The sequence below is a fragment of the Pantoea sp. SORGH_AS_0659 genome, assembly GCF_031453915.1.
Lineage (GTDB): Bacteria > Pseudomonadota > Gammaproteobacteria > Enterobacterales > Enterobacteriaceae > Pantoea > Pantoea leporis.
The window spans coordinates 3,898,349-3,956,019 of the sequence record NZ_JAVJAK010000001.1 but is presented as its reverse complement, the minus strand read 5'-3'; the positions used below and the strand labels follow the sequence as shown (position 1 = coordinate 3,956,019).

54 protein-coding genes (2 of these 54 running past the window's edge) are annotated in these 57,671 nt (G+C 54.6%); 37 read left to right on the top strand and 17 right to left on the bottom strand.

Annotated features, from left to right (window positions below; translation table 11 throughout):
• The 4 genes in view from Q3H59_RS18645 to Q3H59_RS18630 are tightly spaced (at most 10 nt apart) and all read right to left on the bottom strand, a layout consistent with a single transcriptional unit that may run on beyond the window.
• On the bottom strand, positions 1-493 hold the 5' portion of the coding sequence (locus Q3H59_RS18645; protein WP_101763078.1) for an ABC transporter permease. It extends 293 nt beyond the left edge of the window; the window shows 493 of its 786 coding nt (coding positions 1-493); it begins with the start codon at positions 491-493; the stop codon falls past the left edge of the window.
• A 10-nt stretch (positions 494-503) separates the two neighbouring features.
• A complete protein-coding gene (locus tag Q3H59_RS18640) occupies positions 504-1,349 on the bottom strand; it encodes an ABC transporter permease subunit (protein ID WP_101763077.1) in 846 nt (281 codons plus the stop codon).
• The gene (locus Q3H59_RS18635; protein WP_217550070.1) at positions 1,349-2,158 is read right to left on the bottom strand and encodes an alkaline phosphatase family protein; all 810 of its coding nucleotides are present in this window, start codon (positions 2,156-2,158) and stop codon (positions 1,349-1,351) included. The genes Q3H59_RS18640 and Q3H59_RS18635 overlap by 1 nt, the downstream gene beginning before the upstream one ends.
• 10 nt (positions 2,159-2,168) lie before the next feature.
• Entirely contained in the window at positions 2,169-3,230 is a 1,062-nt protein-coding gene (locus Q3H59_RS18630; RefSeq protein ID WP_277974398.1) for an ABC transporter substrate-binding protein, read from the bottom strand.
• A gap of 224 nt (positions 3,231-3,454) precedes the next feature.
• Here Q3H59_RS18630 and Q3H59_RS18625 point away from each other — a divergent pair, with 224 nt between their 5' ends.
• The 4 genes from Q3H59_RS18625 (at position 3,455) to ubiA (ending at position 6,125) form a co-directional block, all read left to right on the top strand.
• Complete coding sequence (locus Q3H59_RS18625) at positions 3,455-4,153, top strand: UTRA domain-containing protein (RefSeq protein WP_101763074.1); 699 nt, start codon at positions 3,455-3,457, stop codon at positions 4,151-4,153.
• 68 nt (positions 4,154-4,221) lie between these two features.
• The gene (gene psiE, locus Q3H59_RS18620; protein ID WP_061718383.1) at positions 4,222-4,632 is read left to right on the top strand and encodes a phosphate-starvation-inducible protein PsiE; all 411 of its coding nucleotides are present in this window, start codon (positions 4,222-4,224) and stop codon (positions 4,630-4,632) included.
• A gap of 82 nt (positions 4,633-4,714) precedes the next feature.
• Positions 4,715-5,233 carry a chorismate lyase gene (gene ubiC, locus Q3H59_RS18615; RefSeq protein ID WP_137384959.1) on the top strand — a complete coding sequence of 173 codons (519 nt, stop codon included), beginning with the start codon at positions 4,715-4,717 and terminating at the stop codon, positions 5,231-5,233.
• A gap of 7 nt (positions 5,234-5,240) precedes the next feature.
• A complete protein-coding gene (gene ubiA, locus Q3H59_RS18610; RefSeq protein ID WP_101763072.1) occupies positions 5,241-6,125 on the top strand; it encodes a 4-hydroxybenzoate octaprenyltransferase in 885 nt (294 codons plus the stop codon).
• A gap of 48 nt (positions 6,126-6,173) precedes the next feature.
• On the opposite strand, the gene plsB is transcribed toward ubiA, so the two are convergent.
• Positions 6,174-8,597 (bottom strand): glycerol-3-phosphate 1-O-acyltransferase PlsB, encoded by a 2,424-nt coding sequence (gene plsB, locus Q3H59_RS18605; RefSeq protein ID WP_192412693.1) that lies wholly within the window; start codon positions 8,595-8,597, stop codon positions 6,174-6,176.
• A gap of 127 nt (positions 8,598-8,724) precedes the next feature.
• Between plsB and Q3H59_RS18600 the strand changes: the two genes are divergently transcribed.
• The 4 genes from Q3H59_RS18600 (at position 8,725) to Q3H59_RS18585 (ending at position 11,655) form a co-directional block, all read left to right on the top strand.
• Positions 8,725-9,093 (top strand): diacylglycerol kinase, encoded by a 369-nt coding sequence (locus tag Q3H59_RS18600; RefSeq protein ID WP_101763070.1) that lies wholly within the window; start codon positions 8,725-8,727, stop codon positions 9,091-9,093.
• 105 nt (positions 9,094-9,198) lie between these two features.
• Positions 9,199-9,819, top strand: coding sequence for a transcriptional repressor LexA (gene lexA / locus Q3H59_RS18595; RefSeq protein WP_309836285.1), 621 nt, complete (start codon positions 9,199-9,201; stop codon positions 9,817-9,819).
• 136 nt (positions 9,820-9,955) lie between these two features.
• Positions 9,956-11,278, top strand: coding sequence for an MATE family efflux transporter DinF (dinF, locus tag Q3H59_RS18590; protein ID WP_309836283.1), 1,323 nt, complete (start codon positions 9,956-9,958; stop codon positions 11,276-11,278).
• A 164-nt stretch (positions 11,279-11,442) separates the two neighbouring features.
• The gene (locus Q3H59_RS18585) at positions 11,443-11,655 is read left to right on the top strand and encodes a CsbD family protein (RefSeq protein ID WP_309836281.1); all 213 of its coding nucleotides are present in this window, start codon (positions 11,443-11,445) and stop codon (positions 11,653-11,655) included.
• Between the two features lie 75 nt (positions 11,656-11,730).
• On the opposite strand, the gene zur is transcribed toward Q3H59_RS18585, so the two are convergent.
• Positions 11,731-12,249: a zinc uptake transcriptional repressor Zur gene (gene zur / locus Q3H59_RS18580; protein WP_210081833.1), complete on the bottom strand. Its 519-nt coding sequence runs from the start codon at positions 12,247-12,249 to the stop codon at positions 11,731-11,733.
• Between the two features lie 451 nt (positions 12,250-12,700).
• Between zur and traF the strand changes: the two genes are divergently transcribed.
• The 3 genes from traF to pspG all read left to right on the top strand — a co-directional run bounded on the left by traF (position 12,701) and on the right by pspG (position 15,547).
• On the top strand, positions 12,701-13,951 hold the full coding sequence (gene traF, locus Q3H59_RS18575; protein ID WP_309836278.1) for a conjugal transfer protein TraF: 1,251 nt from the start codon (positions 12,701-12,703) through the stop codon (positions 13,949-13,951).
• Between the two features lie 96 nt (positions 13,952-14,047).
• Positions 14,048-15,046 (top strand): tRNA dihydrouridine(20/20a) synthase DusA, encoded by a 999-nt coding sequence (dusA, locus tag Q3H59_RS18570; RefSeq protein WP_137384962.1) that lies wholly within the window; start codon positions 14,048-14,050, stop codon positions 15,044-15,046.
• Positions 15,047-15,280: 234 nt separating this feature from the next.
• The gene (gene pspG / locus Q3H59_RS18565) at positions 15,281-15,547 is read left to right on the top strand and encodes an envelope stress response protein PspG (protein WP_061718375.1); all 267 of its coding nucleotides are present in this window, start codon (positions 15,281-15,283) and stop codon (positions 15,545-15,547) included.
• Between the two features lie 195 nt (positions 15,548-15,742).
• Here the strand turns inward: pspG and Q3H59_RS18560 are convergent, their stop codons facing one another.
• Entirely contained in the window at positions 15,743-16,726 is a 984-nt protein-coding gene (locus tag Q3H59_RS18560; RefSeq protein WP_217550064.1) for a quinone oxidoreductase, read from the bottom strand.
• Positions 16,727-16,799: 73 nt separating this feature from the next.
• Between Q3H59_RS18560 and dnaB the strand changes: the two genes are divergently transcribed.
• The 7 genes from dnaB to Q3H59_RS18525 all read left to right on the top strand — a co-directional run bounded on the left by dnaB (position 16,800) and on the right by Q3H59_RS18525 (position 23,516).
• A complete protein-coding gene (gene dnaB / locus Q3H59_RS18555; protein WP_101763062.1) occupies positions 16,800-18,206 on the top strand; it encodes a replicative DNA helicase in 1,407 nt (468 codons plus the stop codon).
• Positions 18,207-18,334: 128 nt separating this feature from the next.
• Positions 18,335-18,826, top strand: a complete 492-nt coding sequence (locus tag Q3H59_RS18550) for an Lrp/AsnC family transcriptional regulator (protein ID WP_097095220.1) — start codon at positions 18,335-18,337, stop codon at positions 18,824-18,826.
• A 228-nt stretch (positions 18,827-19,054) separates the two neighbouring features.
• Positions 19,055-19,669: a YitT family protein gene (locus Q3H59_RS18545; RefSeq protein WP_008109953.1), complete on the top strand. Its 615-nt coding sequence runs from the start codon at positions 19,055-19,057 to the stop codon at positions 19,667-19,669.
• A gap of 48 nt (positions 19,670-19,717) precedes the next feature.
• Positions 19,718-20,911, top strand: a complete 1,194-nt coding sequence (locus Q3H59_RS18540; protein WP_101763128.1) for an amino acid aminotransferase — start codon at positions 19,718-19,720, stop codon at positions 20,909-20,911.
• Between the two features lie 190 nt (positions 20,912-21,101).
• Positions 21,102-22,637, top strand: coding sequence for a catalase (locus Q3H59_RS18535; protein ID WP_309836267.1), 1,536 nt, complete (start codon positions 21,102-21,104; stop codon positions 22,635-22,637).
• 108 nt (positions 22,638-22,745) lie between these two features.
• The gene (locus Q3H59_RS18530) at positions 22,746-23,162 is read left to right on the top strand and encodes a secondary thiamine-phosphate synthase enzyme YjbQ (RefSeq protein ID WP_061718371.1); all 417 of its coding nucleotides are present in this window, start codon (positions 22,746-22,748) and stop codon (positions 23,160-23,162) included.
• A gap of 3 nt (positions 23,163-23,165) precedes the next feature.
• On the top strand, positions 23,166-23,516 hold the full coding sequence (locus tag Q3H59_RS18525; RefSeq protein ID WP_101763060.1) for an MmcQ/YjbR family DNA-binding protein: 351 nt from the start codon (positions 23,166-23,168) through the stop codon (positions 23,514-23,516).
• 6 nt (positions 23,517-23,522) lie between these two features.
• Here Q3H59_RS18525 and Q3H59_RS18520 read toward each other — a convergent pair whose 3' ends face one another.
• Together Q3H59_RS18520 and uvrA are read right to left on the bottom strand one after the other, a co-directional pair.
• A complete protein-coding gene (locus Q3H59_RS18520; RefSeq protein WP_137384967.1) occupies positions 23,523-24,587 on the bottom strand; it encodes an NAD(P)-dependent alcohol dehydrogenase in 1,065 nt (354 codons plus the stop codon).
• Positions 24,588-24,806: 219 nt separating this feature from the next.
• Positions 24,807-27,635 (bottom strand): excinuclease ABC subunit UvrA, encoded by a 2,829-nt coding sequence (uvrA, locus tag Q3H59_RS18515; protein WP_110868157.1) that lies wholly within the window; start codon positions 27,633-27,635, stop codon positions 24,807-24,809.
• A 222-nt stretch (positions 27,636-27,857) separates the two neighbouring features.
• Here uvrA and ssb1 point away from each other — a divergent pair, with 222 nt between their 5' ends.
• The gene (gene ssb1 / locus Q3H59_RS18510; protein ID WP_061718369.1) at positions 27,858-28,412 is read left to right on the top strand and encodes a single-stranded DNA-binding protein SSB1; all 555 of its coding nucleotides are present in this window, start codon (positions 27,858-27,860) and stop codon (positions 28,410-28,412) included.
• A gap of 101 nt (positions 28,413-28,513) precedes the next feature.
• Here the strand turns inward: ssb1 and Q3H59_RS18505 are convergent, their stop codons facing one another.
• Positions 28,514-29,041, bottom strand: a complete 528-nt coding sequence (locus tag Q3H59_RS18505) for an isochorismatase family protein (RefSeq protein ID WP_309836262.1) — start codon at positions 29,039-29,041, stop codon at positions 28,514-28,516.
• Positions 29,042-29,162: 121 nt separating this feature from the next.
• Here Q3H59_RS18505 and Q3H59_RS18500 point away from each other — a divergent pair, with 121 nt between their 5' ends.
• Together Q3H59_RS18500 and Q3H59_RS18495 are read left to right on the top strand one after the other, a co-directional pair.
• On the top strand, positions 29,163-29,993 hold the full coding sequence (locus Q3H59_RS18500; RefSeq protein WP_101763054.1) for an AraC family transcriptional regulator: 831 nt from the start codon (positions 29,163-29,165) through the stop codon (positions 29,991-29,993).
• Positions 29,994-30,065: 72 nt separating this feature from the next.
• Positions 30,066-31,019 (top strand): DMT family transporter, encoded by a 954-nt coding sequence (locus Q3H59_RS18495; RefSeq protein WP_309836259.1) that lies wholly within the window; start codon positions 30,066-30,068, stop codon positions 31,017-31,019.
• Between the two features lie 934 nt (positions 31,020-31,953).
• On the opposite strand, the gene Q3H59_RS18490 is transcribed toward Q3H59_RS18495, so the two are convergent.
• Positions 31,954-32,349, bottom strand: a complete 396-nt coding sequence (locus Q3H59_RS18490; RefSeq protein WP_008109970.1) for an IS3 family transposase — start codon at positions 32,347-32,349, stop codon at positions 31,954-31,956.
• A 526-nt stretch (positions 32,350-32,875) separates the two neighbouring features.
• Between Q3H59_RS18490 and Q3H59_RS18485 the strand changes: the two genes are divergently transcribed.
• Positions 32,876-34,132 (top strand): polysaccharide biosynthesis C-terminal domain-containing protein, encoded by a 1,257-nt coding sequence (locus tag Q3H59_RS18485; protein WP_101763052.1) that lies wholly within the window; start codon positions 32,876-32,878, stop codon positions 34,130-34,132.
• An 8-nt stretch (positions 34,133-34,140) separates the two neighbouring features.
• The gene (locus tag Q3H59_RS18480; protein WP_101763051.1) at positions 34,141-35,091 is read left to right on the top strand and encodes an ATP-grasp fold amidoligase family protein; all 951 of its coding nucleotides are present in this window, start codon (positions 34,141-34,143) and stop codon (positions 35,089-35,091) included.
• A 55-nt stretch (positions 35,092-35,146) separates the two neighbouring features.
• Here the strand turns inward: Q3H59_RS18480 and Q3H59_RS18475 are convergent, their stop codons facing one another.
• Together Q3H59_RS18475 and soxS are read right to left on the bottom strand one after the other, a co-directional pair.
• The gene (locus tag Q3H59_RS18475; protein WP_008109973.1) at positions 35,147-35,428 is read right to left on the bottom strand and encodes a YjcB family protein; all 282 of its coding nucleotides are present in this window, start codon (positions 35,426-35,428) and stop codon (positions 35,147-35,149) included.
• A gap of 253 nt (positions 35,429-35,681) precedes the next feature.
• Positions 35,682-36,113, bottom strand: a complete 432-nt coding sequence (gene soxS, locus Q3H59_RS18470; protein WP_036649992.1) for a superoxide response transcriptional regulator SoxS — start codon at positions 36,111-36,113, stop codon at positions 35,682-35,684.
• Positions 36,114-36,211: 98 nt separating this feature from the next.
• On the opposite strand from soxS, the gene soxR reads away from it, so the two are divergent.
• The 4 genes from soxR to Q3H59_RS18450 all read left to right on the top strand — a co-directional run bounded on the left by soxR (position 36,212) and on the right by Q3H59_RS18450 (position 40,795).
• Positions 36,212-36,688, top strand: a complete 477-nt coding sequence (gene soxR, locus Q3H59_RS18465) for a redox-sensitive transcriptional activator SoxR (RefSeq protein WP_101763050.1) — start codon at positions 36,212-36,214, stop codon at positions 36,686-36,688.
• 43 nt (positions 36,689-36,731) lie between these two features.
• Complete coding sequence (locus Q3H59_RS18460) at positions 36,732-37,397, top strand: glutathione S-transferase family protein (RefSeq protein ID WP_137384974.1); 666 nt, start codon at positions 36,732-36,734, stop codon at positions 37,395-37,397.
• Positions 37,398-37,656: 259 nt separating this feature from the next.
• The gene (locus Q3H59_RS18455) at positions 37,657-39,006 is read left to right on the top strand and encodes an NCS2 family permease (protein ID WP_101763048.1); all 1,350 of its coding nucleotides are present in this window, start codon (positions 37,657-37,659) and stop codon (positions 39,004-39,006) included.
• Positions 39,007-39,145: 139 nt separating this feature from the next.
• Positions 39,146-40,795 carry a Na+/H+ antiporter gene (locus tag Q3H59_RS18450; RefSeq protein ID WP_101763047.1) on the top strand — a complete coding sequence of 550 codons (1,650 nt, stop codon included), beginning with the start codon at positions 39,146-39,148 and terminating at the stop codon, positions 40,793-40,795.
• A 71-nt stretch (positions 40,796-40,866) separates the two neighbouring features.
• Here Q3H59_RS18450 and Q3H59_RS18445 read toward each other — a convergent pair whose 3' ends face one another.
• Entirely contained in the window at positions 40,867-41,769 is a 903-nt protein-coding gene (locus Q3H59_RS18445) for a LysR family transcriptional regulator (protein WP_309836250.1), read from the bottom strand.
• A 104-nt stretch (positions 41,770-41,873) separates the two neighbouring features.
• Here Q3H59_RS18445 and Q3H59_RS18440 point away from each other — a divergent pair, with 104 nt between their 5' ends.
• The 4 genes from Q3H59_RS18440 (at position 41,874) to Q3H59_RS18425 (ending at position 44,297) form a co-directional block, all read left to right on the top strand.
• Complete coding sequence (locus Q3H59_RS18440) at positions 41,874-42,296, top strand: CidA/LrgA family protein (RefSeq protein WP_008109984.1); 423 nt, start codon at positions 41,874-41,876, stop codon at positions 42,294-42,296.
• Entirely contained in the window at positions 42,289-42,984 is a 696-nt protein-coding gene (locus Q3H59_RS18435; protein ID WP_192412667.1) for an LrgB family protein, read from the top strand. The genes Q3H59_RS18440 and Q3H59_RS18435 overlap by 8 nt, the downstream gene beginning before the upstream one ends.
• 84 nt (positions 42,985-43,068) lie before the next feature.
• Entirely contained in the window at positions 43,069-43,611 is a 543-nt protein-coding gene (locus Q3H59_RS18430) for a YfaZ family outer membrane protein (protein ID WP_192412665.1), read from the top strand.
• A 140-nt stretch (positions 43,612-43,751) separates the two neighbouring features.
• Complete coding sequence (locus Q3H59_RS18425; RefSeq protein WP_008109987.1) at positions 43,752-44,297, top strand: YfaZ family outer membrane protein; 546 nt, start codon at positions 43,752-43,754, stop codon at positions 44,295-44,297.
• Positions 44,298-44,475: 178 nt separating this feature from the next.
• On the opposite strand, the gene actP is transcribed toward Q3H59_RS18425, so the two are convergent.
• The 3 genes from actP to acs all read right to left on the bottom strand — a co-directional run bounded on the left by actP (position 44,476) and on the right by acs (position 48,553).
• On the bottom strand, positions 44,476-46,128 hold the full coding sequence (gene actP / locus Q3H59_RS18420; protein ID WP_110868165.1) for a cation/acetate symporter ActP: 1,653 nt from the start codon (positions 46,126-46,128) through the stop codon (positions 44,476-44,478).
• Positions 46,125-46,451, bottom strand: coding sequence for a DUF485 domain-containing protein (locus tag Q3H59_RS18415; protein ID WP_008109989.1), 327 nt, complete (start codon positions 46,449-46,451; stop codon positions 46,125-46,127). Before Q3H59_RS18415 ends, actP begins: the two co-directional genes overlap by 4 nt.
• Positions 46,452-46,597: 146 nt before the next feature.
• Positions 46,598-48,553, bottom strand: coding sequence for an acetate--CoA ligase (gene acs / locus Q3H59_RS18410; RefSeq protein ID WP_110868166.1), 1,956 nt, complete (start codon positions 48,551-48,553; stop codon positions 46,598-46,600).
• A 581-nt stretch (positions 48,554-49,134) separates the two neighbouring features.
• Between acs and gltP the strand changes: the two genes are divergently transcribed.
• The 6 genes from gltP to Q3H59_RS18380 form a co-directional block, all read left to right on the top strand.
• Positions 49,135-50,436, top strand: coding sequence for a glutamate/aspartate:proton symporter GltP (gltP, locus tag Q3H59_RS18405; protein WP_007888562.1), 1,302 nt, complete (start codon positions 49,135-49,137; stop codon positions 50,434-50,436).
• A gap of 208 nt (positions 50,437-50,644) precedes the next feature.
• Positions 50,645-50,821, top strand: a complete 177-nt coding sequence (locus tag Q3H59_RS18400) for a type II toxin-antitoxin system HicA family toxin (RefSeq protein ID WP_222234556.1) — start codon at positions 50,645-50,647, stop codon at positions 50,819-50,821.
• A 112-nt stretch (positions 50,822-50,933) separates the two neighbouring features.
• Positions 50,934-51,338, top strand: coding sequence for a type II toxin-antitoxin system HicB family antitoxin (locus Q3H59_RS18395; protein WP_101763040.1), 405 nt, complete (start codon positions 50,934-50,936; stop codon positions 51,336-51,338).
• A gap of 140 nt (positions 51,339-51,478) precedes the next feature.
• Entirely contained in the window at positions 51,479-52,390 is a 912-nt protein-coding gene (murQ, locus tag Q3H59_RS18390; RefSeq protein WP_309836242.1) for an N-acetylmuramic acid 6-phosphate etherase, read from the top strand.
• Positions 52,390-53,820: a PTS N-acetylmuramic acid transporter subunit IIBC gene (murP, locus tag Q3H59_RS18385; protein WP_309836240.1), complete on the top strand. Its 1,431-nt coding sequence runs from the start codon at positions 52,390-52,392 to the stop codon at positions 53,818-53,820. The genes murQ and murP overlap by 1 nt, the downstream gene beginning before the upstream one ends.
• A gap of 490 nt (positions 53,821-54,310) precedes the next feature.
• Positions 54,311-57,671 carry the 5' portion of an autotransporter outer membrane beta-barrel domain-containing protein gene (locus Q3H59_RS18380; RefSeq protein ID WP_309836238.1) on the top strand. It continues 2,711 nt past the right edge of the window, so 3,361 of the gene's 6,072 nt are visible here — the first part of the coding sequence; the start codon lies at positions 54,311-54,313; its stop codon lies beyond the right edge, outside the window.

The window sequence follows — 57,671 nt, the reverse complement described above, 5'->3', positions numbered from 1 at the left end:
TCAGCTCTTTCAGGTTGATGGCCTGCATATTGTTGGAGATGGCGCGATAGATAAACGGCAAGGCGATGGTGAAGTAGCAGCCGATCAAAATCCACGGCGTGCCGGTCAGCATCAGCGGCGACGACGAATAGAGTTGCAGCAGCCCGACCGACGACACCACCGGCGGTACGGCGAAGGGCATCAGGATCAGCACGTTCATCACCGCATCCAGTTTCGGATAGTAGTAAGCGATCACAAACATGGCAGGCAGCACCAGCACCAGCGAGAACAACAGCGCACCGCAGCAAACCAGCAGCGAATGACCGAGCGCGGTCAGGAAACGCGCATCGCTCCACAGCGCGCTAAGCCACTTCAGCGTAAAGCCCTGCGGCAGGATGGTGTCGCTCCAGCTGGTGGAAATGCCGTACAGTAAAGTAGCCAGCAGCGGCGCGGCTAAAATGGCCAGCAGCAGCCAGACAATCAGGCGATGATAAAATTTTTCCGCGCGCGACACGTGTAGCTCCTCAGGAAGGTTTGGCGTTGAGATAGCTGCGGCGCACCAGATACTGCTGCACCACGGTAATCAGCGCCATAATCAGCACCAGCAACATCGCCAGCGCGCCGCCGGTGTTGGGATCAAGCGAGATATCGCCAGAGACCAGCGCGGCAATGCGTACCGGCACCACGTTAAAGTTGCCGGTAGTGAGCGCGTAAATGGTGGCGTAAGCGCCGAGCGCGTTCGCCAGCAAAATCACGAAAGTACCGAGCAGCGCCGGGAACAGAATCGGCAAACCGATGTGCCACCAATAGCGCCAGCGGCCTGCACCCAGCAGCGCGGCGGACTCTTGCCAATCCTGTCGCAAGCCATCAAACGCCGGATAGAGCAGCAAAATGCCGAGCGGGATTTGGAACCAGGTGTACACCAGCACCATGCCGTCACGCGAGAACAGTTTGAAGCCTTCCAGCACGCCGTAATGGCGCAGCAGCAGCGTCAGACAACCGTTCAGGCCGAGCAGAATGACGAAGGCAAACGCCAGCGGTACGCCGGCGAAGTTGCTGGTCATGTTGGTAAATGACATCAAAAAACGCTGAAAGCGGCCGCTGCCGAGCTGATGCAGCGAATATCCGGCAACCAGCGAAATCAGCAGGCCGTAAATGCTCGACCAGATGGAGATGTCGAGCGACAGGCGAAACGCCTGCAAATAGAACGGCGAGGTGAGGATATCGCTGTAGTTGTCGAAGCCCCAACGCTCATTGATGTCGCTCCAGAAGCTGTTGATGGCAATCCACAGCAGCGGCGCGAGCTGGAATGCCACCCAGAACAGCGCAAACGGCAGCAGCAATAGCGCGGCGAGCGTTTTGCCTTTCATTACTGCGGCTCCGCCAGTAACGCGCGACATAGCGGTTTGTCATGTTCGACGCCGAGCAAGGTGCACACGATGCCACACAGTTCGGTCTGCTGCGGCTGGAGATCCGGCTGCAGCGAGAAACCTTTACCAAACACGAACAGCGGCACCTGCGTCTCTTCCGGCAAAATGCCGCCGTGCGAGCGGTCATCGTTCATGCCGTGATCGGCGGTGACAATCACCTGATAACCGGCCGCCAGCCAGTCCGGCATCCACTGCGACAGATAACCATCGGCCATGCGCGCGCGGTTGCGATACTGCGGCGATGACAGGCTGTGCTTGTGTCCGGCATCGTCAATGTTCATCGGGTGGATCAGCAGGAAGTCGGGATCGTGTCGCAAACGCAGGCTTTCTGCGTCTTCAAACAGGTGGGAATCCGGATAACCGTCGTCCCAGTAAAAATGCCCATACTGAATCGGCAGATCGGGCGCGACCGTGTGGCGGTCGCGCGCCGCGTTGAACGGGGATTGATTGTAGAGCTCACTCACCCAGTGATAGGCGGCCGCCGCGGTGGTGAGACCGGCGGCACGCGCGTAATGGAAGATGCTGCGCTGATTACTCATGCGACTGACGCCGTTGTGAATAATGCCGCTGCGCACCGGTGGAATGCCGGTGAGAATGCATTCGTACAGCGGGCGCGACAGCGAAGGCAGTTCGCAAGTCAGCGTATAATATTGGCCGTTGCCCTGCGCGCATTCAGCAAACAGATAGCCCATTGCGTGCTGCGCTACCTGATTACTCAGCCCATCCAACACCACCAGGATCGTTTTCATCCCTCGCTCCTTACTGCTTCATATTAATGATGACGTTCTCTTGCCACAGACGCGGCAGCATTTTCGAGGTTTTATCCCACGCGGCCTGGTCTTTGATTGGACGGGCATTCTTATACTCAGACTGCGGCAGCAGCTTGGCCTGCACGTCGGCGGGCAGAGTTAAATGCTCGGCACGAATCGGGCGCGCATAGCCTTTCGCCAGGTTGATCTGGCCTTCATCAGACAAGATGTATTCACGCGCCAGCTTGGCGGCGTTCGGATGTTTAGCGTATTTATTGATGATGGTGCTGTAGCCAGAAGTGACGGAACCGTCGGAAGGGATCACCACTTCGTAGCGGTTTTTGTCGATCTGATCGCGGTAGTTCAGACCGTTAAAGTCCCACACCACCGCCACCTGAATTTCGCCTTTTTCAATGTTGGCAATCACCGGATCGGTCACGCCAAGACGGCCTTCTTTCGCCAGATCGCCGAAGAAGCTCAACGCCGGTTTCACATTCTTCTCGTCACCGCCTAATGCATAGCTGGCCGCTAACACGCCGTTCGCTGCCTGAGCCGCAGTGCCGACGTCACCGATAGTGACCACATACTTACCTTTCTTCAGATCGGCCCAGCTGTGCGGTACATCTTTGACCTGCTGCTTATCCACCAGGAACGCGATGGTGCCGGTATACGCCAGCATCCAGTTGCCATCCTGATCTTTTGCCCAGCTCGGGATTTGCTCCCAATGCGTTGGCTTATACGGTTGCGCCACGCCTTTAGCGACGGCAATCGGACCGAAAGCAGCGCCCACATCACCGATATCGGCGCTGGCGTTCTCTTTCTCTGCAGCAAATTTTGCCAGTTCCTGCGCCGAGGACATGTCGGTGTCGCTGTGCTTCAGGCCATATTTGCTGTTGAGGTCACTCCAGGTATCTTTCCAGTTGGCCCAGCTATCTGGCATGCCGACGCTGTTGACCTGACCTTCGGCGCGCGCGGCTTTTTCTAACGCGGCGAGGTCATTATCTACGGCTTGCGCGGCGGGCAGCGCAAGCAGTACGGCACTGGCTACTACAGAGGCGATAAACGCTTTCATCTCGATTGCTCCCGGTATATGTTGTGGGACTTCTTGGTCTAGTCCAGCAAGAACCGAGCCAATGTAGCCCGAATAGATGAAGGTTTTATGACCATGGTGGTGAAACGGGGTGTGGCGCGACGATCCACATGCGGTTACAGCGCGCTAAAGCGTGGGTTGTTCTCTGTCACATTGTAGTCATCGAACTGTCATAGTGCAGATTTGCCCCAAAATGAGGCTGAAAAATGATGTCGAAAACGGCGGATGTGATTGCAGCAGGGCTGCGGGAACGCATTGAAAGCGGTGAATTTGCCGGCGGTCGTTTGCCCGCCGAACGCAGCTTAAGCGAACACTATTCCACCACGCGCATTACGCTGCGTGAGGCGCTGGGCTTGCTGGAAGCGCAAGGCATTATCTATCGTGAACTGCGTCGTGGCTGGTTTCTCGCACCGCCGCGGCTAGTCTACAACCCCTCTCATCATAGCCATTTTCACGCCATGGCCGCTGAGCAAGGCCGTATTGCCAGCACTGAAGTGCTGGAGGCGCGTGAAGTGCCAGCGCAATTAGCCATCGCGCGTCATCTGCAACTGCTGGAGGGCGATCGGGTTTACCGCATTCGCCGTTTGCGCCGTATTGATGGCCGCGCCGTGTTGTATGTCGAGCATTACCTCAATCCCGCCTTCTTTCCGGGATTGCTGGATGAAGACCTGACGCGTTCACTCACCGATCTGTATGACCAGCGCTATGGCATTCGCTACGGCGGCGCGCGTTTTACCATTTTGCCGGGACCGCTGCCGGTGCGCGCTGCGCCTGCGCTCAACGTGGCGAGCGGCACGCCCGGATTGTTGATTACCCGCATCAATCGCGATCAGCACAAGCGCGTGATTGATTGCGACTGCGAGTTCTGGCGCTATGACGCGCTGTGCGTGGATGTCGAAGTATAAATATTGTGATTTTGATCACACTACAGCATGATAGCGCCAGTGAGTAATTGAGAGCGTGAGGCGCAAAAATGACAATAAAAACAGGGGTTGGGCAGTACATCTCTTTAGCATTGCAGTGGGTGCTGAATATTGGTCTGATCATTCTGGCCATTATTCTGGTGGTGTTCCTCGGTAAAGAAACCATTCATCTGGCCAACGTGCTGTTGAGCACCGGCGAGCAGACGTCTTCCTATCTGCTGATTGAAGGCATCGTTATCTATTTCCTCTACTTCGAATTTATCGCGTTGATTGTGAAGTACTTTCAGTCGGGCTATCACTTCCCGCTGCGCTACTTCATCTACATCGGCATCACGGCGATTATCCGCCTGATCATCGTCGACCATAAAAATCCGTTCGATACGCTCTACTACTCGGCGGCGATTTTGATTCTGGTGGTGACGCTGTGGTTGGCGAACAGTAACCGCCTGAAACGCGAGTAATAATATCGCGTGGCACAACGAGCCGTGCCACGCATTCTCCTCTGCGCTAAACTAGGGCAACTTTTTTCCCGGAGATGTCCTGATGTCGCATGACGCGCTGCGCCAGTTACGCGCACTGCACTGGCTGCCAGCCTCTTCACCGCAGCTTTCTGCCCCGCTACTTGACTGGTTAATGGAAGAAGACTCCATGACGCGTCGCTTCGAGCAGCATTGCCAGCAAGTGACCGTAAAACTGATCCGCGAAGCGTTTATTGGCGCTGAAGAGATCTCGGAGGAAGCGGAATTTTTGCCCGCCGACCCGCGCTTCTGGTTACGTGAAATTGTGCTGTGCGGTGATGGCGAGCCCTGGCTGATTGGCCGCACCGTGGTGCCAGAAAGCACGCTGAACGGCCCCGAGCAGATGCTGCAACAACTCGGTACGCGCCCGCTTGGCCGCTATCTGTTCTCTTCATCTACCCTGAGCCGCGATTTTATCGATCCCGGTCAGGTTGGCGATTTATGGGGACGCCGTTCCCGCCTGCGTTTGTCGGGCAAGCCGCTACTGTTAACTGAACTGTTTTTACCGGCGTCGCCGCTCTATCGCGCGCTGGATCAAGGATAAAACCACTGTGCAAAACACCTTACCCATGACCAAATGGCAGGCTTACTGCCGCCTGATGCGTATCGATAAACCCATCGGCACCGTGTTACTGCTGTGGCCAACTCTGTGGGCACTGTGGCTCTCCGGCATGGCGATTCCACCGCTGCCGGTGCTGCTGGTGTTTGTGCTCGGCGTTATCGTGATGCGTGCTGCCGGCTGCGTTATCAACGATTACGCAGACCGCAAAATCGATGGTCACGTCAAGCGCACGGCGTCACGTCCGCTGGCCAGCGGCGCGGTGTCCGGGAAAGAGGCGAAGTTGCTTTTTGCCGGTCTCGGTTTGCTGGCGTTTATGCTGGTGTTGACCATGAACACCATGACCATTTTGCTGTCGTTTGGCGGCCTGGCGCTGGCGTGGGTTTATCCGTTTATGAAGCGCTACACGCATCTGCCGCAGGTGGTGCTCGGCGCAGCGTTTGGTTGGGCGATTCCGATGGGATGGGCAGCAGTTAGTGAGTCCTTACCTTTAGTCTGCTGGCTGGTTTTCCTGGCGAACATCTGCTGGACGGTGGCCTATGACACGCAGTACGCGATGGTCGATCGCGATGACGATTTGAAGATCGGCGTAAAATCAACGGCGATTCTGTTTGGCCGTTACGACAAACTGATTATTGGTTTACTGCAGCTGGCAACGCTCGGTTTGATGGCGCTGGTGGGCATGATGCTTCAACTGAATGGGGCGTTTTACTGGTCGCTGCTGCTGGCTGCGGGCTTGTTTGTGCATCAGCAGAAGCTAATTGCCCAGCGCGAGCGCGATCCCTGCTTCCAGGCGTTTCTGAATAACAACTATGTGGGCATGGTGCTGTTTCTCGGCATTCTGCTCAGCACCGTGCCGTTCGCGGATCTGTTATAAACAAAAAAGGCGCACTGAAGTGCGCCTTTTTATTAGCTTGTCGCCGCGTTAATCGTGGGTGACCGCGCTTTCAATCGTCAGACGCACGTCGCTGGTCACCAGTTCCGCCAGCATCTGCCACATCATATGACTGCGTTCGGCATCGGCATCGCCTTTGTCACTAATATATCCTTCATCACGCAGCGTGAGTACCAGCGCAGTAAACACTGCTTTATCAAAGAACTCTGGTGCGTTGATACCGTGCAGCACAGACAGGCGTTGAGCCAGCGTGCGGCTCTCTTTCTCCAGCGTGCCACGGTTGATAGCCGGTTTCGCGCTGAGGATAGCGAAGGTAATCGCGAAGCGCTGCAGCGTCTCACGAATACCCGCCGCCAGCAGTTGCAGCGAACGGTGACGTGCCGGCGTCATTCTTAGTTGACCATCCTGCAAGGTGATCAGGCCCTGACGCGCCATCTCTGCACCGAGTGCGTTAAGTAGCGCAGGCAACTCCGCCTTGTCCCAGCGCAAGAACAACTCGCTCTTTAGCATCGGATATACCAGGCTAACCTGACGCAGCAGCTCTGCTTCGCTGATTTCACGATGTTGCTGCACGATGGCGGCAATCAACGATGGCATCACCAACATGTGATGAATGTTGTTGCGATAGTAAGTCATCAGCACCGCCTGCTCGCGCGGCAGAATGATGATGTCGCCAATGCTGTCTTGCTCGGTCTCGAACTTGTTCATGCCCATGGCGTGATCAAGCAGCGCTTCGGCGCTCATGTCAGGCACCGTGGCTTCTGGCGAATAGGGCACATTGCGCAGCAGCTGGGTGTAGCACTCTAATTGCTCAATCAGCTGTTCGCGGGTCAGTGAACGCTGACGTGACGCCAGCAGTGCAGTGACGCACAGGTTCATGGCGTTGGCTGCACCGGCTTCGTTGATGCGCACCATCAGCTTCGCCGCAATGTCATTCACGGCGGGCGTCATCCAGGCAGGGCGTTGCGGTTCGATAGGATCAATCGCATCACGCCATTCGGGCACGTTTTTGTTCAGATAGTTCATCAACGGCAGGGGTTCACCGAAGTTAACGTAGCCCTGTCCCAAGTTGCGCAGCTTACGTAAACCGCGCACCATCTGCAGGAAGCTCTCTTTCTCTTTGGCCGCACCCCGCAGCTCTTTGGCGTAGGTGCCCACTTCCATCACATGCTCGTAGCCAATGTAAATCGGCACGAAGGTGATTGGACGACTGCCGCCGCGCAGCATCGCCTGCAGCGTCATTGATAGGGTGCCGGTTTTTGGATCCAGCAAACGACCGGTACGTGAACGTCCGCCCTCCACAAAGTATTCAACGGAGTAACCCCGGCTAAACAGCTCGCCAAGATATTCACGGAACACGGTGGAATAGAGTTTGTTGCCCTTAAAGGTACGACGAATAAAGAAGGCGCCCAGACGACGGAAAATCGGGCCGGCTGGCCAGAAGTTCAGGTTAATACCGGCAGCAATGTGCGGCGGCACCAGGCCTTGATGATAAAGCACGTAGGAGAGCAGCAGGTAATCCATGTGGCTGCGGTGGCAGGGCACATAGACAATCTCATGACCATCCTGCGCCAGCTGACGCACGCGCTCACCGCCATGCACGTTGATGCCCTGATACAGGCGGCTCCACAGCCAGCCCATCACGCGGTCAGTGACTTTAATCGCTTCATAAGAGAAGTCCGCCGCCACTTCTTCCATCATTTCGATGGCGTTCTGCTGGGCTTTCTCATGCGAAATCTTTTTGCTGCGCGCTTCATCTTCTACTGCTTTTTCGATCGCTTTGGATTGTAACAGCTTGTTGAAGAGATCCTGACGTGCAGGCAGACGCGGGCCGACCGCGGCCAGACGTTGGCGGGCAAAATGAATGCGCGCCACACGAGCCAGCTTTTGGGCAATCGACTTATCGGTGCCGTGCTCGGTCGCCATCTGGCGCAACGAAACGGTTTGCGAGAAGCGTACAAAGCTGTCGCGGCCGTGCCACAAAATGGCGAAGAACTTCTGCACGCCATTGAGCACGCGCAGATGCGGCGTGGATTCACCGGAGGTTTCACGTCCCGGCGCACGACCAAACATCACCGCGACCGGCAGCATTTGCACATCGAGTTGCGGGTTGCTGCGGTGCAAATCCAGATAATCGTGGAACAGCTTTACCGATTCGGGATTGGCCACGAAATAGGGAATTACGCGTGGGCCATCGTGGATAAACACGTGGCGCGGCAGCAGGGTGCCATCGATCTCCAGCGGAGCCAGCGGATCGGGCAGATCATGTTTCAGGCATTGAGCACGCAGTGTGAGCAGGTCAGCCTTTGAATCATAAGGCAAAACATACATCACCGGACGTGTCGGATCGATCCCATGTTCAGAGATAGGATCGGTCGGAATGACCTTACTTTTTACCAAAATAGAGAGTGGTAAATTCAATAATTTGTAATAGAGTTTACGCCAACCTGACATAGACAACTTTAAGCCTCTTGTTAGCAAAGCGCGGCAAGCATACCAGAAAGCGCAGCGAAGGTCTGTGGCTCTGCCGCCTCATACTGCCCACACATTGACGTCAAAATAGTTCAAGGGTTCCATAGACATGGCAAATAACGTCACCGGTTTAGTAAGAATAGTGAAAGCCGCCGGTTATTCCTGGCAGGGCCTGCGTGCCGCATGGCAGCACGAAGCCGCTTTTCGGCAGGAAGCCATTGCCGCGCTGGTGGCCATTCTCGTGGCTTGCTGGCTGGATGTAGATACCCTTTCCCGCATCCTGATGATTGGCTCGGTAGTGCTGGTTATCATCGTTGAGATCCTTAATAGCGCTATCGAAGCGGTGGTCGACCGCATCGGGCAGGAGCAACATCCGCTCGCGGGCCGCGCCAAAGATATGGGATCGGCTGCCGTATTGCTGACTATCTTACTGGCTCTGTTCGTCTGGATCGCGCTGCTCTGGACGCATTTGAGATAGGGATTCCAGATTCATCAAACCGCTGATTTTTCCCTCTGTTACGGTTTTCATTTCGCGAATACCTGTATATACTCACAGCGACTGTATAAACAACCAGGGGGCGGGATGAAAGCGTTAACTGCACGGCAGCAACAGGTCTATGACCTGATTCGCGACCATATTAACCAGACGGGCATGCCGCCAACGCGTGCGGAAATTGCTGCGCAACTGGGTTTCCGCTCGCCCAATGCTGCCGAAGAGCATCTGAAAGCGCTGGCGCGTAAAGGCGTAATTGAAATTGTTTCCGGCGCATCGCGCGGGATTCGTTTGCTGATGGAAGAAGAACCGAGCGAAGGGCTGCCGCTGCCGCTGATTGGCCGCGTCGCTGCCGGTGAACCTTTGCTGGCACAAGAACACATCGAAGCCCACTATCAGGTGGATGCTAACCTCTTTAAACCGAGCGCCGATTTCCTGCTGCGCGTGAGCGGTATGTCGATGAAAGACATCGGCATTATGGATGGCGATCTGTTAGCGGTACACAAAACGCAGGAAGTGCGTAACGGCCAGGTTGTCGTGGCGCGCATTGATGATGAAGTCACAGTGAAACGCTGGAAAAAGCAGGGTGCGATTGTCCATCTGCTACCTGAAAACACCGATTTTCAGCCGATTGTCGTGGATACCCGTGAGCAGTCGCTAACCGTTGAAGGTTTAGCTGTCGGGATTGTGCGCAACGGCGAGTGGCTCTGATCAGTTTCTGATGCTCCTTAACTGCGGCGGTGCGTGTTTGCGCTGACCGCAGTCTGCTGTTTTACTTCTCTGTGACTCTTTCTGCGGCTCATTCTGGCGCCATTACGCTGATTACCGCACACAACGGAATGGGCTGATGCAGCTGTTTTCCTCTTCAGATAAAACACTCTGGCGGCTAGCGCTGCCGATGATCCTGTCAAATATCACCGTCCCATTACTGGGTGTGGTTGATACCGCCGTTATTGGTCATCTCGATAGCCCGATCTACCTCGGTGGCGTCGCCGTGGGCACAACCGCCACCAGCTTCATCTTTATGCTCCTGCTGTTCCTGCGCATGAGCACCACCGGACTCACCGCTCAGGCATTTGGCGCCAATGACAAAACGGCGCTGGCGCGCGCCTTAACACAGCCGCTACTGATTGCGCTGGTTTTTGGTGCGCTGTTTATGGTGCTGCGAACGCCGGTCAGCAGCCTGGCGGCAGCTTTAATGGGTGGCAGCCCGGAAGTGCAGCAACAGGCGAAAATATTTATTGAGATTCGCTGGCTAAGTGCGCCCGCAACCTTGACCAATTTGGTGATTCTTGGCTGGCTGCTGGGCGTGCAGTATGCGCGGGCGCTGATGGTGCTGCTAATTATCGGCAACCTGGTGAATATCCTGCTGGATCTGCTGTTCGTGCTCAAACTGCATTGGGGTGTCGCCGGAGCGGCGGCGGCTACCGCGCTGGCAGAATATGTCACGCTGGGCGTGGGTCTGTGGATGGTGGCGCGGGTGCTGAAGATGCGCGGTATCCATTTTGCTTTACTCAAAAGCAGCTGGCGCGGCGATGCGGCGCGGCTATTCCGCCTCAATCGCGACATTATGCTGCGGTCTTTGATGCTGCAAATCTGCTTCGCGTCGCTCACCATCCTTGGCGCACGCATTGGGCCGGATGTAGTGGCAGTCAATGCGGTGCTGCTGATGTTCCTCACTTTCATCGCATACGCGCTTGATGGATTTGCCTACGCGGTTGAAGCCTGTTCGGGTGAAGCGGTTGGGGCCAAAGATCGCAGCCGACTATTGCTGATTTGGCATGCGGCTTGTCGCCAGGCATGCTTCGTCGCCGCGATCTTTGCGCTGATTTATGCATTCACCGGTCCGGAGATTGTGGCGATGCTGACGTCACTGGAAGCGCTACGAGAGATGGCCGACCGCTATCTGATTTGGCAAGTGATTCTGCCGCTGGTTGGCGTCTGGTGCTATCTGCTGGACGGCATGTTTATCGGCGCGACGCGCGGGCGTGAGATGCGCAACAGCATGGTGATGGCGGCGATCGGCTACGGTGTCTCGCTGCTCACGCTGCCGTGGCTCGGTAATCACGGTTTATGGCTGGCGGTGACGGTATTCCTCGCGTTACGCGGACTCACGCTGTGGCTCATTTGGCGTGGTCACTGGCGGCGCGATAGCTGGTTTAACGCCTGAATAAGCGAAGCGTAACCTACAGATTAATCTGTATTTCTCTGCAAACTGCGAAGCGGCTACTACAATTACCTCATACGGCGCATATGAGTAGCGCGTTGTCTGGGTATATCGCCAGCTAAGCAGGCAATATATCTATCTCACTCAGGATGTAGTGGAGGAATATTATGAACAAAGACGAAGCGAGCGGAAACTGGAAGCAGTTCAAAGGCAAGTTTAAAGAGAAGTGGGGCAAGCTGACCGATGACGACTTCACTGTGATCGAAGGTGAACGCGATCAGCTGGTTGGTAAAATCCAGGAACGCTACGGTTATGGTAAAGACCAGGCCGAGAAAGAAGTGAAAGACTGGGAAACAACCAACAAAGATTACCGCTGGTAATCTCACTTCACGGATGATGCTCCTACCCGCCAATCATTTAGCGTAGTGATTGGCCCGGCACAAGGATGTGCCTCCCTATTTTCTTATCCGCTTTTTACCCTCGACCTGATGGTCATGCTCGCAGCTTTCGTGGTGCGTACAAGCCGCCACTTCTGCGCAATTTTCGCACAGGCCATGTGCCTCAATTACGGTATGTCGCAGAGAAAATCCCGCCTGATCCGCTAATGCAGCGATGGTTTTTTCCACGCCATGAGCATGTTTTTCGCTTACTGCCGCACAACCGTCACACACCAACATCACCGAAGTATGTGCTGGCTCATCAAAATGATGGCAAACCACGTAACTATTATTTGACTCTACGCGATGAATAAATCCCTGTTCCAGCAGGAAATCCAGCGCGCGATAGATGGTGGGCGGTTTTGCTTGCGGTTCACTGACACGCAGTTGATCCAGCAAATCGTAAGCGCTTATCGAACCATTCTGCTCTGCCATTAAGCGCAACACTTCGGCGCGTTGAGTGGTCAGGCGCACGCCGCGATCAAGGCAAAGTGATTCAGCCTGGGTAAGAAGTTGTTCTGGCGTGAGGTTTGACATAAGCATTCTCCGGGTTGCAGGTGATGTTATTTTATCACACAAAATTTAACGCTGCTGTGATTGCTTATTGTCCTTAAAATCCCTAAGAAAATTCTCCCCAATCAATAGATTACCATCGCCATTTTCCCGTCAATATTGCTGCAACACTAATGTCTGTAAAATGCGTCCGGCCAGGCAGCGCAACGCCTGCACGGATTTTGCTTTGCAACTCACCGGGTTAGCGGCTATGGTTCAAAAGGTCTTAAGTAATTTCTGGTATCAATTAACCCACTGTTAATTTTTCTGCATAAAAACACAGCGGAATGGCGTGGAAGCGTCCAATTCTGCGAATAGCAGTGCTATTTCCTTTTAATTCACAGCAATGAAGCGTTAGCCAGGGTTCAGAATAGCGGCTAACTAAACTTTCAGTCGGTGAGTGATTCAGCGACATTTCAAAGGTGATGGCAGGCTCATGGCGAAGACATTATTCAGGCACAAAAAAGTAGCTTATCTTGTTGGTTTGAATGCAGTATTTCTCTCTTCCTCAGTTCTGGCAGCAGGTACATGGTACGACGCGCGTAACGACGCAATGGGCGGTACCGGCGTAGCCTCTTCCACCTGGAGTTCAGCGGTGCTGGCTAACCCAGCATTGATGACCAAGGCGCAGCCTGAAGATAACGTCAGCATCATTCTGCCATCAGCCGGCGCACAGGTTACCGACAAAGACAAATTGATCGATCGCGTTGACGACATTACCGATACCGTTGATCGTTATCAGGACGTGATCGATGACCTAACCTTTCAGGATTACCTCAATGGTTACCCGCAGCTGAAGGCTGCCGCGGGCGATATGGCTAACCAACTCAGCGATCTGCGTGGCAATAAAGCTCACGCAACAGCCGGTGTGGCCGTGGCCGTCACCGTTCCGAATGAAACCTTACCTTTTGCCTTTATCACCAAGGCTTACGGCACTGCGATTGTGCGCGCCAACGTGGCAGATAGCGATATTGCCTACCTGCGCGCGGTTGCCAATGGCACGAGAGTGCCTGTGCCGGGTGATGAAAATAATTTGCGCTCCAGCGCCAATGGCCTGGCGGCATTAGTCACCGATTATGGTGTGTCAGTCGCGCATGAGTTCTCGATTGCCGGCCATCCGGTTTCTGTCGGCGTGACGCCAAAGCTGCAGAAAACCTGGCTGTATAACTACACCGCGAGTATCTACAACTACGACAAGAGCGACATCAACAGCAGCCGCTACCGCAGCAGCGATACCGGTTTCAACATGGATGCAGGTGTCGCAACAGATTTCGGTGAGAACTGGACCTTTGGCGTGACCGGACAAAACCTGATCTCGCGCGATCTCGATACCAAAGAGGTGAACGGTTACCGCGATACTTATCAAATTCGTCCGCTGGTCACTACAGGGCTTTCCTGGAATAACGGGCCATTCACGCTGGCGGGGGATGTTGATCTGACTGAAACCAAACGCTTCAAGTCGGAAGACACCAGCCAATATGCCGGCGTAGGTGCGGAATATCGTGTGCTGGATTGGCTGGCGCTGCGTGCCGGCTATCGCGCCGATCTGAAGTCGACCGATACTGACGTGTTCACCGCCGGTTTGGGTGTGTCACCGTTCAACAATGCTGTCCATCTGGACCTGGCCGGTTCTGTAGGTAAAGACAACACCGTAGGTGCCATGCTGCAGCTCGGATTCAACTTCTGATTACCCGTCTGATAACGGGCGGCTGTGCCGCCCGTTTTGCTGTGATATGATTGCGCAGTTTCTCATCACTTACTTACTGCGGATTTACTGCGTTTCATGACCGATACTTTCTCCTCGCAACGTTTTTCCATCGCCCCAATGCTCGACTGGACCGATCGTCACTGTCGTTATTTTCACCGTAAGCTGAGCGGTGACACGCTGCTGTACACCGAAATGGTGACGACCGGCGCGATCATTCATGGTAAAGGCGACTATCTGGCCTACAGCGAGGAAGAGCATCCGCTGGCGCTGCAGCTGGGTGGCAGCGATCCCGCCGCGCTGGCGCAGTGCGCTAAGCTGGCAGAAGAGCGTGGCTACGATGAGATCAACCTCAACGTGGGTTGTCCATCCGATCGCGTCCAGAACGGCCGTTTTGGCGCCTGCCTGATGGGCGATGCGGCGCTGGTTGCCGACTGCATTAAAGCGATGCGCGATGTGGTGAGCATTCCGGTGACGGTTAAAACCCGCATCGGTATTGATGAGCAGGACAGCTACGAATTCCTGTGTGATTTTATTGGCACCGTGGCGCAACAGGGCGGCTGCGATACTTTTATTATCCACGCGCGCAAAGCGTGGCTATCGGGTTTAAGTCCGAAAGAGAATCGCGAGATTCCGCCGCTCGATTATCCCCGCGTTTACCAGCTGAAGCGCGATTTCCCGGCGCTGACCATGGCGATTAATGGCGGCATCAAAACGCTGGAAGAGGCCAAACTGCATCTGCAGCATATGGATGGCGTGATGATGGGGCGCGAAGCCTATCAGAATCCGGGCATTCTGGCGCAGGTTGACCGCGAGCTGTTTGGTCGCGATATGCCGCGCGTCGATCCGGTAGCGGTGGTGCGCTCGATGTATCCTTACATTGAAGCTGAACTATCCAAAGGTATGTACCTCGGCCATGTGACGCGCCATATGCTTGGCCTGTTCCAGGGCATTCCGGGTGCGCGCCAGTGGCGTCGCTATTTAAGTGAAAACGCCCACAAACCCGGCGCCGATGTGCGCGTGCTGGAAGCGGCGTTAGCGCTGGTAGCGGATAAGATCCCACAAGAAGTGATGTAATCACTGTTTAGCATGCCGGAACCTTCCGGTTTGATACGGTGCGCCTTCATGCGCACCGTAAAGCCAGTACCATAATTTTATAGATGGTTATTTCTACGCCGAGAATTAGTTTTTTTCATCACCTCATTATTTCTTCATTCAACTCTTGTCCATTGCTTTCAAGCAGTTAGCTATTTTTATAACCTGGCACGTATCTTGTAATGTTCCTGATGTTACTTACACAGGAGAGCCTTCGTGGAAATTCTATTTGTTATCGGCTTTTTTCTGATGCTGCTGTTCACCGGCGTTTCGTTGCTGGGCGTTATTGCAGCATTGGTGGTGGCGACCGCTTTGATGTTCTTTGGCGGATTGCTGGCAATTGTTATTAAAGTGTTGCCATGGCTGGTATTGGCGGTTGTCGCTGTCTGGCTTTATCGGGCATTTACCACGCCTTCAGGTGAGGCAAAATTGCGCAGGCTGAAAAGAAAAATCAGCGACTTAGATAGAAGGGACTGGCGCTAATTGCGGTGACGATCACAGACTCGGATATTGCTTAGCATTATTCCGCATTTAAACATATTTTTTACTTATGTTTTCTGTCAGGATGATTGGCGTTGTTTCAAACGAATTCATCGCCGCTGTCCCTACACCAGCGCGAACTATAAAAAGAAAGAAAAAAAGGGGCTTCCTACGGGAAGCCCCGTTTGCATTTAGCGATCAGGGAATCAGCAGGCTGGAACCCTGAGTCGCGCGACTCTCCAGCACCTGATGCGCGCGCACCGCGTCACTCAAGGCAAATTTCTGCTGCTCGGGCACGTTAAGCTGAATCGCGCGGCTGGCGATCAGTGAGAACAACTCATTGCTGGCGGCATCCAGTTCTTCACGGTTGGTGATGTAACCGAACAGCGAAGGTCGGGTGACGAACAGCGAGCCTTTCTTGTTGAGAATGCCGAGATCAACGCCGGTAACCGGACCCGACGCATTACCAAAGCTGACCATTAACCCGTGGCGACGCAGGCTATCCAGCGAAGGTTCCCAGGTATCTTTCCCCACTGAGTCATATACCACGGCCACTTTCTCGCCATGGGTCAACTCGCTGACGCGCTTCGCGATATTCTCTTCACGATAGTTAATTGTCGCCCAGGCACCGGCATCTTTAGCTATCTTCGCTTTCTCAGCCGAACCCACCGTGCCAATCAGATGTGCGCCGAGCGCTTTGGCCCATTGGCAGGCGATCAAACCCACGCCACCCGCGGCGGCGTGGAACAGGAAGATTTCATCAGCTTTCACTTTATAGGTTTGGCGCAGCAGATACTGCACGGTTAAACCTTTGAGGAAAGAGGCCGCGCCTTGCTCAAAGGAGATGCTGTCGGGCAGGATCACCAGACGATCTTCCGCCACATTGTGCACTTCGCTGTAGGCGCCCAGCGCGGCCTGGCAATAGACCACGCGATCGCCCGCCTTAAACCGCGTCACCGCCGATCCGACGCGTTTCACCACGCCGGCGGCTTCGGTACCCAGGCCCGAAGGGAAGCTGCTTTGCGGATACAAGCCGCTACGCACGTAGGTATCAATGTAGTTAATGCCAATCGCCTTGTTTTCCACCTGCACTTCATGTTCGGCGGGATCGGCCAGTTCGAAATCGACCCATTGCAGTACATCTGGGCCGCCGTGTTGGTTGAACTGAATACGCTTTGCCATTCTGACTCCTGTGATTGTTCATCCTGGGACGGTATACTTGCGCGTCCCTTTCACGATCGGTAATGCATTCACTATGGCAGGAAATAAACCCACCAACAAATCGAACGAACCCCGCGATCGGCAGCTGGAAGGCGTGAAAATGCCGCCGCATTCCATAGAAGCGGAGCAGTCGGTGCTCGGTGGGTTGATGCTGGATAACCAGCGCTGGGACAACGTTTCTGAACGCGTCGTCGCCAGTGATTTCTTCAACCGCTCGCACCGTCTGATTTTCACGGAAATGCAGCGTTTGCTGGAAGCTGGCCAGCCGATCGACCTGATTACGCTCTCTGAATCGCTGGAAACGCTAGGTGAATTAGAGATGGCCGGCGGCTTCGCCTATCTGGCCGAACTGGCAAAAAATACGCCAAGTGCCGCGAACATCGGTGCTTATGCCGATATCGTGCGCGAGCGTGCGGTAGTGCGCGAAATGATTTCTGTGGCGAACCAAATCGCCGATGCCGGTTACGATCCGCAAGGACGGAGCAGTGAAGATCTGCTCGACTTTGCTGAATCGAACGTTTTCAAAATTGCTGAACAGCGCGCTAATAAAGATCAGGGCCCGCAGAATATCGAGCAGATTCTGGAAGCCACGGTATCGCGCATTGAGTCGCTGGTCTCAACGCCACACGACGGCGTCACCGGCGTCGACACCGGCTATCAGGATTTGAACAAAAAAACCGCCGGTTTACAGGGCTCGGATCTGATCATTGTCGCGGCGCGTCCTTCGATGGGTAAAACCACCTTCGCCATGAATTTGTGCGAAAACGCCGCGATGCTGCAGGACAAGCCGGTGTTGATTTTCAGCCTGGAAATGCCCAGCGAGCAGCTGATGATGCGTATGCTGGCGTCGCTGTCGCGCGTGGATCAGACGCGCATTCGTACCGGTCAGCTGGAAGATGAAGATTGGGCGCGCATTTCCGCCACTATGGGGATTTTGCTTGAGAAGAAGAACATGTTTATCGATGACTCTTCTGGCCTGACGCCCACCGAAGTGCGCTCACGCGCGCGCCGCATCTTCCGTGAAAATGGCGGGTTGAGCCTGATCATGATCGACTATCTGCAGCTGATGCGCGTGCCTGCGCTGTCGGACAACCGTACGCTGGAGATCGCTGAAATCTCGCGCTCGCTCAAAGCGCTGGCGAAAGAGCTGAATGTGCCGGTGGTGGCGCTGTCGCAGCTGAACCGCTCACTGGAACAACGTGCGGATAAGCGCCCAGTGAACTCGGATCTGCGTGAATCAGGCTCGATCGAGCAGGATGCCGACTTGATCATGTTCATCTACCGTGACGAGGTGTATCACGAAAACAGCGATCTTAAAGGCATCGCCGAGATCATCCTGGGTAAGCAGCGTAACGGCCCGATCGGTACGGTACGTTTGACCTTTAATGGCCAATGGTCGCGCTTTGATAACTACGCTGGCCCGCAATACGACGACGAATAACCCTTCCAAACCGGATGCATGCACGTTTTGTGCATGCATTTCACGTCATCAGAAAATAGTGTTGGACAACCCCGGCTTTAATCAGGTTATCTGTAGCAAAGCGCCCCTTATTACGCTGTGGAAACAGAATGACTCAGGTAGACGATCACGACCTTAAGATATTGACATTATTACAATCTAACGGACGCCTCACCAACCAGGAACTCAGTGATTTAGTCGGACTTTCGGCGTCGCAATGTTCACGCCGCCGCATCAATCTTGAGCAGGCCAATCTCATTCTCGGCTATCACGCACGCCTCTCGCCCGACGCGGTGGGCCTTGGCATGGTGGGATTGATTGAAGTGCGATTGAAAAACCATACGCCGGATTATGAAGAGAGTTTCCATCGCATGGTGGAAGAAGAAGCCGCGATTGTTGATGCGTTCAAAACCACCGGCGATGCTGATTATCTGCTGAAAGTGGCGGTGGCCGATCTGGCTTCACTGAGCGCGCTGATCAGCCAGTTAGTGGCTGGCCATCAAAGCGTGGCGCACGTGAAAACTTCCGTGGTATTGAGCCGTTTGAAAGAGAACGGTTTGATGATCATCCCGCAGCACAAAACGCGCCAAAAAAGTGCGTAACGTGCTAATCTGGTGCAATTATTGCCTTAATAATGCAAAAAACGCGCACCAGAAAACAGATTTGTGCATGGGTTGATGGTTTAAGTCTCAACTGATGCACAAAAACCTGCAATAAAGCGCCTTAGTTATCAATTGGATAATCACTGGCACCCATCGGCGGCGAGCATACGCCGCCGATGTGGTGCGTTTTTTGCATTTGAACCGCATCATTTGCAATGAGATTAACCCATGGATAACGTTGTTCAACCCACTAAAGTTCCCCATTCGCTGATTGAAGATGCGCTGGCGATAGTCCTCGGCACGCTAATGGTCTCTTTCGGCGTCATTATGCTGAAACAGGCGGGTGCACTCACCGGCAGTTCTGCTGGTATTGCCTTCTTAATCAGCTATTTGTCACCGCTCTCCTTCGGTAGCGCCTTCTTCCTGATCAACCTGCCATTTTACTGGCTAGCCGTGCGGCGCATGGGCTGGGAATTTACCCTGAAAACCTTCTGCGCGGTTGGCCTGGTGTCGCTGTTCACCCATCTGCATCCACTGTTTGTGCATTTTTCTGCGCTAAATCCGTTTTATGCGACACTGTTCGGTAACGTGGTGATGGGCATTGGGTTTATAGTGTTGTTCCGTCACAAAGCCAGCCTCGGCGGTATTAATATTTTGGCGCTCTGGCTGCAGGACCGCATCGGTCTGCGTGCCGGAAAACTGCAAATGGCGGTCGATACCTGCGTGGTATTAGCGTCGCTGTTTGTGGTGTCGTTACCGATGCTGTTTGCTTCAATCGCGGGCGCGGTGATCCTCAATCTCATCATCGCAATGAATCATCGTCCCGGCCGTTACATGGTTTGATGACGCATCTTTACCTCATATTTATGACCAATCATGGAGATCTGCACCGTGTTTCAAAACGTTGATGCCTATGCCGGCGATCCGATTCTGTCGTTGATGGAAACCTTCAAACAAGATCCGCGCGATAACAAAGTAAACCTGAGCATTGGTCTCTATTACAACGAAGCGGGCATCATTCCTCAGCTGCAGGCGGTTGCCGCAGCAGAAGAGCGCCTGCAGGCGCAGCCGCATCAGGCGTCGCTGTATCTGCCGATGGAAGGTCTGAACGCTTACCGTAACGCCATTGCACCGCTGCTGTTCGGTAAACAACATCCAATGCTGCAAGCGGGCCGCATTGCGTCCATCCAGACGTTGGGCGGCTCAGGCGCGCTGAAAGTCGGTGCTGATTTCCTTAAGCGTTACTTCCCGGCGTCCAACGTGTGGGTGAGCGATCCGACGTGGGAAAACCACGTCGCGATCTTCAACGGTGCCGGTTTCGAGGTGAATACCTATCCGTGGTATGACGCGGAAACCAACGGCGTGAAGTTTGATGCGTTCATCGCCAAACTGAAAACCTTGCCGAAGCAATCCATCGTGCTGCTGCACCCGTGCTGCCATAACCCAACCGGCGCCGATCTCACCAACGCACAGTGGGATGAAACCACCGAAGTACTGAAAGCGCAGGAGCTGATTCCGTTCCTCGATATCGCTTATCAGGGCTTTGGCGCGGGCATGGAAGCGGATGCTTATGCGATTCGCGCGATTGCGGCCGCGGGTCTGCCTGCGCTGGTCAGCAACTCGTTCTCCAAGATTTTCTCGCTATACGGCGAGCGCGTTGGCGGCCTGTCTATTGTCTGCGATAGCGCGGAAGAGTCCGCTCGTGTGTTGGGCCAGCTGAAAGCCACCGTGCGCCGCAATTACTCCAGCCCGCCAAACTTCGGTGCGCAGGTGGTTTCCTGCGTACTGAACGACGAAGCGCTGCTCAACAATTGGCTGGCAGAAGTCGAAGCGATGCGTCTGCGCATCATCGACATGCGTCAGGCATTGGTTGAAGTATTGAGTACCAAACTGCCGGGACAAAACTTTGATTACCTGCTGAAACAGCGTGGCATGTTCAGCTATACCGGCTTGAGCGCGCAGCAGGTTGACCGTCTGCGTGATGAGTTTGGCGTGTATCTGATCGCCAGCGGCCGCATGTGCGTTGCCGGCCTGAACAGCCGTAACGTCAACCAGGTTGCTGAGGCGTTTGCTGCGGTGATGTAACTTCACTGCGACGGCGCGCCACAAAAAACCGCCAACATGGTTTGGCGGTTTTTTATTTATAACTTTTTTTAACTATAAACCGGACTGGTCTCGTTAGCGCTTCTCCCCATGAGTGTAAATATCCTCCAGCCTGAAACGGCGCGAGAGCGGCAATGTAGTCGCATATTTAAACTCACAAGGAAGCACGCTTATGACCTGGACCGCTTACTCTTTTGCAGTCAAACCCCTCGCTTGTGTATTAGCCTTAGCCTTTTCCCTTCCGGTTTACAGCACCGCTTTAACGCGTGATAACGGCGCCCCCGTCGGCGATAACCAGAACTCACAAACCGCAGGCGAAAATGGCGCAGTGTTACTGCAAGATGTGCAGCTGATCCAAAAGCTGCAACGCTTTGACCGAGAACGCATCCCAGAGCGCGTGGTACATGCACGCGGTACCGGCGCGCACGGCGAGTTCCGCGCCAGCAAAGATATTAGCGACTTAACCATTGCCGAAGTCTTTAAACCAGGCAGCGTGACGCCAGTATTTGTGCGCTTCTCGTCCGTGGTGCACAGCAAACATTCACCGGAAACGCTGCGCGATCCACGCGGTTTTGCCACCAAGTTTTACACCAGCCAGGGCAACTGGGATTTAGTGGGTAACAACCTGCCGGTATTCTTCATCCGCGACGCGATTAAATTCCCGGACATGGTGCATGCCTTTAAGCCTGATCCACGCACCAATCTTGGCAACGACGCGCGCACCTTTGATTTCTTCTCTCACGTACCGGAAGCCACGCACGGCCTGACCATGCTGTTCTCCAACATGGGGACGCCAGCAAACTATCGCCAGATGGATGGCAACAGCGTGCACGCCTATAAGTTCGTCAACGCCAAAGGTGAAGTGCACTACGTGAAATTCCACTGGAAAACCCTGCAGGGCGAGAAAAATCTCGATCCAGGCGAAGTGGCGGCTATTCAGAGCAGCACTTTCAGCCACATGACAGAAGATTTAGTGGCATCGATCAACAACAAAGACTTCCCGAAATGGGATCTCTATATTCAAACCATCAAAGCCAGCGATCTGGATAAGTTCGACTTCAACCCGCTGGACGCTACCAAAATCTGGCCGGGTATCGCAGAAGTGAAAGTCGGCCAGATGGAATTGAACCGCAACGTGGATAATTTCTTCCAGGAAACCGAGCAGGTGGCGATGGCGCCATCGAATCTGGTTCCGGGCATTGAGCCATCGGAAGATCGCTTGCTGCAAGGTCGTTTGTTCTCTTACGCCGATACCCAGATGCACCGTTTGGGCGCCAATGGCCTGACGTTGCCGGTCAACGCGCCGCGCGTGCCGGTGAGCAACGGTAATCAGGACGGCGCGATGAACAGCGGCAAGGCTGACGATCATGGCGTCAACTATCAGCCAAGCCGTGTCTATCCACGCGAAGAGCTGCAGAGCGCCCGATACAGCCACAGCCCGCTGAGCGGCATCACGCAGCAGGCGATGATTGCCAAAACGCAGAACTTTAAGCAGGCGGGCGATCTGTATCGTTCCTTCAATGACAAAGAGAAAACCGATCTGATCAATTCTCTGGGCGGCGCGCTGAAAGGCGTGGATGTGCAGAGCCGCGCCATTATGTTGTCGTACTTCTACAAGGCTGATAAAGAGTACGGCGAACGTCTGGCTGCAATTACTAAAGACGATGTGGGCAGCATCAAAACCATGGCCGCTAAGCTGAGCGACTAACCTTCAGTCGGCAGAGTTCACGCTCTGCCGTTTTTTCCTCTCTTCAGGGTTTACCTTTCGCCGACATGCTGCACACTTAAACGGTGTAATTACTTTTAGGATTCTGGCATGTGGCATCAACAAACGCTTACGCTTGGCGCCAAAGCGCGCGGCTTTCATCTGATCACCGACGAGATTGTCGGCCAGCTTCATGGCTTATCCGATGTGCGCGTCGGCCAACTGCATCTGCTGCTGCAACACACATCGGCGTCGTTAACGCTCAATGAGAATTGCGATCCCACCGTGCGCAGCGATATGGAGCAGCATTTCTTACGCCATGTTCCGGAAAGTGCGCCTTATCAGCACGATTACGAAGGGGCTGACGACATGCCGGCACACATCAAATCGTCACTGCTCGGCGTCTCGCTGCTGATTCCGGTTAACCGCGGTCGCCTGATGTTAGGTACGTGGCAGGGAATCTGGTTGGGTGAACATCGGGTGCAGGGCGGTGCGCGGCGTATCGTGGCGACCTTACAAGGGGAATAAAAGATGAATACTTCGGATTTACTGACGTACTGCATGAGCAAGCCGGGCGCGGAGCAAAGCTTTAAAGAGTGCTGGCAGGCGACGCAGATTAAAAGTGAAGGTGTGCTGTTTGCCATGCTTTATGAGGTAAAAGGGCGTCCGGCCTTGTCGCTGAAAGCCACGCCTGCGCTAGCGGAATTGTTACGTGAGGAGCACAACGATGTGTTTCCCAGCGAACATTTAAATAAGTCGCACTGGAGCACGCTGTGGCTGGATGGTTCGCTAAAAGATTCGCAGATTTACTATCTGGTGGATGCTTCCTGGCAACAGGCTGACGCCACGCGCGCGGCGGGCGTCAACCATGATGAACACTGAGGCGAATTAAGCCGCAGATTCCTCGCGCAGAGTATTGATATCAATCACGAAGCGGTATTTCACATCGCTTTTCAGCATACGTTCGTAGGCTTCGTTGATTTGATTCATCGCGATCAGTTCGATATCTGAAGTGATACCGTGCTTGCCGCAGAAATCCAGCATTTCCTGGGTTTCCGCGATGCCGCCAATCAGTGAACCGGCGATGCTGCGACGTTTGAAGATCAGGTTGAAGACCTGCGGTGCCGGGTGATCGTGCTCCGGCGCGCCGACCAGCGTCATGTTGCCATCACGCTTCAGCAGGGCAATGAACGGGTTGAGATCGTGCTGCGCTGCAACGGTGTTCAGGATGAAGTCGAAGCTGTTGGTGTGTGCGGCCATTTGGTCGGCATCTTTCGAGATCACCACTTCATCAGCGCCCAGACGTTTACCATCTTCAATTTTTGACGGTGACGTGGTGAACAGCACCACATGTGCGCCCATCGCATGAGCCAGCTTCACGCCCATGTGACCAAGGCCGCCCAAACCGACGATACCGACTTTTTTACCCGGACCGACATTCCAGTGGCGCAGCGGTGAGTAAGTGGTGATACCGGCACACAGCAGTGGCGCAACGCCCGCCAGATCGAGATTTTCTGGTACGCGCAGCACGAAGCTTTCATCTACTACCATGCTGGTGGAGTAACCGCCGTAGGTGATTGCGCCGGTTTCACGGTCTTCACCGTTGTAAGTACCAACAAAGCCATTCTCGCAATACTGCTCCAGCCCTTCCTGACAGCTTGGACAGCTGCGGCAGGAATCAACCATACAACCAACACCGACCAAATCGCCCACTTTGTAGTTGTGGGTGTGAGCGCCAACGGCCGTCACGCGACCGACAATCTCATGGCCAGGCACCACAGGAAAAATGGTGTTGCGCCATTCGTTGCGCGCGGTATGCAGGTCCGAGTGGCAGACGCCGCAGTACAACACTTCAATCTGCACATCATGAGCGCGCAGTTCGCGTGGCTTAAAATCGAACGGGGCGAGTTTTGCTTTCGCGTCCTGTGCGGCATAGGCATGCGTAATATTCATGGTGTCTCCAGTAGGATGTGTCGTGATTTCTATGCGGGATCCCGTTCAGCGCACTGAAGGGATAAAGGGCGTAAGGGACGCCAAAAGGAACGTTGTAAGGATAGTCAGCAGGGGGGAATGCGTATATGCCTGAAGTTGTCTGATTCTTGCCTGTTCCTGCATTTCGTTGCGGAATCCGACAGAAAAAAACAGGCCCGCAATGGCGGGCCTGAGAGGAGTTTACTTCTTCAACATTGGCTTAAGGAAACGCGCCGTGTGTGATTTTTCACACTCCGCCACCGTTTCTGGCGTGCCGGACACCAGGATTTCACCGCCGCCGCTGCCGCCTTCCGGGCCGAGATCGACAATCCAGTCTGCGGTTTTCACCACGTCGAGGTTGTGCTCAATCACCACGATGGTGTTGCCCTGATCGCGCAGCTGATGAAGCACTTCCAGTAACTGCTGAATATCCGCAAAGTGCAGGCCGGTGGTCGGCTCATCGAGGATATAGAGCGTCTGGCCGGTGCCGCGTTTTGACAGCTCACGCGCCAGCTTGACGCGCTGCGCTTCACCACCAGAAAGCGTGGTAGCTGACTGGCCCAGACGGATATACGACAGGCCGACATCGACCAGCGTTTGCAGCTTACGCGCCAGCGCTGGCACCGCATCAAAAAATTCGCGGGCTTCTTCGATGGTCATATCCAGCACTTCGTGGATGCTCTTGCCTTTGTATTTAATCTCCAGCGTTTCGCGGTTATAGCGCTTGCCTTTGCACTGGTCGCACGGCACGTAGATGTCGGGCAGAAAGTGCATCTCTACCTTGATCACGCCGTCACCCTGACAGGCTTCGCAGCGTCCGCCGCGCACGTTGAAGCTGAAGCGCCCCGGATTGTAGCCGCGTGAACGCGCTTCCGGCACGCCGGCGAACAGTTCACGCACCGGAGTGAAAATGCCGGTGTAGGTCGCGGGATTCGAACGCGGTGTGCGACCGATCGGGCTCTGATCGATATCGATCACTTTATCGAAATGCTCCAGACCGGCGATCTCACGATAAGGCGCGGCTTCGATGGTGGTCGCGCCGTTGAGCTGGCGCTGCGCAATCGGGAACAGCGTATCGTTGATCAGCGTCGATTTACCCGATCCGGACACGCCGGTGATGCAGGTAAATAAGCCAACCGGAATCGTCAGCGTGACATCTTTGAGGTTGTTACCGCGCGCACCGGTGAGTTTCAGCACTTTGGCTGGATCGCCTTTGACGCGCTCTTGGGGAATCGCAATCTCACGTTTGCCGCTAAGGAACTGGCCGGTCAGGGAATTTTCATTCGCCATGATCGCGTGCACATCACCTTCGGCAACCACCTGACCACCGTGCACGCCCGCGCCTGGGCCGATATCGATCACATGGTCAGCGGCACGAATCGCATCCTCATCGTGCTCCACCACTATCACCGTGTTACCGAGATCGCGCAGGTGAATCAGCGTGCCAAGCAGGCGTTCGTTGTCGCGCTGGTGAAGGCCGATTGAGGGTTCATCCAGCACGTACATCACGCCGACCAAACCGGCACCAATCTGGCTGGCCAGACGAATACGCTGCGCTTCACCGCCGGAGAGCGTTTCCGCCGAGCGTGACATCGACAGGTAATTCAGGCCGACGTTCACCAGGAAGCTCAGGCGATCGCCAATCTCCTTCAGGATTTTTTCCGCAATCTGCGCACGCTGGCCGCTCAGCTTCATGTTGGCGAAGAAATCCATCGCATGACCGATGCTCATTTCTGAGATGGTCGGCAGGTTGGTGTCTTCAACAAAAACATGACGCGCTTCACGACGCAGACGCGTACCTTCACAGCTGGCGCAGGCACGGTTGCTGATAAATTTCGCCAGCTCTTCGCGCACCGCGTTGGATTCCGTCTCTTTATAACGGCGCTCCATGTTGTGCAGCACGCCTTCAAACGGATGGCGGCGCACTGAGGTGTCACCGCGATCGTTGATGTATTTGAATTCGATATTCTCTTTGCCGGAACCGTACAGAATCACTTCGCGCGCTTTGTCGCTTAGGCTGTTAAACGGAGCTTCGACATCGAATTGCAGATGCTCTGCCAGCGAGCGCAGCATCTGGAAGTAGTAGAAGTTACGGCGATCCCAGCCGCGGATGGCGCCTCCGGCCAGCGACAGCTCGGGGTTCTGCACCACTCTATCGGGATCGAAATATTGCTGCACGCCCAGGCCATCGCAGGTCGGGCAGGCGCCAGCCGGATTGTTGAACGAGAACAGGCGCGGTTCGAGTTCACGCATGCTGTAGCCACAGATTGGGCAGGCAAAGTTGGCCGAGAACAGCATCTCTTCGGCGCTGGGATCGTCCATATCGGCGACGATCGCCGTGCCACCGCTCAGTTCCAGCGTGGTCTCAAAGGATTCGGCCAGACGCGTTGCCAGATCCTCGCGCACGCGGAAGCGGTCAATCACCACTTCGATAGTGTGCTTCTTCTGCAACTCCAGCTTCGGTGGATCCGACAGATCGCACACTTCACCATCGATACGCGCACGGATATAGCCCTGCGCGGCGAGGTTTTCCAGCGTTTTGGTGTGTTCGCCTTTGCGATCTTTCACCACCGGTGCCAGCAGCATCAGACGACGGCCTTCTTCCTGCGACAGCACCTGATCGACCATCTGACTCACGGTTTGCGCCGCCAGTGGAACGTCATGATCCGGACAGCGCGGTTCACCCACGCGCGCGAAAAGCAGGCGCAGGTAGTCGTGAATTTCGGTAATGGTGCCGACAGTGGAACGCGGGTTATGCGAAGTCGATTTCTGCTCAATGGAGATGGCGGGCGAAAGACCTTCAATATGGTCAACGTCCGGTTTCTCCATTAATGAAAGAAACTGGCGCGCATAGGCCGAAAGCGACTCGACATAGCGACGCTGGCCTTCCGCATACAGCGTATCAAACGCCAGCGAAGACTTACCGGAACCTGACAGACCGGTGACCACAATGAGCTTATCGCGAGGGATGATCAGGTTGATGTTCTTCAAATTATGGGTGCGAGCACCGCGGACTTCGATCTTATCCATTCACCTTTCCCGGATTGAACAACACTCGCCATGCCTTGCCAGCACGACCAGCAGAAACGGTCCATTATGGCACAAAAAATAAACTGAATAAATATCCAGTGTTTTTGCTATTCTGTCCGCCGATAAATTTTGGAATCCCGCTCTAAAGTGGGCACACGCCAATGTGACGTGATACAATTTTTCGCTTAGACTTTTAGCATCAACTCATCGGGAGACAGCAACATGGCCAGTCGTGGCGTAAACAAAGTGATTCTAGTCGGGAATCTGGGTCAGGATCCGGAAGTGCGCTACATGCCAAATGGTGGCGCGGTAGCCAACATTACGCTGGCCACGTCAGAAAGCTGGCGCGATAAGACAACCGGTGAAAACAAAGAGATCACGGAATGGCACCGCGTTGTGCTGTTCGGCAAGCTGGCGGAAGTGGCTGGCGAATACCTGCGTAAAGGTTCTCAGGTTTACATCGAAGGTCAGCTGCGTACCCGCAAATGGACCGATCAGGCCGGCCAGGAAAAATACACCACTGAAGTGGTGGTTAACGTTGGCGGCACCATGCAGATGCTGGGCGGACGTCAGCAGGGCGCGAACGCAGGTGGCGCACCGGCAGGCGGCCAGGGCGGCGGCAATAACAATGGTTGGGGCCAGCCACAGCAGCCACAACAGCAGCCGCAGGGCGGTGGCAACCAGTTCAGCGGCGGTGCGCAGCAGCGTCCACAGCAGCAGAGCGCGCCTGCTAACAACGAACCGCCAATGGATTTTGACGACGATATTCCGTTCTGATAATCCGCCTGAGCTATCTCAGGCCGGACGTTATCGAATCCAGAAATGCCATTCCGCGAGGAGTGGCATTTTTTTTATCTCAAGCCAAACAAGGTGCAGCCTTAATGCGGTCGCCATTCCCGCAATAACGCTTCCGTCTCACGTACCAGCACCGGGTTGCCCGGCATAATCAAATCGGCCCACACTTCGTTGTGCTGATTGATTTGCTGCTGCGCGGAAACATAGGTGCGGTCGGCGGTGGTATGCGCATCGGCGGCGACGGTGATGTGATAGCCGAGGCTGGCGCCGACTTTGATGGTGGTATCGACACAGTAATCAGTCGCGCAGCCGCAAATAACGAAGCTTTTAATACCGCGTTGGTCGAGTTGAGCGGCGAGATCGGTTTGCCAGAAACTGTCGCAGGCGGTTTTATTGACAAAGATGGCGTTGGCCGGCTGCTGCAACTCGGGCACGATGGCCCAGCCTGCTGAATTGACCTCTAAACCTGGGCCAACGTGCTGGATGAAGAGCACCTGATCGGCCGCAGCGGTTAACTGATTGATCCGCTCGCAGCGTCCGGCACGATCAAAACGCGGCGATGCCAGCACGCCGTTTTGCATATCCACTACCACAACTACACGATTAGCCATTTTGATCTCCTGTTAAGTTTTGACAGTGTCCGGTGAACTCGCAACGAGGTAAAGCAAATCCGCTTTGCATTTATCGCCACTGCCGCGCATGCTTATAAGCGATTTTTCCCGGAGGTGTGTCGTGAAGGTGGTTCCTGAAATCTTTCCTTGTGAGCAAGATCGTGCGCAGTTTCAGCATTTTGCTGAGCTGCCGGGCATCGAGCTGTATCAGGCGCACATCTCCCGCTACGCTTTTGAACCGCATACCCATGAAGCCTTTGGCATCGGCACTATCGAATCGGGCGCCCAGCGCTTTCGCTATCGCGGCGCCAGTTACACCGCGCCGCAGCATTCGCTGGTGATGATGAATCCTGACGAGCTGCACACCGGTGAATCTGCCTGCGACGAAGGCTGGCGTTATCGCATGATCTATATTGATCCGCAGGAGATGGATCGTCTGACCGGCGATCGTCATTGGTGGTTCACCGACGCTCTGCGCACCGATGCGCGTCTGGCGCAGCCGTTTTCTCAATTGCTGGCGCAGATGTGGCAGGCGGAAACCCCGCTGGAGCGTGAAAGCATTTTGCTCGAACTGCTGGAGTTAATGCGTCCGCTGGCGCGTCAGGGACAGCAGCGACCTGTCGAAGGTGCACATCGCTTTGATGCGGTAAGAGACTATTTGCGTGAAAATCTCGCCGAACCGGTGCGCCTCGAAGAACTTGCTGCGCTGGCATCACTGTCGCCGTGGCATTTCCTGCGCAGTTTTAAACAACACTTCCACGTCACGCCGCATCAAATGCTGATGGCTTTTCGTCTGTTCGCAGCAAAACAGCAGCTGGCACGCGGCGACAGTGCGGCAACCGTCGCGGCATCGGTTGGTCTTACCGATCAGGCTCATCTCACCCGCGCCTTCGCGCATCGCTACGGCATCACGCCGGGCCGCTATCAAAAACAAGTGTTCCCTTCACGCTAACCGCAATCTGCTACAAGCCTTTAGCCTCCACCTGCGTCACACTGCAGCGGAATGCATATAAAGGAAGAGTTTATGTTTGCTGGAATACTGTTTGCGCTGGCGGCGGGACTGATGTGGGGATTGATCTTTGTGGGCCCGTTGTTAATACCGGATTATCCCGGCACCTTGCAATCGGCCGGACGCTACGTTGCCTTTGGTTTGGTGGTGTTGCCGCTCGCCTGGCTGGATCGCCGTCGTTTGCGTCAGCTGGCGCGCAAAGACTGGATTGAAGCGCTGAAGCTGTCGCTGATTGGCAATTTGCTCTATTACGCGTTTCTCGCCAGCGCGATTCAACGCACCGGCGCGCCCATTTCTACCATGATTATCGGCACCTTGCCGGTGGTGATTACTGTGACGGCCAATCTCTGTTATGGCCATCTTGAAGGGCGCTTGCCGTGGCGTAAATTGACGCCAGCGTTGCTGATTATTGCTGTGGGCCTGGCTTGCGTGAATGCCGCCGAACTCCAGACGCAAGGCCCCGATTTTGATTGGTCGCGCTATCTCACCGGTTTAGGGTTAGCGGTTCTGGCGGTGGCATGCTGGACATGGTATCCGCTGCGTAATGGTTTATGGTTACGCGCGCATCCCCAGCACAAGCCATCCAGCTGGGCGACGGCACAAGGTTTGGTGACGCTGCCGCTGGCAATAGTGTTCTATCTATTAGTCTGCGTGCAGCTTCACTGGCAGCAACCTGCATTTGCGCTGCCATTCGGGCCGCAACCGCAACGCTTTCTATTATTGATGTTAGGTATCGGGCTGATTTGCTCATGGTTGGGCACGCTCTGCTGGAATGCGGCCAGCCAACGCGTGCCGACGGTGATCATGGGGCCGCTGATTGTGTTCGAAACCTTAGCCGGTTTGCTGTGGACATTCCTGTGGCGACAAAGCTGGCCGCCGTTGCTAACCGTGCTTGGCATTGGTTGTTTGATTATTGGCGTGATCTACGCGATGCGTATTAAACCCCAGCCGCACATCACTGCGGTATAGGTCATCAAAATCAGCGCTGCTGAAAAATCATTTCGGCAGCGTACTACGCTGTATTTTAAGAATTTGACTAACCCTTTTCACTCGCCTCTTCGCCCATTCAGGCGCTCAGCTGGCCATCGATATAACATTTTGGCTAATTGCAGCCCTCTTTTTAGCGCTGATTTGTCATAAAAAGTCATACCGTTTCATCCGGCGCATGAGTGTTTAACCGTATTAAGGCTTCCTGAACCTTCACGAATCTCCGATCTTCCTGGCTATCGCAGGCCCTAAAGCGGAAAAAACCGACGCATTAACGCGCAAAAACATGCATCTAACCTACCGTTTATTGCCATTTGGCACTGAAGATTGGCACTTGAAAACCACTTTTTGCTTAAGGGAATCGAGAGATGTTAAGAAAGATTCCATTAACCTTTGGCAAAAAACCATTAAGCGTAGCGATGAATAGGGTGCAGGAATTTAACTTATTTCCCGCTTTTTGGCCGTTATTGTTTAGGGCAGGTAACCTTTGTTATCAGGATTATTCCTGGCAACAGAAGAGGGAATTATGGTCTACGCGTGTCAAACGATTGACGAATCGATCTCAGAACAGATCCAGATGAAAACAGAGGTTGTGTGTGAGCGGTTACACTCGGTTGTTCATTAATGCTTAACAGAACTATCCGCATTCAGGACTGATGATTAATGTTGGTAAAGTAATAATCGAAGCGCCAATCTCACCGAAATGAGATTGGACTTCGTTAGAATGGCTTGAATAGAGAGACTTTTGCTGATGTGAATCTATTTTACCGCAAAAAAGGAAGCAATTCCGCGATGGTATTCATCAGGAAAAATTGGTGCGAATTGTTATGTTGTGAACGCCGTATTAAATGATCTTGATATCTTCTGGTAAGAACAAATCTCAGCATTAGGTCAAATAACATCGGCCTTAATGGTATTAGCGATTATCTGTACCTGCAGGATAATGATAAACGCTACGGCTAATATCCAGTAAACGGCAGCTACGACGGGTACCTATGTCGAATGTCGTTTGCAGAAAGTTAACCGCCTGACGCTTTTCATTGGTGGTGAAGAAGTTTTTCAATACGCTTTGCAGCATCTCTTTATCGGAACTCAGTGATTGCAGCTCACGCGTGAGGTTAAGTAGCTGATCTTCCAGCTCCTTGATTTTTCTACCTTCTTCGGAAGAGAGCCCAGAAAACTTCTTCTTCCAGCTATAGAAAGTGGCCTCGGAAATGCCAAGCTCCTCACAAATCTCCCTGACTTTCACTCCCGTTTCAGAAGCTTTAATGGCATTTGTGATTTGCTCTTCGCTATATCGTGACTTTCTCATAAATGCTATTACCTTTCTTATCAATTAGTGGATGAGAATTACTGTATTAATATCTGGCACTGCAAAAACACTATTAATGCAGTATTAAAGTGCGCGATTTGAATTGCGAGGGTTAAATTAAGATATTTAGAAGAAATATCATCATGGGATAAATCTTATTTTATTCCGAATGGCATTGAACGCCTTCCTGGCTTTAGGTTTTTGATATAAATTCTCTCCATCCCAAATGCAGAAAAATACTACATTCATTGGAAAATCGGCATAAACCAATTGCAGAAATGTCAGAGTATGCCAGTAAACTTTTGCTTAGAATTTAGGCTGAAATCGTTTACATCCACCGAGTTTCGCACCGGATATAATCGGAATTTTCCTGAATATAATTCCTAATTGCTGACGCGAGTCTCATTTTTCGGACCAGTTTGGTTTGAAGTTAATAAATTAAGTCAGGCCCACTGAGCGCTTGTTAATTCATTTCAAGGACGTTGTACCGAAAGTTGTTGTAGTTCGTAATACTAAGGATCAGTCAATGAAATTGAGCGTAATGTCGAATGCCGCCTGGATGATGTCTGAAAAGATCGTCTCCGTGTTCGGCGTCATATTTGTGACCTCCTACGTGGCAAAATCCTTTGGTCCAACCATCTTTGGCCAAATGGCGTTTTCGACCTCACTGTTTTCCATGGTGCAGACCGTGGCGATTTTCGGTACGGAAACCATTCTGTTTAAACGTATCAGTAAGAGTGCACCGAAAGGGCTACGCCTGATGACCGTAGCGCGCAACATGCGCATGGTTTTGCTGTTGCTCACATCGCTGCCCGTCTTGATTTGGGTCTGGTACAACATGCAGGAAAACTTCCTCGCTTTTGCACTGGCCTCGTTTATCTCTTCGGTTTTCGTGACGCAGGACACCTTCAGTGTCTACAACAATGCGCGCTTAGCGTCGCGGCTGAATACCATCGCCAACTCTGTCGGATTGCTGCTGGGCTTCAGCTTAAGTTTCGCCATTGCCTGGCTGCACCTCAATCCGCTATGGCTGACCGTTTCGATTGTCGCCGTCACGTTGGTGCCGTACGTCATTAAGCGTTTTAACTTTTATCGCGAAAATCAGGATGTGGCGCCGCCACAGGATAAGCGCAACACCTATCTGCGCTATTTGCTATACGCCGGATTGCCGCTGGCCATCTCCAGCATCTTTATCTCGGTGCAGGTGAAAGCGGCACAGATGTTCCTGGCAGGCATCGCCTCAGCGCGCGATCTTGGGTTGTTCGCCGCCGCCAATACCATTTCGGCCTCCTGGATTTTTATCCCGGTCGCCATCATCACTTCCTGCTTTTCGGAAATCTTCCGTGAGCGTGGAGAAACCGCCATCAAGCTGACAGCACGGCTTAATGGTTATGTCATGGGTGTTTCATTGTTGTTGTTAGCGGTGATCGCGATGTACGGCGAAAAAATCATCATCGCTTTATATGGTCACGAGTACACACAGTCAGGAAGTCTCATTACGTTGTTGTCGTTAGCAACCTGCTTTTCGGCGATGGGGACCGTGGCGTATCGCTACATGGTCAAAGAAGGCGGGTTTAATTATCTGTTGAAGAAAATCGTTTGCCTGATGGTCATCAGCTTGCCGCTGTCGTGGTGGCTGATCCAGAGCTACGGCATCATGGGTGCCGCATGGAGCGTTTTCATCTCAGAATTGCTGTCTCTTACCGTAATGAATTACTTCTTCAAAAACGGCGTCATCCAAAAAATCCAGGTTTCCTCACTCAACTACAAAACCTACAAATGAGGTCAGATATGCTCAAGTTGAAAGATGAACTCAGAAGAAGCGTTCAGTACTTCATCAAGAAGATGCCCTGGGCATACCAGGATCGTATCTACTATTTTCACAAGTTCCGCAAATTGCCTAATCTGCGCGAGCCGAAAGTGTTTAACGAGAAGGTGCTGTATCGCAAATTCATCCATGGCGATTATCAGATTTATGGTCGTCTGTCGGACAAATATTCGGTGCGTGAATATATCGCCGAGAAGGTGGGCAGCGAATACCTGATCCCGCTGGTTTACGAGACCAGCGATCCAAGCTCATTGCACACGCTGCCGAGCTGGAAAAATACCGTTATCAAGCCGAATCACGCCTCCAACATGGTGGAGATCCTGCTGGAAGAGCCGGATGCGTTGAAGAAGCAGCAGATTATCAACGATTGCCATCGCTGGCTGAAGACCGATTTCGCCAACGAAGCGCGCGAGATTCACTATCGCTACATCAAGCCACGCATTCTGGTGGAGCAGTACATTGGCGATGGTAAATCGGCACCGATTGACTACAAGTTCCATATGTTCAACAAGCGCGACGGTAGCTTTGAGTATGTGCTGCAGGTGATCTACAACCGCTGCAATCCGCTGTTGTCGATGAACTTCTACGTCAACAACCTCAACGAGGCGTATCACAAAATTCGTGATACCGGCCTGGACGTGACGCCGCAAATGGCCTCGTTGCAGCACGCGTTGGCGTTGAGTAAAAAGCTGGCGAGCGATTTCGATTATGTGCGCGTGGATTGGTACATCGATAACGAGCAGATCTACTTCGGCGAATTAACCTTCACGCCGGGCGCGGGTTTGGTGACCGGTCTGGATCGCGGGCTAAATCAGATGATGGGTGATATGTGGATTCAGGATCGCCGCGGTACGAAGATACCGGGCATCACGGTGGCGGAAGTGACCATTCCGGCCGTATTGAAGAAAATTTAGAATCACACAGCAAAATAAAAAACCCCGCTTCGGCGGGGTTTTTTATTGGCTGCGATTAAGGCATTGGCCAATCGGTTGGCGTCTGGCTCATTACTTCGATAAAGGCGTTTTTGGAGATTTCCATAAAGTTATGCAGATTCTCCATGCTCAGCGTGATACCGAGTAGGCCAGTAACAAACCAGCATGACATGCCAACGCCGATGCCACCGCACAGCAGCGCCATCACGTGGTGACTGTTCTGACGCAGTCGAATTTTCATGGTGCTGGCGAAGAACATCATTACCGCACTCAGGAGTTCCCAGCGCATTACAATCAAACTGGTGGTTAGGGTGGCCATCTGCAAAAACCTCTTAGAATCAGTGATATCCCCGACATTCAATCGACATCACTGGCGGCTAAGAAGGAAGGTCAGGGAAGTCCTTCTGGCCGTCTAACTGAAGACAGAAAAGTGTGACTTGGCTCACATTATATCACTCGATTTTAAATTTTGAACAAAATTTATACCGGGTCAGGTAGAAAGATTTTTATCGAACTGGGGAAAAAACAGGCAGGAAAAGCGAGGTGCGCCCGCAAGGGGCGCGCAGAAAGGGTTAGCTAACCGGGCAGCACTCGCCGGTGGTACGCTGGGCAAAACTGGTCATGTTGTTGTCTGCACAGTCAAAACTGAGCAAACGCGGACGCTGAATCATCGCCTGGCGACGCATGGTATGACGATAAGCGGTTGGCGTTTGCGAGAACTGACGGCGGAACACGCGCGAGAACGTCTGCTGCGAATCGTAACCGTATTGCATCGCGATATCGAACACCGGACGCTGGGTTTGACGCAGCGCTTCAGCGGCCAGGGTCAGACGACGTTCGCGAATATAGCCACCCAGCGTTTGTTTCGTGACGGCACGGAACATACGCTGCAGATGCCATTTTGAGTAACCTGATTTTGCCGCGACTTCATCAATTGACAGCGCTTTATCCAGATTCTGATCGATCCAGTTGGACAGCGAATGAATGATTTCCTGTTGCATCATAGCCTCATCCTTCTGATGTTTTTTGCCTGGTAAGAAATTCGAAGTTTTGCTGGGGTGCGAGTATAATTCCTCAAGTTAACTTGAGGTAAAGGCCCTAAATGAAAAAAGAACGCAATTACCCGAAGCCGGTTTTGACGCCGGGTGAAGTGGCGAAGCGCAGCGGCGTGGCGGTGTCGGCGCTGCACTTCTATGAGACCAAAGGATTGATCTGTAGCTCGCGCAACGGCGGCAACCAACGTCGCTACAGCCGTGACGTGCTGCGTCGCGTTGCCATCATCAAAATTGCACAACGCATTGGCATTCCGCTGGCGACGGTGAGCGACAGCCTGACGCATGTGCCGGCTAATAAACGGATGTCGACACAAGAGTGGGACGCGCTGACGCAGCACTGGCGCGAGGAGCTGGATAAACGCATCGAAACCCTCACGCGCTTGCGTAACGATCTTGATGGCTGCATTGGCTGCGGCTGTTTATCGATGCGCGATTGCCCGCTGCGCAATCCCGGTGACCGGTTGGGCGAGCAAGGTTCGGGCGCGGTGTTACTCGATCCGGAACAGGACGAGCAAAAACGCTGATCGACTATACTTGGCGGAACACTTTTACCGGCAAGGAAACCGTATGATCACCGTTCACCATCTGGAAAATTCCCGCTCGCATCGCGTGTTATGGCTTCTGGAAGAGCTTGCGGTGCCTTACCAAATCAAACGCTATCAGCGTGAAAACAGCCTGCTGGCACCCGATTCCTTAAAGAAAGTGCATCCGCTGGGCAAATCCCCGGTGATTACCGACGGCAATCGCGTGATTGCCGAGTCAGGCGCAATTCTCGAATACCTGCAACTGAAGTACGACAGCGAACATCAGCTGACGTTGAGTCATGAAGATGAGCAGATTCAGGCGCGCTACTGGCTGCACTATGCCGAAGGTTCGCTGATGCCATTACTGGTAATGAAACTGGTGTTTGCGCAGTTTGGCAAAAAGCCGGTGCCGTGGCTGCTGCGCCCGGCCGGCATCGCCCTGAGCAAAGGGATTCAGAAAGCCTGGCTGAATAAACAGCTGGCTCTACATGGTCGGGTAATTGAAGAGCATCTCACGCAGCATGCGTTTTTTGCCGGTTCACGTTTTAGCATCGCCGATGTGCAGATGAGCTTCCCGCTGCTGGCGCTGCAACTGCGTGGTTCCCTGCGCGATACGCCCGCCACCGCCCGCTGGCTGGAAACCATGCAGCAGCGCGCGGCCTGGCAGCGGGCGATCCAGCAGGGCGGCGCGATTGAGTTAAGCCGCTGAGTTCAGCCAGGCCGCCATAATTGGCGGCCCTGCGGGGTGAGTTGCCTGGATTTATCCTGCAATACCCGTGATTAAGAGTTGAAAACCCCAGGGCAAACGCCAGATAATCGTTTGCCTTTTTTCCGCGTCCCCCTTTACGGCCTGGAATACGCGGCGACGTAAACGTTTGCCTGGATTTTCATCATGAAAAACAGCCATCAGGGAACGGCAAACGTGCGCCGCGCGGCGACTCACATCACAAAAAAATTGAGGAAGAATTATGTCTGGCGAATCGCGCCCGGCCAGTGGAAAACTGGACGCCTGGTTCAATATCTCTGCACGCGGCAGCAGCGTGCGTCAGGAAGTATTGGCGGGTCTGACAACGTTTCTGGCGATGGTGTACTCCGTCATCGTGGTGCCCGGCATGCTGGGCAAAGCGGGCTTCTCGCCAACGGCGGTGTTCGTCGCTACCTGTCTGGTCGCCAGTTTTGGATCGATCATCATGGGTTTGTGGGCCAATCTGCCGATGGCGATTGGTTGCGCCATCTCGCTGACCGCCTTCACCGCGTTCAGCCTGGTGCTCGGCCAGCACATTAGCGTGCCGGTGGCGCTTGGTGCGGTGTTCCTGATGGGCTTGCTGTTCACGCTGATTTCGGTCACCGGCATCCGCGCATGGATACTGCGCAACTTACCAATGGGCGTGGCGCATGGCACCGGCGTAGGTATCGGCTTGTTCCTGCTGCTGATCGCCGCTGACGGCATTGGTTTAGTGGTGAAAAATCCGGCTCCGGGCTTGCCGGTGGCGTTGGGTCAATTCGCTTCGTTCCCGGTGATCATGTCGCTGGTGGGACTGGCGGCGATTTTTGGTCTGGAAAAACGCCGCGTGCCGGGCGGCATTCTGCTGACCATCATCGCCATCTCGATTCTCGGCCTGATTTTCGATCCGGCGGTGACCTATCAAGGTCTGTTTGCCATGCCGAGCCTGAAGGATGCTAACGGGCAATCAGCGATGTTTAGCCTCGATATCATGGGCGCGCTGCAACCTGTGGTGTTGCCAAGCGTGCTGGCGCTGGTGATGACCGCCGTCTTTGATGCCACCGGCACCATCCGCGCGGTCGCGGGGCAGGCGAATCTGCTGGATAAAGAGGGGCAGATCATCAACGGCGGTCGTGCGTTAACCACCGATTCCGTCAGCAGCCTGTTCGCCGGCTTGGTCGGCGCTTCGCCAGCTGCGGTCTATATCGAATCGGCGGCGGGCACGGCGGCGGGTGGTAAAACCGGTCTGACGGCGATTGTGGTGGGTTTGCTGTTTCTGGTGATCCTGTTTATGTCGCCGCTGGCCTATCTGGTTCCGGCTTACGCGACCGCGCCGGCGCTGATGTACGTTGGCTTGCTGATGCTGAGTAACGTGGCAAAAATCGACTTCAACGATTTCGTTGATGCGATGTCCGGCTTGCTGACCGCCGTGTTCATCGTGCTGACCTGCAACATCGTCACCGGCATCATGCTCGGCTTCGCTTCACTGGTGATTGGACGCCTGTTTGCCGGTGAGTGGCGCAAGCTGAACGTGGGCACCGTGGTGATTGCTGTCGCGCTGGTCGCGTTCTATGCCGGTGGCTGGGCCATCTGACCTGAAAGTTGAATAATTCCAGGATTATTCGCTTTCTGCATCACGCCGCACATCGGGTTGCTCCGCTGTGCGGCGTTTTGTTTTACACTTTCCCACGCAACAACATCGCTTTAATGAAATTGATTCGCCTAAGGAAAGCATGGAAATCTTCTTTACTATTCTCATCATGACGCTGGTGGTTTCACTCTCCAGCGTGGCGGCACGTATTCTGCCGTTTCAAATTCCCCTACCGCTGGTGCAAATTGCCGCCGGTGCACTGCTCGCATTTCCCGTCTTCGGCCTGCATGTCGATTTTGATCCGGAACTGTTCCTCGTGCTGTTCATTCCGCCGCTGCTGTTTGCGGATGGCTGGAAAACGCCGATAAACGAGTTCCTGCATCACGGTCGCGAAATCATGGGGCTGGCGCTGGTTCTGGTGCTGATCACGGTGGTCGGGATTGGCTACCTGATCTACTGGCTGGTGCCAGGGATTCCGCTGATTCCCGCCTTCGCGCTGGCGGCGGTGCTTTCGCCAACCGATGCCGTGGCGCTGTCCGGCATTGTCGGTGAAGGACGCATCCCGAAAAAAATTATGTCGATTGTGCAGGGCGAAGCCCTGATGAACGACGCGTCGGGCCTGGTATCGCTGAAGTTTGCCGTCGCGGTGGCGATGGGCACCATGGTGTTTACGTGGGGCGGCGCCAGCGTTGAGTTTCTCAAAGTGGCGGTTGGCGGTTTGGTCGCTGGTGTGGCGATATGCTGGCTGTATGGCCGCTCGCTGCGTCTGCTGAGCCGCTGGAGCGGGGATGACCCGGCAACACAGACCGTGCTGCTGCTGCTGTTACCGTTCGCCTCGTACCTGATTGCGGAACACCTTGGCGTATCGGGCATTCTCGCCGCCGTCGCCGCCGGTATGACCATTACGCGTTCCGGCATTATCCGCCAGGCACCGCTGGCGATGCGTCTGCGCGCGAACAGCGTTTGGCAGATGCTGGAGTTCGTGTTCAACGGCATGGTGTTCCTGATGCTCGGCCTGCAGCTGCCCGACATCCTTTCCACCTCGATTGCGCAGGCGCAAGCCGATCCTAACGTGGAACTGTGGATGCTGTTTACCGATGTTCTGTTGGTGTACGCCGCGCTGATGGTGGTGCGTTTCGGTTGGTTGTGGATCATGAAGCGCACCAGCATGCGTCTGCTGAAGAAGAAGCCGCTGGAGTTTACCAATTACTCGCTGCGTGAATTGCTGATTGCCTCTTTTGCCGGCGTGCGCGGTGCCATTACCTTGGCCGGTGTGCTGTCGATTCCGCTGTTCCTGAGCAACGGCGATCCGTTCCCGGCGCGCTATGAGTTGGTGTTCATCGCTACCGGCGTGATTCTGGTGTCGCTGCTGGTTGGCGTGGTGCTACTGCCGATTCTGCTGCGCGACGTAGAAAGCATCGATAAGGTCGGCCATCGTCGTGAGATTCAGTTTGCGCGTGCCGCGATGGCGGGTGTGGCGATTGAGAGCCTGCATAAAATGGAGCAGCGTCTTGAGAGCGACACCGAAGAGAACATCGATCCTGAGCTGCTGAAAGAGGTCAGCCTGCGCGTGATTGGTAATCTGCGTCGTCGCGCGGAGGGGAAAAACGATATCGAGCAGGCGCAATTTGCCGAAAATCTCGAGCGTCGTTTCCGCCTCAATGCGCTGCGCGCCGAGCGCGCCGAGGTCTATCATCTGCGCGCCACGCAGGAGATCTCCAACGAGACAATGCAGAAACTGCTGCACGATCTTGATCTGCTGGAAGCGCTGCTGATTGAGAAAGAGGAATAGCAGTAAGCCATATTGTTCATCGGTAGCGGCGCAAAACATTGCGCCGCTACGCTAATGTGCTGCTGTTGTTTTCACACCGACAGCCGTGGCGCACTATCCGGCCAGTGTTCACGGCAACATTCAATCCACGCCTCGGCGCTGCGCGACAGATAACTGCCTTCCCGCCAAATCAACCCCAAACTCCACTGCAGCTCCGATTCCAGTGGCAGCCACAGCAGCGACTGCTTATCCAGCCGCTGACAAATGGGCTCCGGCAGAATCGCCAGCCCCATGCCCGCCTGCACCATTGCGGCGAGAAAATCCCACTGCGCGCTGCGCAGCGCAATAGTTGGCGTCAGGTTCTGGCGTTGAAACGCTTTACGAATCTGGCGATTCAAGGCGAACTCTTCATTGAGGATCAGCAGCGGTTGTTCGGCTAACTCTGCCAAACCGACTTTACGATGATCGCGCCATTGTTCACTGCGCGGCAGCAGCACGCACAGCGGATGGTGCATCAGCTCCAGCGTATTGAGCGGCAGTTCGGATTCGATCGGCAGCGCGGTGAGGGCGATATCCAGCGCGCCACTCAGCACCGCTTGCTGCGCCGTCAGTCCGCCGAACTCGGATATTTTCAGCTGTACGCCAGGATAACGGCGGCGAAAGGCGGAGATTGAACCGGCCATCTGCATGCCGACCATCGGTGGAATACCCAGCCGCAGCTCGCCGGTTTTCAGCTGGTTGATATCGCCCAACTGCGCTTCAAGCTGGTGGAACTCTTGCAGAATCACCAGTCCGCGCTGGTAAACCGCCTGACCGCTATCCGTAAGATGCAGTTTGCGGCCCTCGCGCAGCAGTAAGGTGCAGCCGAGCTCCTCTTCCAGCTGGCGCAGCATTTTGCTGATGGTCGGCTGCGTCACGAACAGCTTCTCAGCGGCGCGGGTGAAGCTCTGCTGGCGCACCACCTCAGTGAAGTAGCGCAGGGCGCGCACATCCATAAACATTCCTTTTTGGCATAGTTTGAATAATTTTAATTCATTTCTTTCACAGTTTGCGGCGGATTTATACTGAGCACCTCAATTTTTCATCCAGGTAACAAGCAATGATGGCATTAAGCCCGCGCAGAACGGATCTCCTGCAACGTACCTTTGTTCCGCTGCAGCTGGTGCTGTATGTCGGTTTGTTTATTTTCAGCGACAGGCTGGTGAGCTGGCTGCATCTGCCGCTGCCCGCCAACGTAGTGGGCATGGTGCTGCTGCTGGTGTTGATCATGACGCGCATCGTGCCGCTGCGCTGGGTGAAAGCTGGCGCCAACTGGCTGCTGGCAGAAATGCTGCTGTTCTTTATTCCAGCGGTGGTGGCGGTGGTGAACTACAGCGATTTGCTGCGCAGTGAAGGCTGGCGCATCTGCGTGGTGATCGGCGTCAGTACCTTGCTGGTGCTGGCTTCGACGTCACTGGTGGTTGATCGTTTGTATCGCTTCGAACTGGCGCGCGCCGCACGCAAGCAGGCGCATCATGAATGATCTGCTGATTAGTCTGCTGTGTCTGGCGTTCACGCTGCTGGTCTACTACCTCAACAAAATTCTTTATCGCCGCTGGCGCACGCTGCTGTTGATGCCGCTGGTATTGACGCCGCTGGTGCTGGTGGCGCTGTTGCTGCTCACTCACGTCAGCTGGAAAAATTACATCGCTGAAAGCCACTGGCTGATTTGGCTGCTTGGCCCGGCGACGCTGGCATTTGCCGTGCCGGTGTATGAGAACCTTGAGATCATCAAGCGTCACTGGCTGTCGCTAAGCGTGGGCGTGCTGACGGCCACGCTGGTGGCAGTATGCAGTTCGGTGTGGCTGGCGCGCTGGCTGAGGTTACCGGAAACCATTCAGCGCAGCCTGGCGGTACGCTCAATCACCACGCCGTTTGCGCTGGCAGCCGCGCAGCCGATTGGCGGCCAGCCGGATCTGGTGGCGCTGTTTGTGGTGATCACCGGTGTGTTTGGTATGGCGGTGGGCGACGTGCTTTTTCTGCGTCTTGCCATCAAGCAGGGCGTGGCTAAAGGCGCCGGTTTTGGTGCTGCATCACATGGCGCAGGCACCGCGCGCGCGTATCAACTCGGCCAGCAGGAAGGCGTGGTGTCGAGCCTGGTGATGATGCTGTCTGGCGTCGTCACCGTCATTCTCGCGCCGCTGTTAAGCCACTTACTGTGGGTATCGTAATCCGCTGGTTTTGAGTCATTGCTCATACAGCAGCCCGATCGCTTTGCTTATTGTTTGCCCGCTTAAACGATAAGGAAGCGATAAATGAAAAGTCAGTATTTTGCAATGGGGCTCCTGTTGGCCTCCGCTGGGGTAACTGCTCAGGAAATCGGCGTAAAGGGGGGCAGTGATTTCTTTGCGGCCGCCATCAACAGCCAAAAAACCGCGCCAGGCCTGCAATATGGCGTGGAATACGTGAATGCCAAACATCAGTCAGAATTGCTGGACGCCAATCTGGGTTACGGCGTGGCTGTAGGCGCAATGCGCATTGTGCCGCGCGTCGGTTTGTTCTGGGCTGAATTGAACCATGATAAAACCTCCAGCTACGGCGTGAATGCGGGTATACGCGCGATGGCTCCACTGCCACAAGCGCGCCATACCTGGCTCTATCTCGATTTCAGCATGGCGCCTAACTTCAGCACCTATAAGCTGGATCATCTGCATCAGTTTGAGGCCGGAGTTTACTACCAACCGGCCCACTGGTTAACGCTGAGTTCCGGTTACCGCTATCTCGGCAGTGGCTTGCACGAATATAAAACCCATCGTGCGATTGATGGTCTTTTTATCGGCGCAGCCTGGCGCTTCTAATCTGAAAAGTGGCCTTTAAGGGCCACTTTTTTCCCCGCCGTAATCCATTTTTACGTAAAGCTTTCCAAATAATGTTGTCTCTCGTCGCCAGGCTGGTACCCTTGCCGCCGAATTAATTGTCCTTCATGGAGTGGAATCACATGTTAAAGCAACTTGTTACTGGAAGCGTTTTGGGTCTGGCACTGCTGAGCAGCGGCGCACAGGCAATTGAGGGCAGTGTTGACGTGGGTGAGCATAGCACCAACCTGAACCTTGGCCTCGGCACCACTTCACCGGGCTTGTTCCTGAAAGGCAACTGGCTGCGCAGCGATCACGATGGCAGCACCTACGGTGCGGGCCTCGGCTATAACATCGACGTGGGCGATTTCCGTATTGCCCCTACCGCGAAAGCGCTGTTCACCCATCCGGAAGATGGTCGTGATGGCTTCACCGTGGCAGTCGGTGGCGCAGCGCAATACAGCTTCAACAGCATGTGGGGCCTGTACGGCGAATATTACTATGCGCCAGAAGCATTCTCCGATCGCCTCGATAGCTACCAGGAAGCCTCAGGTGGCCTGAGCTTCACGCCGATTTCGCTGCTGAACCTGCGTGTGGGTTATCAGTACATTGAGCTGAACAACAAAGGCAGCCGCAAAGATAACGTACTGGTCGATGGCCCGTATGTTGGCGCATCACTGCGTTTCTAATTGTCTGATTAAAGTGCGGCTTGCCCCTCATCCCGACCTTCTCCCATTAATGGGAGAAGGAGAAAAACGAGCTCGATCGGTTCCCTCTCCCATTTATGGGAGAGGAAGAAAAACGCGCCGATCGGTTCCCTCTCCCATTTATGGGAGAGGGTTAGGGTGAGGGAAAGCCAGCACGGACTTAATGCGATTTCCCCTGCGAAATCCCAATCCCCGTCTGTGAGCGAATAAACTGCCCACGGAAGCGGGCACGTTCCTGGGCACCGCGTGCAGAATGGTCGGTAATTGAGAACAGCCAGATACCGATAAATGCCGCCAGCATTGAGAACAGCGCCGGATACTCATACGGATAGATCGGTTTCTCATGCCCGAGCACCTGCACCCAAATCGTCGGGCCAAGGATCATCAGCAGTACCGCAGTAACGAGTCCCAGCCAACCGCCCACCATCGCGCCGCGCGTGGTCAGTTTTGACCAGTACATCGACAGCAGAATAATCGGGAAGTTACAGCTGGCAGCAATCGAGAACGCCAAACCGACCATAAAGGCAATGTTCTGTTTCTCAAACAGAATCCCCAGCGCAATCGCCACCACACCTAACACCAGCACGGTGATCTTCGAGATGCGCAGTTCATCGCGTTCCGTCGCTTTACCTTCACGGATCACGCTGGCATAGAGATCGTGTGAAACTGCCGAAGCCCCCGCCAGCGTCAGACCTGCCACTACCGCCAGAATGGTGGCGAAGGCCACGGCCGAGATAAAGCCGAGGAACAGGCTGCCGCCGACCGCGTTCGCCAGATGCACCGCTGCCATGTTGGTGCCGCCGAGCAGCGCGCCGCTGGCGTCTTTAAAGGCTGGATTCGATCCCACCAGCAAAATCGCGCCGAAGCCAATAATAAAGGTCAGGAAGTAGAAGTAGCCCATAAAGCCGGTGGCCCAGAACACGCTTTTACGTGCTTCACGCGCATCGGCCACGGTGAAGAAACGCATCAGAATATGCGGCAAACCGGCGGTACCGAACATCAAGCCGAGACCCAATGACAACGCCGAGATGGGATCTTTCACCAGCCCGCCCGGCTGCATAATCGCCGCGCCTTTTGGGTGCACCGCCATCGCTTCGGTGAACAGCGTGTTGAAGCTGAAGCCGGTGGCTTTCATCACCATAATCGCCATAAAGCTGGCACCAAACAGCAGCAGCACCGCTTTAATGATCTGCACCCAGGTGGTCGCCAGCATCCCGCCGAACAGCACGTACAGCACCATCAGAATCCCGACCATCACCACTGCGATATGGTAATCAAGGCCGAACAGCAGCTGGATCAGCTTACCCGCACCCACCATCTGCGCGATCAGATACAGCGCCACCACCACCAGCGAGCCGCAGGCTGACAGTGTGCGAATCGGTTTCTGCGCGAGGCGATAGGAGGCGACATCGGCGAAGGTGTAGCGCCCAAGGTTACGCAGACGTTCGGCAATCAAAAACAGGATCATCGGCCAGCCGACGAGGAAGCCGAGCGAGTAGATCAGCCCGTCGTAACCCGAGGTGTAAACCAGCGCAGAAATACCGAGGAAAGAGGCGGCGGACATAAAGTCACCGGCGATGGCAAGGCCATTCTGGAAACCGGTGATATTGCCGCCTGCAGTGTAGTAATCGCTGCGCGAGCGGGTGCGTTTCGAGGCCCAATAGGTGATGCCGAGCGTCGCCGCGACAAACACCACGAACATAATGATGGCTTCATAGTTGGTGGCTTGCCGTTGCACCGCGCCGGTAATGGCATCGGCGGCAAACACGCTGGCGGGCACGATGGCTAAAAATACCGAAAGCAGGCGCTTCATGATTTCACCTCGCTCAGGATCTGTTTGGTCAGACGATCAAACTCGCCGTTGGCGCGCCACACGTAGACGCCGGTCAGCACGAATGACATCACAATTAAACCGACACCAATCGGAATACCGCGCGTGACGTTAGTGCCCGCGTGCAGCGGCGTACCGAGCCAGGCGGGCGCAAAAGCGATCAGCAGAATAAAGCCGATATAGAGCACCAGCATAATCACGCTGAGCAGCAGCGCAAACGCCTGGCGCTTGTGCACCAGTTCATGAAAGCGCGGATTATTCTCGACTTGTTGCCAGACTGCTTCCTGTTCAGGGGTTTCGTTCATCACATTTTCTCCAGAGGCAAGGCAGACAGATATCTCACGATAAAGTGATTTAACTGGCTGAATATTCTAGTTTTATAAGTTGTGCGAACTCAGAAATACGTGGCATATAAGGGCGGCCAAATGGTCGCCCCTACAACAGAAGCCGGTTACGGCATGGTGATGGACTGTTTCTCCTCCAGCAATTTCTCTACCACGCCCGGATCGGCCAGCGTAGAGGTATCGCCGAGATTGCTGGTATCGCCCGTAGCGATTTTGCGCAGAATGCGACGCATAATCTTGCCGGAGCGGGTTTTTGGCAGCGAGTCGGTCCAGTGCAGCACATCCGGCGTGGCAATCGGGCCAATCTCTTTACGCACCCAGTTACGCACTTCGGTATACAGCTCTGGCGACGGCTCTTCGCCGTGGTTAAGCGTGATATACGCATAGATTGCCTGGCCTTTGATGCTGTGCGGAATGCCCACCACCGCCGCTTCGGCAATCTTTGGATGCGACACCAGTGCCGATTCAATCTCGGCGGTGCCGAGACGGTGGCCGGAGACGTTCAGCACGTCATCGACGCGGCCGGTGATCCAGTAATAACCCTCTTCATCACGGCGCGCGCCGTCACCGCTGAAGTAGCGATTTTTGAAGGTGGAGAAGTAGGTCTGTTCGAAACGATCGTGATCGCCATACAGCGTACGCGCCTGGCCTGGCCAGGAATCGACAATCACCAGGTTTCCTTCGGTGGCACCCTCGAGCGGATTGCCTTCGTTATCCACCAGCGCCGGCTGCACACCGAAGAACGGTTTAGTGGCGGAACCGGCTTTCAGTTCGGTCGCGCCCGGCAGCGGCGTGATCATGAAGCCGCCGGTTTCGGTTTGCCACCAGGTATCGACGATCGGGCAACGGCTGTCGCCAATCTTCTTGTAATACCACTCCCAGGCTTCCGGGTTGATCGGTTCACCCACCGAACCCATGATGCGCAGGCTACTGCGATCGGTGCCTTCAATCGCTTTATCGCCTTCGGCCATCAGCGCGCGAATCGCGGTTGGCGCGGTATACAGCAGCGTGACCTTGTGTTTATCCACCACTTCCGCCATGCGGCTTGGTTTTGGCCAGTTCGGCACGCCTTCAAACATCAGCGTGGTCGCGCCGCACGCCAGCGGACCGTAAATCAGATAGCTGTGGCCGGTAATCCAGCCGACATCGGCGGTACACCAGTAAACATCATCAGGATGATAATCAAACACATACTTAAAGGTGCTGGCGGCATACACCAGATAACCGCCGGTAGTGTGCAGCACGCCTTTCGGCTTGCCGGTGGAACCGGAGGTATAAAGGATAAACAGCGGATGTTCGGCATCGACGGCGACCGGTTCATGCTGATCGCTGGCCTTCGCCACTAAATCGTGCCACCACAGATCGCGGCCTTCACGCCAGCCAGTATCTTTACCGGTGCGCTTAAACACCACCACATTTTTCACCGTGGTGACGTTTGGATTGTTCAGGGCATCATCAACGTTTTTCTTCAGCGGGATACTGCGTCCGGCGCGTACGCCTTCATCGGCGGTAATGATCAGTTTGGCGTTGGAATCGACCACGCGCCCGGCGACGGCTTCCGGTGAGAAGCCACCGAAGATTACCGAATGCACCGCGCCAATGCGCGCACAGGCCAGCATCGCAACGGCGGCTTCAGGCACCATCGGCATGTAAATCGCCACCACGTCGCCTTTCTTCACGCCCAGGCTGCCGAGCACATTGGCAAAGCGGCAGACGTCTGCATGCAGTTCGCGGAAGGTAATGGTTTTGCTTTCGCTGGCGTCGTCACCTTCCCAGATGATGGCGGGATGGTCGCCACGCGTGGCGAGATGGCGATCGAGGCAGTTCGCGGCGAGGTTCAGTGCGCCATCTTCATACCAGCGAATCGAAATATTGCCGGGGGCAAAGGAGGTATTTTTCACTTTGCTGTAAGGCTTAATCCAGTCGAGGATTTTGCCTTGCTCACCCCAAAAGGTGTCGGGATCGTCAACCGATTGTTGATACAGCGCCGCATACTGATCGGCATTAATGAGAGCATTCGCTGCAATGGCAGCGGGTACGGGATGCTTGTGTATTTGGCTCATGGCTGACCTCCTTGAAGATGTTAATCATATGTCAATCAATGGTTAATTGAAGACCACGACAGGGCTTTGTTTCTGTTTTGTAGTCTGGATCACGACCTTTTATCACTGCCAAATCCCCGGCGAACGGCGGGCAAAAACGCCGCGCCAGCAGCGTGATCTTCTGCTTTAAGCCTAAGAGATCTCTGCCTCTGCTGTGCAAATAATCAGCAAACGAGCCGGGCCGCTTTTTGCGCAATATTGCATAGCTATGCTGAAACTTATCGAATTAACACTTTTCATAACAGCGAGTTATGGCCGTTAACCTTCGTCAGCATTTTATGCTACTAACCTGAATAAGATTTGCGCTATCGCGCCGGGGGTTGCATTTACCGTAGTGAAAATGGTACTTATCTCGGCCCTGTTCAGCAGGTATCAACTCAGACTGCATCACCCCGCAGGCGCAAAATGCCTGCACAGCTGTAACCGACGTAGTCATAAATAACCCTCTATTTTATCGGGCTTTTGCTCACTTCCCTGTGTGACATTTCTCCTGCACCTTCGCAGCAGAGCAAAGGGGTTTTTAACTGAGGAAATAACGCGTTATGAAAGGTTTTAAGTTCACCCTTGCATGGCAGATTTTAGTCGCGCTGATTCTGGGCGTGATTGTGGGAACCGTGCTGCATAATCAGCCCGACGATCGTGAATGGTTAATCACTAACATTCTGACGCCCGCGGGTGACATCTTTATTCATCTTATCAAGATGATTGTGGTACCGATTGTTATCTCCTCACTGATTGTCGGCATTGCTGGCGTGGGTGATGCGAAAAAGCTCGGACGTATTGGTGTTAAAACCATTATCTATTTTGAAGTGATCACCACCCTTGCCATTGTGGTCGGCATCACGCTGGCCAACGTATTCCAACCCGGCAGCGGCATTGATATGTCAACGCTGGCAACGGTGGACATCTCTAAATACGAAGCCACCACCGAAGCGGTTCAGGGTGCACCGCACGGTCTGGTCACCACCATTCTGTCGCTGATCCCACAGAACATCTTCGCCTCGCTGGTGAAGGGCGACATGCTGCCGATTATCTTCTTCTCGGTGCTGTTTGGTATGGGCTTATCGGCGCTGCCATCGGAACATCGCGATCCGCTGGTCACGGTATTCCGTTCGATTTCCGAAACCATGTTTAAAGTGACGCACATGATCATGCGTTATGCGCCAGTCGGCGTGTTTGCGCTGATTGCGGTCACCATTGCTAACTTCGGTTTTGCGTCGCTCTATCCACTCGCCAAGCTGGTGCTGCTGGTGTACGTGGCGATTCTGTTCTTTGCTTTCGTGGTGCTCGGCACGGTGGCGCGCTTCTGTAAGCTGCGCATTACCACGCTAATGCGCATTCTCAAAGACGAGCTGATTCTTGCCTATTCCACCTCCAGCTCAGAAACCGTGCTGCCGCGCATTATGCAGAAGATGGAAGCCTACGGTGCGCCGAAAGCCATCACCAGTTTCGTGGTGCCGACCGGTTACTCGTTCAACCTCGACGGTTCAACGCTGTATCAGAGCATCGCGGCGATCTTTATCGCCCAGCTGTATGGCATTGATCTGTCGCTGACTGACGAGATTATTCTGGTGCTGACGCTGATGGTGACCTCGAAAGGCATCGCTGGCGTGCCGGGCGTCTCCTTCGTGGTGCTGCTGGCAACGCTGGGCAGCGTGGGCATTCCGCTGGAAGGCCTGGCATTTATCGCTGGTGTCGATCGCATCATGGACATGGCGCGTACCGCGCTGAACGTGATCGGTAACGCGCTGGCGGTGCTGGTGATTGCGCGCTGGGAAGACCAGTTCGACACCAAACAAGCCGCCGCCTACGAGCAACAGCTGCGCACGCAAAGCGCCAGCTAACGCACCTGCGCCGTAGGGGGCGACATTCATGGCGACCACTACGCACAGAAACCCGCTTCGGCGGGTTTTTTTATGCTTGCTACAGACAAGTCTTATAACCCTTTGCCTCAAACCATTGCTTAAATCCATACCCACTATAACCACCAAAACTTTTCTTCGGTGGTTATAGTGGGTATATTTATTAGGCTGGAGACATCAGGAGGTTGTATTGAGCAGCAGGGAGCTGATCAGGATGTTGCTTGAGCGAGGTTGGGTATTAGATCGTGTTAAGGGAAGCCATCATGTATTCGTAAGAAGGGACAAGCCCTACCATATTTCGCTTCCTCATCCTGAGAAAGACCTGGCAACTGGAACAGTACGTAAGCTAATTAAGTTAATGGACTAATTTCACGGGGGCCTGGCCCCCGATTTGTAAAAGTGGCAATGTCAGCGGGTATTGTGATGCTTTCATATCTTCTAAAAGTCTTTTTAAAATCATTTTCAAGTGAGGGCTCAACATGAGATTCCCCGTTTATCTTCATAAGACAGAAAGCAACACCTATTCTGGCTTTGTACCGGACGTTGTTGGATGTTTTTTTGCTGGCGAGACAGTGGATGATGCATTAACCGATGCTTCTGCTGCGATTGATTCGCATGTTGAGTCGTCGACTGATGCGGGTTACGAGGTGCCGGTGGCAACGAACATTGAAACGCATATTGAGGATGAAAATTGTCAGGGTGGTTATTGGGCCTTTGTCGATATCGATCTCAGTCGCTATGAAGGCAAAGCAGTAAAGCTCAACATCACCTTGCCGCAGAATCTGTTAACTAAAATTGACAGCTATGTCGATCACCATCGTGAATATGGTTCCAGAAGCGGTTTTTTGGCCGCGTTAGCGCGCAAAGAATTGGCAAACGCCTGAACCACGAAAACGACCCGCTTCGGCGGGTTTTTTTATGTCCGCTGCGGCAAAAAGCAAAAAAATCCCGCGCAGCAGAGGAATTAACAATTCTGTGTGATATATAGTTTTACGAATAAATTATTCTCACACAGGAGTGTCTCATGCAGATCGATCTGAGCCAGATGATCACTGAAGGTCGTAATCCCGCCAGCCACAACATTGATGAGCTGACCACCGAAGCGATGCTGCGGGTGATCAATGATGAAGACAAAAAAGTGGCGTTGGCGGTGGAAGCCATCTTGCCGCAGATTGCGCAGGTGGTGGATGCCATCACTCACGCCTTCAGCAAAGGCGGTCGCCTGATCTATTGCGGCGCAGGCACGTCGGGTCGTCTGGGGATTCTGGATGCCAGCGAATGTCCGCCGACCTTCGGCACGCCGCGCAGCCAGGTGGTTGGGCTAATTGCTGGCGGCCACACCGCAATTCTGCAGGCGGTGGAAAACGCCGAAGACAACGTGGAGCAAGGCGCGCAGGATCTGCGGGATATCCAGTTCAACGCTAACGATGTGCTGGTCGGGATTGCCGCCAGCGGCCGCACGCCCTATGTATTGGGCGCGCTGGCGTATGCGCGTCAGCAAGGCGCATTTACCGCAGCGTTAACCTGTAATCCCAACAGCCCAATGTCGCAGGCCGCGGATGTGGCGTTAACCCCGGTGGTGGGCCCGGAAGTGGTCACCGGTTCTTCGCGCATGAAAGCCGGCACGGCGCAGAAGCTGGTGCTGAATATGCTCACCACCGGCGCGATGATTCGCAGCGGCAAGGTGTACGGCAATCTGATGGTCGATGTGGAAGCCACCAACCAGAAGCTGGTGCAGCGCCAGGTGAATATCGTCAAACAAGCCACCGACTGTGACGATGCTACCGCGCAGCAGGCGTTGGCGGCGTGTAATGGGCACTGTAAAACCGCGATTGTCATGGTGCTGGCGGGATTAACGGCCGATGAAGCGAAATCGCTGCTGAGTCAGAATCAGGGCTTCATTCGCAACGCTTTGCGTGACGCAGGAGCGCAATAATGGCGGCCATTACTGAGGATCTGGTGCGCGACATTTTGCTGGCGGTGGGCGGCGCCAATAATGTGGTGCAGTGCGGCAACTGCATGACGCGCCTGCGTCTGACACTAAACGATGCCGCGCGAGTGGATAGCGCCACACTCAAAACGCTGCCGGGCGTGCTGGGCGTGATCGACAGCGATGCGCAGCTGCAGATCGTGCTCGGTCCCGGTAAAGCGCAAACCGCAGCAGAGAAAATGCAGGCACTGCTTAATCAACAGGCGCCGGGCGATCTGCAGGCCATCGCCAGCGCGCAAAAGCAGCAGATGAAGGCGAAGCAGACCAGCGCATTGCACCGTTTTCTCTCCTGCTTCGCCACCATCTTTACGCCGCTGATCCCCGGTTTTATCGGTGCCGGCTTGCTGCTGGGTTTCGCCACGCTGATTGAGCAGATCTTCCACCTTAATCAGCCTGGCGATCATGCACGCTGGCTGCTGGATACCGTGGCGTACATGAAGGTGTTTGGTAAAGGGCTGTTCACCTTCCTGAGTATTTTGATTGGCTATAACGCGCAGAAAGCCTTTGGCGGTACCGGCGTCAACGGGGCCATTATCGCCTCGCTGTTTGTGCTCGGTTATATCCCTGACGCGAAGGTCGGTTATTACAGCGGGATGCAGGATTTCTTCGGCATGGTGATCGATCCGCGCGGCAATATTATTGGCGTGCTGCTGGCGGCAATATTTGGTGCCTGGATTGAGAAACAGCTGCGAAAAATCATTCCCGATAATCTCGATATGATCCTGACATCGTTGCTGACGTTATTAATTACCGGCGCGGTGACTTTCCTGGTGATTATGCCAATCGGCGGCGAATTATTTAAAGGCATGTCGTGGTTGTTCATTCATCTAAATAACAATCCGTTTGGTTGCGCTATTCTGGCCGGACTGTTTTTGATCGCGGTGATGTTTGGCATTCATCAAGGCTTTATTCCGGTCTATTTCGCGCTAATGGAAACCCAGGGCTTTAACTCGCTCTTCCCAATTCTGGCGATGGCCGGCGCCGGGCAGGTCGGCGCGTCACTGGCGTTATGGTGCAAAGCGGATAAAGACTCACTGCTGCGTAAACAGATCAAAGGCGCCATTGTGCCGGGCTTGCTCGGTGTCGGCGAACCGCTGATTTATGGCGTCACGCTGCCGCGTCTCAAACCCTTTATCACCGCCTGTTTTGGCGGTGCGCTGGGCGGCTTCTTTATCGGGCTGGTGGCATGGCTGGGATTGCCAGTGGGAATGAACACCGTGTTTGGCCCTTCAGGATTAGTCACATTGCCGCTAATGACCTCATCGCAGGGCATTTTTGCCGGCATGGCGGTGTATCTCGCCGGGCTGATCGTGGCGTGGATTGGCGGGTTTGTCTTTACCTGGTGGGGCGGCACCCGCAATGTGGATTTAAGTTAAGTGAAGTACGGATATCGACCAGGTCGGCATAAAGCGTGACCTGGTCTAACCGTGATCACGATCACGCTTTTAAACTCTCTCAAGTCGCTTAACCCGTCACAGCCACATTCACTGCTTAAGTACCGTTTGTAAGTAAAGCGTTAGCAAAAAATAAAGGTTTTATTAAGGAGATAGAAAGCCAGACCTAATATTTAAAATGGCCTCAAATTATTTAGAATATCCAATCTGCATCGCAATTAATTCCCCGAGATGACAATAGGTTACTCATAATTGTCTTTTGCACTCACCAGCGAAAAAGTCTATACCTAAAGCCAATTAATCTATAACAACAATTCCATCCCTTTTTTCACTGCACCGTATTTCTTCACACAGTTGTTCTCAAATTAGATTGCTACACGGGATTGGTCATTATCTGCCGCTTTATCCCCACGCGAAGAATTTAACGCTGTTGCAATAACAGCGCGGACGCTGCACGCCCACTGGAGGAAGTATGAGGTTTACATTAAATCCTATCGCATTAGGGATGTTGGCGGCGCAATTGCTGATCTATCCAGCAATGCAAAGTCAGGCTGTTACGTTGGGGACTTACACACCAGAAAATAATGACAACCAAACCGGTAAAATTACCGTTAGCAGCGGCAATGAAACTTTGACCGGCAATCAGGCATTCACGGCAGGAACGGATGGCGCGGTCACCACCACGCTCGGGCAAGTGGCGATCACCTCGGGATCGCAGTATCTCAATCAGGATCGCCTGGATCCCGGCCCGCAAAACTTTGCGATCACCACGCCCGATCCCGCAACCGGCACCAACAGCACATTCCAGGTATATAACTCCGCCAGTCTTGTCGCCTTAGCGCCCGTCACCAGCGCCACCAGCGTGCCGGATGTGCAGAACGTCAATGATGCGCAGTACATCGATGCGCGCATTGCGGATGTCACCGGCGGCACGCTGGATGTGAATATCGGCCAGGCGAATGCGCTCAGCAGCGCCAGCACCAACAGCTGGATCATGGCCGCCAAACAGACACAGCTGTTTGATGTGAGCGGCAGCGGCACGGTGAACTGGAACAGCAATAACCGCATCAGCTTTTTCGGTGCCACCGCCACGCCGGACGGCGCGGGATCGGCCACCAGCAGCTATCAGGTGCAAAACCTCGCCACCTATAACGGCGCATTCAGCGTGCAGACGCTGGATGGCAAAAGCACCAGCTTTACCGTCACCAACGCCAGCCAGCTGCAAAGCTACAACAACTGGCTGATCGGTCAGCTGCAGGCGGGCAATCTTGATAAAACCCGTTATCTGCCTGAGTTCAACAAAGCCGTCACCTTCACCAATGCCAACATCGTCTACAACGTTAGCGCCACGCCGCCAGACGAGGTGACGCAGGCGATCGGCAATCGCATTGTGATCAATGCCAATGGCGCGGACGCGAGGGTCAATCTGGCGGCGGGTAAAACGCTGGAAGTGGTGGGCGCGACGGGCGGTGCGATCAAAGCCTCCAACGGCGCGCAAGCGGTGATTGATGGCAAACTGGCGAGTCGCGGCAGCATCACCAATAACGGCACGGCGCTGGTGTTAACCGATAACAGCAGTGGAACCAATAATGGGGTAATTAACGGCGGCTTCCTCAATCGTCAGGATGGTACCGGCATTGGTTCGACCGGCTACGGTGCCAACGGCGTAGCCGTGCAAACCGGTAGCACCTTTAACAACAACGGCATCCTCAACCTCGCCACCACCGGCAGCAATTCACAGTATGGCGTGGCGGGCATCAATCTTGGCGTGTCATCCACCGCCAATAACAGCGGCAATATCAACGTCGGCGTCAACGGTTCGAGCGCGCGCGGCACCGCGTCTGGCGTGTTACTGACCGACGCCACTTCCAGCTTCACCAATAACGCCAGCGGCAATATCTACATTGGTCGCGGACCGCAGAACAGCCTGGGTGAAGCGACGGCGGATACCGCGATGAACCAAAGCGGGTTGACCAGCGGTATCGCCCTGGTCGCCAATGGCAACGCGGTTAACAACGGCAGCATTACCCTCGGCACAAGAACGCAAAATGCGGCGGGGATGTCGGCGACCGGCGCAAATAACGCCACCATGATCAACACCGGCACCATCAATGTGAACGGTGCGGCTGCCACCATTCCGCGCGAAAACGTCGGCATGCTGGTGACCAACAGTGCCGGCAACATCAATAACGCGGGTACCATTAACCTGAATGGCGTGAACGGCACCGGCCTGAAAGTGCTGGCGACCAATGGCAGCACCGCCAGCGCCACCTCAACCGGCACCATCAACGTGGCAGGCGGCGCCGATCCGGCCAGCGGCACGCGCAACTATGGCGTGTGGGTGGAAGGGCAAGGTGCAACCGGCACGGCGCAGGCCACCGTTGATGGCCCGATCAATCTCAGCGGCAATGGCGCGATCGGCGTGCATGCGCGCGGCAATTCCACGGTGACCGTGGATCCGGCTGCCGTGCCGACCTTTTCTAACGGTACCAATCAGATCGCCTTCTTTGCCTACGGCCCCAATGCGCTGATTAACGTGCTGGGCAACAATCCGTTTGATGTCACCACGCAGAACTCCACGCTGTTTCGTGTTGAGCAGGGCGCAGACTTCAACGGTAACGCCTTGTCGCTCACCGCGTCGGGTGCCGGTTCTACCGCCGTACTCGGCAGCGGCGCAGGCACCGAAGTGAGCAGCGATGCGGCGGTGATCAACGTCAGCGGCAGCGGTGCCAATGGCATCACGGTGGAAGGCGGCGCAGCGGGTATTATTGATGCCGCAACCACCATGAATCTCACCGGTAGCAACGCAATTGGCGCGATCGTTGACGGACAAAAACACGATATCTTTGGCAGAAACAGCGGCTCGCCAGTGACCAGCACCCGCCTGAACTCTGCGGCGTCATTGAATGCGTCACAGAGTGGCTTGACCGGTTATCTGGCCCGCAATCGCGCGCAGTTGACCAACAGCGGCGATATCACCTTCAGCGGCGCCAACGCCACCGGCATTCGCGTCGAGAGCGGTGCGACCGGCACCAACAGCGGCAATATCAACATCAACGATGGCGGCACCGGCATCGCGGTGAACAGCGGCAGCAGCACCTTTGCCACCACCGCCAATAACACCGGCACCATCAATGTTAATGGCGGCAGCACCACTAACCGCAGCCGAGGCGTCAGCGCCAGCGGCAATCGCGCGGTAGCCAACCTGAACGGTGGCACGCTGAATCTCAACGGCACCGGCGCGATTGGGGCGGAAGCGCTCAACGGCGCGCTGGTGAATATCGCCGCCGGTTCAGCGCCGGTATTCAATAACAGTGACCAAATTGCCTATCACGCGGCGGGCAGCGGATCGCGCATTAGCTCCGCCACCAATGCGTTAAATATCAACAGCAGCGGCTCAACCGGCTATCGCATTGATGACGGCGCGGCGCTGAATTTCACCACGCCGACCACCCTCACCGCCAGCGCCAGCAACAGCACCGGCGCGATTATCTCCGGCAGCGGCAGCAGCCTGAATAGCAGCAACGCCAACTTCACCGCCAGCGGCCAAGGCAGTACGGCGATCCGTGCTGAGGGCGGTGCGAACGCCACGCTCGATAGCGGCAGCAGCATCAATCTCAGCGGCAGCAACGCGGTTGGCGTGCTGATTAATAATCTGCGTACCGATTTGAGCAACGCGCTGGATGGCACGTCAGCGGCCACCCGCGTTACCAGCAACGGCAATGTGAGCGGCGCGGGCAATGGCGCGATAGGTTTTGATGTCACCAACGGCGCAGAGTTGGTCAACAACGGCAATGTGAACCTCACCGACAGCAACAATATTGGGATCCGTT

Bases quoted from the DNA above. Each gene is read 5' to 3' on its own strand.
- Q3H59_RS18550 (WP_097095220.1), top strand. From the start codon at position 18,335: ATGACTCAGGTAGACGATCACGACCTTAAGATATTGACATTATTACAA.
- zur (WP_210081833.1), bottom strand. From the start codon at position 12,249: ATGTCAAACCTCACGCCAGAACAACTTCTTACCCAGGCTGAATCACTT.
- Q3H59_RS18505 (WP_309836262.1), bottom strand. From the start codon at position 29,041: ATGGCTAATCGTGTAGTTGTGGTAGTGGATATGCAAAACGGCGTGCTG.
- dnaB (WP_101763062.1), top strand. From the start codon at position 16,800: ATGGCAGGAAATAAACCCACCAACAAATCGAACGAACCCCGCGATCGG.
- Q3H59_RS18600 (WP_101763070.1), top strand. From the start codon at position 8,725: ATGGCAAATAACGTCACCGGTTTAGTAAGAATAGTGAAAGCCGCCGGT.
- Q3H59_RS18395 (WP_101763040.1), top strand. From the start codon at position 50,934: ATGAGATTCCCCGTTTATCTTCATAAGACAGAAAGCAACACCTATTCT.
- Q3H59_RS18435 (WP_192412667.1), top strand. From the start codon at position 42,289: ATGAATGATCTGCTGATTAGTCTGCTGTGTCTGGCGTTCACGCTGCTG.
- dinF (WP_309836283.1), top strand. From the start codon at position 9,956: ATGCAGCTGTTTTCCTCTTCAGATAAAACACTCTGGCGGCTAGCGCTG.
- Q3H59_RS18480 (WP_101763051.1), top strand. From the start codon at position 34,141: ATGCTCAAGTTGAAAGATGAACTCAGAAGAAGCGTTCAGTACTTCATC.
- murQ (WP_309836242.1), top strand. From the start codon at position 51,479: ATGCAGATCGATCTGAGCCAGATGATCACTGAAGGTCGTAATCCCGCC.
- traF (WP_309836278.1), top strand. From the start codon at position 12,701: ATGGCGAAGACATTATTCAGGCACAAAAAAGTAGCTTATCTTGTTGGT.
- Q3H59_RS18560 (WP_217550064.1), bottom strand. From the start codon at position 16,726: ATGGCAAAGCGTATTCAGTTCAACCAACACGGCGGCCCAGATGTACTG.
- acs (WP_110868166.1), bottom strand. From the start codon at position 48,553: ATGAGCCAAATACACAAGCATCCCGTACCCGCTGCCATTGCAGCGAAT.
- soxS (WP_036649992.1), bottom strand. From the start codon at position 36,113: ATGATGCAACAGGAAATCATTCATTCGCTGTCCAACTGGATCGATCAG.
- Q3H59_RS18450 (WP_101763047.1), top strand. From the start codon at position 39,146: ATGGAAATCTTCTTTACTATTCTCATCATGACGCTGGTGGTTTCACTC.
- psiE (WP_061718383.1), top strand. From the start codon at position 4,222: ATGACAATAAAAACAGGGGTTGGGCAGTACATCTCTTTAGCATTGCAG.
- Q3H59_RS18535 (WP_309836267.1), top strand. From the start codon at position 21,102: ATGACCTGGACCGCTTACTCTTTTGCAGTCAAACCCCTCGCTTGTGTA.
- Q3H59_RS18545 (WP_008109953.1), top strand. From the start codon at position 19,055: ATGGATAACGTTGTTCAACCCACTAAAGTTCCCCATTCGCTGATTGAA.
- Q3H59_RS18640 (WP_101763077.1), bottom strand. From the start codon at position 1,349: ATGAAAGGCAAAACGCTCGCCGCGCTATTGCTGCTGCCGTTTGCGCTG.
- Q3H59_RS18625 (WP_101763074.1), top strand. From the start codon at position 3,455: ATGATGTCGAAAACGGCGGATGTGATTGCAGCAGGGCTGCGGGAACGC.
- Q3H59_RS18425 (WP_008109987.1), top strand. From the start codon at position 43,752: ATGTTAAAGCAACTTGTTACTGGAAGCGTTTTGGGTCTGGCACTGCTG.
- Q3H59_RS18430 (WP_192412665.1), top strand. From the start codon at position 43,069: ATGAAAAGTCAGTATTTTGCAATGGGGCTCCTGTTGGCCTCCGCTGGG.
- Q3H59_RS18635 (WP_217550070.1), bottom strand. From the start codon at position 2,158: ATGAAAACGATCCTGGTGGTGTTGGATGGGCTGAGTAATCAGGTAGCG.
- Q3H59_RS18520 (WP_137384967.1), bottom strand. From the start codon at position 24,587: ATGAATATTACGCATGCCTATGCCGCACAGGACGCGAAAGCAAAACTC.
- Q3H59_RS18630 (WP_277974398.1), bottom strand. From the start codon at position 3,230: ATGAAAGCGTTTATCGCCTCTGTAGTAGCCAGTGCCGTACTGCTTGCG.
- Q3H59_RS18460 (WP_137384974.1), top strand. From the start codon at position 36,732: ATGATCACCGTTCACCATCTGGAAAATTCCCGCTCGCATCGCGTGTTA.
- Q3H59_RS18495 (WP_309836259.1), top strand. From the start codon at position 30,066: ATGTTTGCTGGAATACTGTTTGCGCTGGCGGCGGGACTGATGTGGGGA.
- Q3H59_RS18485 (WP_101763052.1), top strand. From the start codon at position 32,876: ATGAAATTGAGCGTAATGTCGAATGCCGCCTGGATGATGTCTGAAAAG.
- murP (WP_309836240.1), top strand. From the start codon at position 52,390: ATGGCGGCCATTACTGAGGATCTGGTGCGCGACATTTTGCTGGCGGTG.
- Q3H59_RS18490 (WP_008109970.1), bottom strand. From the start codon at position 32,349: ATGAGAAAGTCACGATATAGCGAAGAGCAAATCACAAATGCCATTAAA.
- soxR (WP_101763050.1), top strand. From the start codon at position 36,212: ATGAAAAAAGAACGCAATTACCCGAAGCCGGTTTTGACGCCGGGTGAA.
- Q3H59_RS18475 (WP_008109973.1), bottom strand. From the start codon at position 35,428: ATGGCCACCCTAACCACCAGTTTGATTGTAATGCGCTGGGAACTCCTG.
- Q3H59_RS18530 (WP_061718371.1), top strand. From the start codon at position 22,746: ATGTGGCATCAACAAACGCTTACGCTTGGCGCCAAAGCGCGCGGCTTT.
- lexA (WP_309836285.1), top strand. From the start codon at position 9,199: ATGAAAGCGTTAACTGCACGGCAGCAACAGGTCTATGACCTGATTCGC.
- gltP (WP_007888562.1), top strand. From the start codon at position 49,135: ATGAAAGGTTTTAAGTTCACCCTTGCATGGCAGATTTTAGTCGCGCTG.
- plsB (WP_192412693.1), bottom strand. From the start codon at position 8,597: ATGTCAGGTTGGCGTAAACTCTATTACAAATTATTGAATTTACCACTC.
- Q3H59_RS18440 (WP_008109984.1), top strand. From the start codon at position 41,874: ATGATGGCATTAAGCCCGCGCAGAACGGATCTCCTGCAACGTACCTTT.
- Q3H59_RS18455 (WP_101763048.1), top strand. From the start codon at position 37,657: ATGTCTGGCGAATCGCGCCCGGCCAGTGGAAAACTGGACGCCTGGTTC.
- Q3H59_RS18445 (WP_309836250.1), bottom strand. From the start codon at position 41,769: ATGGATGTGCGCGCCCTGCGCTACTTCACTGAGGTGGTGCGCCAGCAG.
- dusA (WP_137384962.1), top strand. From the start codon at position 14,048: ATGACCGATACTTTCTCCTCGCAACGTTTTTCCATCGCCCCAATGCTC.
- actP (WP_110868165.1), bottom strand. From the start codon at position 46,128: ATGAAGCGCCTGCTTTCGGTATTTTTAGCCATCGTGCCCGCCAGCGTG.
- ssb1 (WP_061718369.1), top strand. From the start codon at position 27,858: ATGGCCAGTCGTGGCGTAAACAAAGTGATTCTAGTCGGGAATCTGGGT.
- Q3H59_RS18525 (WP_101763060.1), top strand. From the start codon at position 23,166: ATGAATACTTCGGATTTACTGACGTACTGCATGAGCAAGCCGGGCGCG.
- Q3H59_RS18415 (WP_008109989.1), bottom strand. From the start codon at position 46,451: ATGAACGAAACCCCTGAACAGGAAGCAGTCTGGCAACAAGTCGAGAAT.
- Q3H59_RS18585 (WP_309836281.1), top strand. From the start codon at position 11,443: ATGAACAAAGACGAAGCGAGCGGAAACTGGAAGCAGTTCAAAGGCAAG.
- ubiC (WP_137384959.1), top strand. From the start codon at position 4,715: ATGTCGCATGACGCGCTGCGCCAGTTACGCGCACTGCACTGGCTGCCA.
- uvrA (WP_110868157.1), bottom strand. From the start codon at position 27,635: ATGGATAAGATCGAAGTCCGCGGTGCTCGCACCCATAATTTGAAGAAC.